The 56,908-nt window shown below is 64.7% G+C and carries 56 protein-coding genes (2 of these 56 running past the window's edge); 5 read left to right on the forward strand and 51 right to left on the reverse strand.

Annotation, left to right across the window (positions count from 1 at the left end):
- The 26 genes from flgH to C266_RS04480 form a co-directional block, all read right to left on the reverse strand.
- Positions 1 to 600, reverse strand: the 5' portion of a protein-coding gene (gene flgH / locus C266_RS04355) for a flagellar basal body L-ring protein FlgH (protein ID WP_010804485.1). The gene continues 108 nt to the left of window position 1, outside the view; 600 of the gene's 708 nt are visible here — the first part of the coding sequence; the start codon lies at positions 598 to 600; its stop codon lies beyond the left edge, outside the window.
- A 12-nt stretch (positions 601 to 612) separates the two neighbouring features.
- On the reverse strand, positions 613 to 1,401 hold the full coding sequence (flgG, locus tag C266_RS04360; RefSeq protein WP_010804486.1) for a flagellar basal-body rod protein FlgG: 789 nt from the start codon (positions 1,399 to 1,401) through the stop codon (positions 613 to 615).
- 35 nt (positions 1,402 to 1,436) lie between these two features.
- Complete coding sequence (locus tag C266_RS04365) at positions 1,437 to 2,168, reverse strand: flagellar basal body rod protein FlgF (RefSeq protein WP_010804487.1); 732 nt, start codon at positions 2,166 to 2,168, stop codon at positions 1,437 to 1,439.
- 4 nt (positions 2,169 to 2,172) lie between these two features.
- A complete protein-coding gene (locus C266_RS04370; RefSeq protein ID WP_010804488.1) occupies positions 2,173 to 3,279 on the reverse strand; it encodes a flagellar hook protein FlgE in 1,107 nt (368 codons plus the stop codon).
- The gene (locus tag C266_RS04375) at positions 3,276 to 3,998 is read right to left on the reverse strand and encodes a flagellar hook assembly protein FlgD (protein ID WP_010804489.1); all 723 of its coding nucleotides are present in this window, start codon (positions 3,996 to 3,998) and stop codon (positions 3,276 to 3,278) included. Before C266_RS04375 ends, C266_RS04370 begins: the two co-directional genes overlap by 4 nt.
- On the reverse strand, positions 3,995 to 4,405 hold the full coding sequence (gene flgC, locus C266_RS04380) for a flagellar basal body rod protein FlgC (RefSeq protein WP_010804490.1): 411 nt from the start codon (positions 4,403 to 4,405) through the stop codon (positions 3,995 to 3,997). Before flgC ends, C266_RS04375 begins: the two co-directional genes overlap by 4 nt.
- A gap of 2 nt (positions 4,406 to 4,407) precedes the next feature.
- Positions 4,408 to 4,794 carry a flagellar basal body rod protein FlgB gene (gene flgB, locus C266_RS04385; RefSeq protein WP_036661421.1) on the reverse strand — a complete coding sequence of 129 codons (387 nt, stop codon included), beginning with the start codon at positions 4,792 to 4,794 and terminating at the stop codon, positions 4,408 to 4,410.
- Between the two features lie 208 nt (positions 4,795 to 5,002).
- Complete coding sequence (gene flgN / locus C266_RS04390) at positions 5,003 to 5,449, reverse strand: flagellar export chaperone FlgN (RefSeq protein WP_144265702.1); 447 nt, start codon at positions 5,447 to 5,449, stop codon at positions 5,003 to 5,005.
- Positions 5,446 to 5,742 carry a flagellar biosynthesis anti-sigma factor FlgM gene (flgM, locus tag C266_RS04395; protein WP_010804493.1) on the reverse strand — a complete coding sequence of 99 codons (297 nt, stop codon included), beginning with the start codon at positions 5,740 to 5,742 and terminating at the stop codon, positions 5,446 to 5,448. The genes flgN and flgM overlap by 4 nt, the downstream gene beginning before the upstream one ends.
- A gap of 18 nt (positions 5,743 to 5,760) precedes the next feature.
- Positions 5,761 to 6,654 (reverse strand): flagellar motor protein MotB, encoded by an 894-nt coding sequence (locus tag C266_RS04400; protein WP_010804494.1) that lies wholly within the window; start codon positions 6,652 to 6,654, stop codon positions 5,761 to 5,763.
- A complete protein-coding gene (locus tag C266_RS04405) occupies positions 6,651 to 7,523 on the reverse strand; it encodes a motility-associated protein (protein WP_081636149.1) in 873 nt (290 codons plus the stop codon). Before C266_RS04405 ends, C266_RS04400 begins: the two co-directional genes overlap by 4 nt.
- Positions 7,524 to 7,537: 14 nt before the next feature.
- Complete coding sequence (locus tag C266_RS04410; RefSeq protein ID WP_010804496.1) at positions 7,538 to 8,395, reverse strand: FliA/WhiG family RNA polymerase sigma factor; 858 nt, start codon at positions 8,393 to 8,395, stop codon at positions 7,538 to 7,540.
- Positions 8,392 to 9,654, reverse strand: coding sequence for a flagellar hook-length control protein FliK (locus tag C266_RS04415; protein WP_010804497.1), 1,263 nt, complete (start codon positions 9,652 to 9,654; stop codon positions 8,392 to 8,394). Before C266_RS04415 ends, C266_RS04410 begins: the two co-directional genes overlap by 4 nt.
- Positions 9,644 to 9,943 (reverse strand): hypothetical protein, encoded by a 300-nt coding sequence (locus tag C266_RS04420; protein ID WP_010804498.1) that lies wholly within the window; start codon positions 9,941 to 9,943, stop codon positions 9,644 to 9,646. The genes C266_RS04415 and C266_RS04420 overlap by 11 nt, the downstream gene beginning before the upstream one ends.
- On the reverse strand, positions 9,936 to 10,313 hold the full coding sequence (gene fliS / locus C266_RS04425; protein ID WP_010804499.1) for a flagellar export chaperone FliS: 378 nt from the start codon (positions 10,311 to 10,313) through the stop codon (positions 9,936 to 9,938). The genes C266_RS04420 and fliS overlap by 8 nt, the downstream gene beginning before the upstream one ends.
- A 35-nt stretch (positions 10,314 to 10,348) precedes the next feature.
- Positions 10,349 to 11,773: a flagellar filament capping protein FliD gene (fliD, locus tag C266_RS04430; RefSeq protein ID WP_010804500.1), complete on the reverse strand. Its 1,425-nt coding sequence runs from the start codon at positions 11,771 to 11,773 to the stop codon at positions 10,349 to 10,351.
- Complete coding sequence (locus C266_RS04435) at positions 11,761 to 12,333, reverse strand: hypothetical protein (protein ID WP_010804501.1); 573 nt, start codon at positions 12,331 to 12,333, stop codon at positions 11,761 to 11,763. Before C266_RS04435 ends, fliD begins: the two co-directional genes overlap by 13 nt.
- Positions 12,324 to 13,607 carry a FliI/YscN family ATPase gene (locus C266_RS04440; protein ID WP_036661424.1) on the reverse strand — a complete coding sequence of 428 codons (1,284 nt, stop codon included), beginning with the start codon at positions 13,605 to 13,607 and terminating at the stop codon, positions 12,324 to 12,326. Before C266_RS04440 ends, C266_RS04435 begins: the two co-directional genes overlap by 10 nt.
- The gene (locus tag C266_RS04445) at positions 13,604 to 14,329 is read right to left on the reverse strand and encodes a FliH/SctL family protein (RefSeq protein ID WP_010804503.1); all 726 of its coding nucleotides are present in this window, start codon (positions 14,327 to 14,329) and stop codon (positions 13,604 to 13,606) included. Before C266_RS04445 ends, C266_RS04440 begins: the two co-directional genes overlap by 4 nt.
- Positions 14,326 to 15,345, reverse strand: a complete 1,020-nt coding sequence (locus tag C266_RS04450) for a FliG C-terminal domain-containing protein (protein WP_010804504.1) — start codon at positions 15,343 to 15,345, stop codon at positions 14,326 to 14,328. Before C266_RS04450 ends, C266_RS04445 begins: the two co-directional genes overlap by 4 nt.
- Positions 15,329 to 16,984 (reverse strand): flagellar basal-body MS-ring/collar protein FliF, encoded by a 1,656-nt coding sequence (gene fliF / locus C266_RS04455; protein WP_010804505.1) that lies wholly within the window; start codon positions 16,982 to 16,984, stop codon positions 15,329 to 15,331. The genes C266_RS04450 and fliF overlap by 17 nt, the downstream gene beginning before the upstream one ends.
- A 367-nt stretch (positions 16,985 to 17,351) precedes the next feature.
- Positions 17,352 to 18,950: an alkyl hydroperoxide reductase subunit F gene (gene ahpF / locus C266_RS04460; RefSeq protein ID WP_010804506.1), complete on the reverse strand. Its 1,599-nt coding sequence runs from the start codon at positions 18,948 to 18,950 to the stop codon at positions 17,352 to 17,354.
- Positions 18,951 to 19,138: 188 nt separating this feature from the next.
- Positions 19,139 to 19,702 (reverse strand): alkyl hydroperoxide reductase subunit C, encoded by a 564-nt coding sequence (gene ahpC, locus C266_RS04465; protein ID WP_010804507.1) that lies wholly within the window; start codon positions 19,700 to 19,702, stop codon positions 19,139 to 19,141.
- Positions 19,703 to 19,869: 167 nt separating this feature from the next.
- On the reverse strand, positions 19,870 to 20,538 hold the full coding sequence (locus C266_RS04470) for a PQQ-binding-like beta-propeller repeat protein (RefSeq protein WP_010804508.1): 669 nt from the start codon (positions 20,536 to 20,538) through the stop codon (positions 19,870 to 19,872).
- 44 nt (positions 20,539 to 20,582) lie between these two features.
- Complete coding sequence (locus C266_RS04475; RefSeq protein ID WP_010804509.1) at positions 20,583 to 21,803, reverse strand: hypothetical protein; 1,221 nt, start codon at positions 21,801 to 21,803, stop codon at positions 20,583 to 20,585.
- 133 nt (positions 21,804 to 21,936) lie between these two features.
- The gene (locus C266_RS04480) at positions 21,937 to 22,179 is read right to left on the reverse strand and encodes a hypothetical protein (protein WP_010804510.1); all 243 of its coding nucleotides are present in this window, start codon (positions 22,177 to 22,179) and stop codon (positions 21,937 to 21,939) included.
- Between the two features lie 240 nt (positions 22,180 to 22,419).
- Here C266_RS04480 and C266_RS04485 point away from each other — a divergent pair, with 240 nt between their 5' ends.
- From C266_RS04485 to C266_RS04495, 3 genes are all read left to right on the forward strand, one after another.
- Positions 22,420 to 22,857: a MarR family winged helix-turn-helix transcriptional regulator gene (locus C266_RS04485; RefSeq protein ID WP_010804511.1), complete on the forward strand. Its 438-nt coding sequence runs from the start codon at positions 22,420 to 22,422 to the stop codon at positions 22,855 to 22,857.
- Between the two features lie 52 nt (positions 22,858 to 22,909).
- Positions 22,910 to 24,664, forward strand: a complete 1,755-nt coding sequence (locus C266_RS04490) for a chloride channel protein (protein WP_010804512.1) — start codon at positions 22,910 to 22,912, stop codon at positions 24,662 to 24,664.
- A 109-nt stretch (positions 24,665 to 24,773) separates the two neighbouring features.
- Positions 24,774 to 25,622, forward strand: coding sequence for a DUF72 domain-containing protein (locus C266_RS04495; protein WP_010804513.1), 849 nt, complete (start codon positions 24,774 to 24,776; stop codon positions 25,620 to 25,622).
- A 97-nt stretch (positions 25,623 to 25,719) separates the two neighbouring features.
- On the opposite strand, the gene C266_RS04500 is transcribed toward C266_RS04495, so the two are convergent.
- A complete protein-coding gene (locus C266_RS04500; RefSeq protein ID WP_010804514.1) occupies positions 25,720 to 27,096 on the reverse strand; it encodes an MFS transporter in 1,377 nt (458 codons plus the stop codon).
- Between the two features lie 274 nt (positions 27,097 to 27,370).
- Positions 27,371 to 28,549, reverse strand: a complete 1,179-nt coding sequence (pobA, locus tag C266_RS04505) for a 4-hydroxybenzoate 3-monooxygenase (protein WP_010804515.1) — start codon at positions 28,547 to 28,549, stop codon at positions 27,371 to 27,373.
- A gap of 280 nt (positions 28,550 to 28,829) precedes the next feature.
- Here pobA and C266_RS04510 point away from each other — a divergent pair, with 280 nt between their 5' ends.
- Positions 28,830 to 29,756, forward strand: coding sequence for a helix-turn-helix domain-containing protein (locus tag C266_RS04510; RefSeq protein ID WP_051126140.1), 927 nt, complete (start codon positions 28,830 to 28,832; stop codon positions 29,754 to 29,756).
- A gap of 72 nt (positions 29,757 to 29,828) precedes the next feature.
- Here the strand turns inward: C266_RS04510 and pcaD are convergent, their stop codons facing one another.
- The 5 genes from pcaD to pcaH all read right to left on the reverse strand — a co-directional run bounded on the left by pcaD (position 29,829) and on the right by pcaH (position 33,918).
- On the reverse strand, positions 29,829 to 30,635 hold the full coding sequence (gene pcaD, locus C266_RS04515) for a 3-oxoadipate enol-lactonase (protein ID WP_010804517.1): 807 nt from the start codon (positions 30,633 to 30,635) through the stop codon (positions 29,829 to 29,831).
- A gap of 13 nt (positions 30,636 to 30,648) precedes the next feature.
- Positions 30,649 to 31,074, reverse strand: coding sequence for a 4-carboxymuconolactone decarboxylase (gene pcaC / locus C266_RS04520; protein ID WP_010804518.1), 426 nt, complete (start codon positions 31,072 to 31,074; stop codon positions 30,649 to 30,651).
- Positions 31,071 to 32,447 carry a 3-carboxy-cis,cis-muconate cycloisomerase gene (locus C266_RS04525; protein ID WP_010804519.1) on the reverse strand — a complete coding sequence of 459 codons (1,377 nt, stop codon included), beginning with the start codon at positions 32,445 to 32,447 and terminating at the stop codon, positions 31,071 to 31,073. Before C266_RS04525 ends, pcaC begins: the two co-directional genes overlap by 4 nt.
- A 166-nt stretch (positions 32,448 to 32,613) precedes the next feature.
- A complete protein-coding gene (pcaG, locus tag C266_RS04530; RefSeq protein ID WP_010804520.1) occupies positions 32,614 to 33,204 on the reverse strand; it encodes a protocatechuate 3,4-dioxygenase subunit alpha in 591 nt (196 codons plus the stop codon).
- Positions 33,205 to 33,207: 3 nt separating this feature from the next.
- Positions 33,208 to 33,918 (reverse strand): protocatechuate 3,4-dioxygenase subunit beta, encoded by a 711-nt coding sequence (gene pcaH / locus C266_RS04535; RefSeq protein WP_010804521.1) that lies wholly within the window; start codon positions 33,916 to 33,918, stop codon positions 33,208 to 33,210.
- A 119-nt stretch (positions 33,919 to 34,037) separates the two neighbouring features.
- On the opposite strand from pcaH, the gene pcaQ reads away from it, so the two are divergent.
- A complete protein-coding gene (gene pcaQ / locus C266_RS04540) occupies positions 34,038 to 34,985 on the forward strand; it encodes a pca operon transcription factor PcaQ (RefSeq protein WP_010804522.1) in 948 nt (315 codons plus the stop codon).
- Positions 34,986 to 34,997: 12 nt separating this feature from the next.
- Here pcaQ and C266_RS04545 read toward each other — a convergent pair whose 3' ends face one another.
- The 18 genes from C266_RS04545 to C266_RS04630 all read right to left on the reverse strand — a co-directional run.
- A complete protein-coding gene (locus C266_RS04545) occupies positions 34,998 to 35,924 on the reverse strand; it encodes an amidohydrolase family protein (RefSeq protein ID WP_010804523.1) in 927 nt (308 codons plus the stop codon).
- Entirely contained in the window at positions 35,921 to 37,669 is a 1,749-nt protein-coding gene (locus C266_RS04550; protein WP_010804524.1) for an acyl-CoA dehydrogenase family protein, read from the reverse strand. Before C266_RS04550 ends, C266_RS04545 begins: the two co-directional genes overlap by 4 nt.
- 1 nt (position 37,670) lies before the next feature.
- On the reverse strand, positions 37,671 to 39,551 hold the full coding sequence (locus C266_RS04555) for a feruloyl-CoA synthase (protein ID WP_010804525.1): 1,881 nt from the start codon (positions 39,549 to 39,551) through the stop codon (positions 37,671 to 37,673).
- An 82-nt stretch (positions 39,552 to 39,633) separates the two neighbouring features.
- Positions 39,634 to 41,085 carry an aldehyde dehydrogenase gene (locus C266_RS04560; RefSeq protein ID WP_010804526.1) on the reverse strand — a complete coding sequence of 484 codons (1,452 nt, stop codon included), beginning with the start codon at positions 41,083 to 41,085 and terminating at the stop codon, positions 39,634 to 39,636.
- Positions 41,086 to 41,132: 47 nt separating this feature from the next.
- Positions 41,133 to 41,963, reverse strand: a complete 831-nt coding sequence (locus C266_RS04565) for a p-hydroxycinnamoyl CoA hydratase/lyase (protein ID WP_010804527.1) — start codon at positions 41,961 to 41,963, stop codon at positions 41,133 to 41,135.
- 140 nt (positions 41,964 to 42,103) lie between these two features.
- Positions 42,104 to 43,246, reverse strand: coding sequence for a porin (locus C266_RS04570; RefSeq protein WP_010804528.1), 1,143 nt, complete (start codon positions 43,244 to 43,246; stop codon positions 42,104 to 42,106).
- 140 nt (positions 43,247 to 43,386) lie between these two features.
- Entirely contained in the window at positions 43,387 to 44,643 is a 1,257-nt protein-coding gene (mhpT, locus tag C266_RS04575; RefSeq protein WP_010804529.1) for a 3-(3-hydroxy-phenyl)propionate transporter MhpT, read from the reverse strand.
- 303 nt (positions 44,644 to 44,946) lie between these two features.
- The gene (locus tag C266_RS04580; protein WP_081636157.1) at positions 44,947 to 45,489 is read right to left on the reverse strand and encodes a MarR family winged helix-turn-helix transcriptional regulator; all 543 of its coding nucleotides are present in this window, start codon (positions 45,487 to 45,489) and stop codon (positions 44,947 to 44,949) included.
- Between the two features lie 153 nt (positions 45,490 to 45,642).
- Positions 45,643 to 46,008 carry a response regulator gene (locus tag C266_RS04585; RefSeq protein ID WP_010804531.1) on the reverse strand — a complete coding sequence of 122 codons (366 nt, stop codon included), beginning with the start codon at positions 46,006 to 46,008 and terminating at the stop codon, positions 45,643 to 45,645.
- A gap of 47 nt (positions 46,009 to 46,055) precedes the next feature.
- Positions 46,056 to 46,697, reverse strand: coding sequence for a chemotaxis protein CheX (locus C266_RS04590; RefSeq protein WP_010804532.1), 642 nt, complete (start codon positions 46,695 to 46,697; stop codon positions 46,056 to 46,058).
- Positions 46,698 to 46,726: 29 nt separating this feature from the next.
- Positions 46,727 to 47,296: a hypothetical protein gene (locus tag C266_RS04595; protein WP_010804533.1), complete on the reverse strand. Its 570-nt coding sequence runs from the start codon at positions 47,294 to 47,296 to the stop codon at positions 46,727 to 46,729.
- Positions 47,297 to 47,312: 16 nt separating this feature from the next.
- Entirely contained in the window at positions 47,313 to 48,041 is a 729-nt protein-coding gene (locus C266_RS28285; RefSeq protein ID WP_010804534.1) for a methyl-accepting chemotaxis protein, read from the reverse strand.
- A 116-nt stretch (positions 48,042 to 48,157) separates the two neighbouring features.
- On the reverse strand, positions 48,158 to 50,581 hold the full coding sequence (locus C266_RS04605; protein ID WP_010804535.1) for an MCP four helix bundle domain-containing protein: 2,424 nt from the start codon (positions 50,579 to 50,581) through the stop codon (positions 48,158 to 48,160).
- A 317-nt stretch (positions 50,582 to 50,898) separates the two neighbouring features.
- Entirely contained in the window at positions 50,899 to 52,536 is a 1,638-nt protein-coding gene (locus C266_RS04610; protein ID WP_010804536.1) for a gamma-glutamyltransferase family protein, read from the reverse strand.
- A gap of 85 nt (positions 52,537 to 52,621) precedes the next feature.
- Positions 52,622 to 53,545: an ABC transporter permease gene (locus tag C266_RS04615; RefSeq protein WP_010804537.1), complete on the reverse strand. Its 924-nt coding sequence runs from the start codon at positions 53,543 to 53,545 to the stop codon at positions 52,622 to 52,624.
- A gap of 13 nt (positions 53,546 to 53,558) precedes the next feature.
- Positions 53,559 to 54,503: an ABC transporter permease gene (locus C266_RS04620; RefSeq protein ID WP_010804538.1), complete on the reverse strand. Its 945-nt coding sequence runs from the start codon at positions 54,501 to 54,503 to the stop codon at positions 53,559 to 53,561.
- A gap of 33 nt (positions 54,504 to 54,536) precedes the next feature.
- A complete protein-coding gene (locus C266_RS04625; RefSeq protein ID WP_010804539.1) occupies positions 54,537 to 56,039 on the reverse strand; it encodes an ABC transporter substrate-binding protein in 1,503 nt (500 codons plus the stop codon).
- A gap of 41 nt (positions 56,040 to 56,080) precedes the next feature.
- On the reverse strand, positions 56,081 to 56,908 hold the 3' portion of the coding sequence (locus C266_RS04630; protein WP_010804540.1) for an ABC transporter ATP-binding protein. 267 nt of this gene lie beyond the right edge of the window; only the last 828 of its 1,095 coding nucleotides appear in the window; its start codon lies off the right edge, out of view; it ends in the stop codon at positions 56,081 to 56,083.

Raw genomic sequence — 56,908 nt, forward strand, 5'->3', positions numbered from 1 at the left:
CAGCGACGACACACGGTTGGTCGTATCGATATCGCCCGCACGTACGTACCCGGCGACGCGCACGGTTTCTTCGCCCTGATTCAGGAACAGGCGCTTCTCACCGCGCACGTGCAACAGCCCGCTGGGCAATACGCGATGTACGACGACCGTGATCGCGCCACGCAACGTGTTCTGCGCCGTGCTCGAGCTATCGCCGCGAAAGCCGCGTCGCGCGCCGAGCGCAGAGTCGCCTAACGTCGACTTGCCCATCAACGTGATCTCGTCGATCGACATGTCGCTGCGCTTGTCCAGCCGCGTGCCTGCACGCTTGCTCGCCTGTGTCTGCTCCTGCAGCACGATGGTCAGCACATCGCCCGAGCGAAACGCGCGCTGGTCCGATGTCAGCGACAGCGCGTTCCCGGTGGAAAAGAGGCCGCCCGCCTGCCCCTGCGACGACATCTCGGCCACGCTGGGCAGGTCGTCGCTCTCTTCGAGTTGCGGTGGCAGATAGCCCGCGCAGCCCGTGAGCACGGCGGCAAGCGCTACCACGACCACCGCGCGCACGCCGCGATAAGCCATCCGGGCATCGCGCGGCAGGTGGCGGGTCGTGTCCGTCATCATCGTCCCCGTCCGTTACCGCGCGACCTGCGCGAGGCTCTGCATCATGTTGTCGGCCGCCGACAGCACCTTGGTGCTCATTTCGTATGCGCGCTGGGCCTGAATCATGTTCACCATTTCCTCGACGGCAACCACGTTCGAGCCTTCGAGCGCCTTCTGCCGCAGCAGCCCCAGGTTCTCTTCACCCGGGTTGCCTTCGATGGCCGGGCCGCTGGCGGCCGTCTCTGCGAACAGGTTGCTGCCCATCGGGCGCAGGCCCGACGGGTTCACGAAACCGGCCAATTGCAGGCGGCCGAGCGAGGTCGGCTCGGTGTCGCCGGTTTCGAGGGCGCTGATATCGCCGTCAGCACTGATCGTCAGATCGCGCGCACCGGGCGGCACGACGATGTCGCCCACCAACGGGTGGCCTGCCTGCGTCACCAGACGTCCATCCACGTCCAGACGAAGATTGCCGGCGCGCGTGTAGGCGGTCTCGCCGTCGGGCATTTCAACTTGCAGGAAGCCGCGCCCGGTGATGGCGACATCCAGTTCGTTCTGGGTGTCCTGTTCGGTGCCGTTGACGAACTGCTTCTGCGTGCCGGCAAGCCGCACGCCGGTACCGAAGTACATGCCGCCGGGCAGCGTGGCGTCGCCCTGCGTGCGTGCGCCCGCAGGACGCACGGCGCGATAGAACGTGTCTTCGAACGCGAGCCGGTCGCGCTTGAAGCCCGTGGTATTCACATTGGCCAGATTGTTGGCGATGGACTGCAACTGCGCGTCTTGCGCGCGAACCGCCGTGCGGGCGATGAGGAGTGCGGGATTCATGACATCTCGATGGGAATGGGGTGAATGGGCGCGGTTTATCCGCGCATGAGGCGATTGCCGCCTTCTGCCATGTCGTCGGCGATCTTGAGCACGCGCATCTGCATTTCGAAGTCGCGGCTCGCGTTCATGCTCTGCACCATCGCGCCCACGGCCGAGACGTTGCTCGCTTCGAGATGGGCGCCGCGCAACACGACGTCATCGCCGGGCAACGTGCCTGCATCGCTCACGAGCAGGCCGCCCCCGGTGCTGCGCATGTCGCCCGGCATGGCGAGCACACGTTGCAGCGTGCCTACCGGCACCAGTTCGGTCGAGCCTTCGAGCAGCACGGCCACCGTGCCGTCTGCGCCGATGTCGAGGGCTCGATGCGGCGGCACGACGATGGGACCGCCCTCGCCCATGACCGGGCGGCCATGCAACCGCAATGTGCCCTCGCCATCGAGCTTGAGCGAGCCCCCACGCGAGTAGACGGCATCCGCACCGTCTTCGGGACGCGCCGCGAGCACCAGATAGCCATCGCCATCGATGGCGACGTCGAGCGCGCGTCCGGTCGATTCGAGAACGCCGGGCGTGGTATCGAGACCGGCCGGCGCCTGCACCGCATAGTGGCGCGAAGCCAGGCCGGCGCCGGGCACGGCATTGGCCTGCGCCACGGCCAATGACGCACGAAAGCCGGTGGTCGTGGTGTTGGCGAGATTGTGGGCCACCATATGCTGGGTATCCTGCGCACGCTGCGCGCCGGACATGGCGGTATAGATCAGGGCGTCCATCGCGTCAGATCGATTGCATCAGGTTGCGCATCATCTCGTTTTGCGTCGAGATGACTTTGGTGTTCGCCTGATAGTTGCGTTGTGCGGACATCAGGCTGACCAGTTCGTCCGTCACGTTGACGTTCGACCCTTCGAGCGAACCGCTGACGAGTACGCCCGTGGCGCCCTCGCCGGGCCGGCGCAGTTGGGCAACCCCCGAATCGCCGGTTTCGCGCCAGACGGTGCCGTCCACGGGCACCAGACCGCCCACGTTGGCGAATTCGCCGAGGGCGAGTTGATATTGCGTATTGCTCGTGCCGTTGCTGTACTCCGCGACGACCGAGCCATCCTTGTCGATGCGCGCGCGGACGAACTCGCCCGCTTCGCGGCCCCCGACTTCGGTTGCGGTCGCGGAAAACGCACCGCGCTGGGCGTTCATGCCGCTGAAATTCAGGTCAGGAAGCGTGCCGCTGCCCGGCGTCCGGGTCAATAGCATCGTTGTGGGATCCAGATCGCCCAAAGCAACGGCGTTCGGCCCGTCGACTTCGGAAACTCGCACCGTGTCCGGCGCGCCCGCCACCATTTCGAACCTCAGGTTTCTCACGGCAAGTTCGCCGCTGGCGTCACGGTACGTGACCGATATCTCTCCGACCTGACTGGGCGCCGTCGGCAAAGGGTCGGGCAAACGGCCGGAAACGTTGATTGCCGTGCTCGGCAATGCGCCAACGGGGCTTTTGTCGATCTTCACATCCGACACATTCGACTGGCCTTGGGCAAAGCCCTGTACGCTACGCCCGCTTCCGTCGACCAGCTTGCTGTCCTTGTCGATCTGGAAGTCGCCCACCCGCGAATAGACGCGCTGTCCGTTGGTCTCCTTGAGGATGAAGAAGCCGCCGCCCTGAATCGCCTGATGCAGGCGATCGCCGGAACTGCGCAAGCTGCCGTTGGCCTCGACCGAATACCGGGTACCGCTCACTTTGACACCCGCTGGCTGCGTCTCGGCCATCGCCGACGCGAAATGGGTCCGCCCCGACTTGTAACCGTTCGTCTCCGAATTGGAGATGTTCTGCGAAATCGTCTCAAGCGATTTGTTGATGGCGTTGATGCCCGACAGGGCGATATCGAAACTCATGCTGCACTCCCGTTATTGGCCGCACCCGAGGGCGTACCAGCCGACAATTCCTTGATGTTTGCCGCGTCGATGCGACGACCCACGCCCGACACGTCGATTTGTGCACCAGCACGGTCGAGATGCACGCGCTGGATACGCCCCGAGACGAAAACCGGCAGCTTGTTGGTGCCCGCCTGAACGTGGATACCGAGCTGGCCCGCACCCAGGTTGTTTGCGGCGAACCAGGTGTCATCGATACTGAATTCCGTTCGTCCCGTGGCGGCCGGCAACGGCTTGCGAAACGTCTTGCCATCGCGGCTCGTGAGCACGATCTCGGCAGCTTCGCTGCCCGCCGGCAGTTCAACGGTGCCGCGAACGCCTTGTCCGCTCACGCGCGCTATGCTCGACGTCTGCACGCTCACGTCCCGGCCGACATGGCTGCCCAACGCGTAGCCCTGCAAACCGGAAAGCATGTTGGTCTGCGCCAGCATGCGCTGGCCGACCTGTTGCATGGTTTCGGTCTGGCTGAGTTGCGTGAGTTGCGCGACAAACTGCGCCGGATCGGTCGGATTGAGCGGGTCCTGATTGCGGATCTGCGCGACCAGCAACTTCGTGAACATCATCCGGATGTCTTCACCCGAATCGCCCGTCTTGCCCGCATTGCCTGCGGGCGCCGGGGCGGCTGCGGTATTCGCCGGCGCGTTCAACGCGCCGGAGAGGTTCCCAATATGTGGCGTCATCCGCGTTCTCCGAGTCGTAACAATTCCTGCTGCGCCGTGCGCACACGGGCCAGCACTTCCAGATTGGTCTGAAACGCGCGCGACGCATCGAGCATGTCCGTCATTTCCTCGATCGCATTCACGTTCGCGTAGAAGACGTTGCCATCGGCATCGGCGACCGGATTGCCAGGTTCGTAAGCAACACGCGGCAAATCCTCGCTCTCATAAATGTCGATGACTTGCACGTGCTGCGCGCCTTGCGCCTCACCCAGCACCGTGGCGAACACCGGTTTGCGCGCGCGATACGCCGTCTCGGCGTCGCCCGTCACGGCGTTGGCGTTCGCCAGATTGCTCGCTACCGTGTTCAGTCGAATCGTCTGCGCGGCCATCGCCGAGCCGGCGATTCCCGCAATTTCTCTGAAGCTCATCGTCAACGGCCTCCGTCGATGACCTTCTGCAATCCGGCAAGACGCCGGTTCAGAAAGGAAAGGCTGGCCTGCCAGTCAGACAGGTTCTGCGCAAAGAGCGCCTGCTCGGTACCGAGTTCCACGGTGTTCCCGTCGGTGCGCGCCTGCATCGGCACGCGATAGCGCAAAGCGTCGGATGAATCGCCTGCATGGAACGCATCGGCACTGCCGAGCGGCGCCATGCCTGCGTCCAGATGCCGCTGCACCCGCTCGCCGAAATCGAGGTCGCGCGCCTGATAGCCGGGCGTCGCCTCGTTCGCGAGATTGGCCGCAAGCACGCGCGTGCGTTCCTCTCTCGCGCGCAAAGCCGCAGCGTGTACGCCAAGCGCCTGAGAAAAAAATGTCTGCAAAACTCCGCCTCCGTGGGTCACTGATATCGACTGCACTCATTGTCGGCAAAACTATCGAAAAGCGGCTCGAAAGCGCTTGAAATTGACGTGTTTCCCAAGGCGCTTGCCTCGCTTTGGGCAAATGACGCTGGTTGCGTAGGCGGTCGTCTATTGACTTTGATTTTTGCGCTACGCGATGTCGCCCGTCGCTGAGCGCGATACCGGGGATTCAGCGCTGCGGCGAGTAGGTCGCCGAGGCAGGAGACAACACGACATCGAGTGCCTGAAGGCGCATGCCGATGTCTTGCAGGTTGCGCGCGTTACTGGCCTTGCACCGCGCCGCGCATGCCTGAAGGACTTGCCAGCGCGCGGAAAATGTCTCACGCGCGGGCGCGTCCAGCCACTGCAATACCGGGGCCATCGTATTGGCCGATGCCTCGCCGAACGCCTGTTCGAGCCATTGCACCCGGTGCCGTGCGCGGACCTGCAATCGGCTCACCAACTGCGCCGCCCGGTCATGTGCGCGCCCAAGCGCGCCAAGTTGCTCGTCGACGAGCGCGCGATGCAGCACGTCGAGCGTCTCGATCAACTGACGATAGTCGCCGAGATCGGCATCGACGTCCGCCACGATGCGCGCCACGCACTCGCTGCGCATACGCTGTAGCTCGGGACTCAACGCAACATCCCGTGATGCGAGAGAATCCCGTTCGCCACGCGCTCACCGTCGAAAGTCAGCTCACCGCTTGCCAGCATCGCCTTGATTCGGGCGACCTTGCCGGCGTCGATGCGCGGCGCGGACTCGACGGCAGCGCGTGCGCTGGCGAGCCATTCGCTCGCGCCGGCAGGCACCGCACGAGCGGTACCGGCGGCGGCCGGCATCGCGGCCTGCCCCTTGTTCTGCCCTGCCGCCAGGCGCGGGCGCACGGCGTCGATAGGCGTGACATTGGCAATCGAGTCGATCTTGGGCATGAGAGGTGTCCTTGGAAATTACGGTTCACTCGCATCAGGCGACCGGTCGCCGTCGTTTGTTAAACGCGCAGGGAGCGTGGCGATCTCGGCCGCATCTGCCGCAGCGTGCTGACCGGAAAGCACCATCTCGCCAGCGTGCGGCGCGCTGAACATCTGGGCCAGTTGCATCGCCCTCGCCTTCGTGAGCACCACGAACTCGATGCGCCGGTTGGCTGCCGCGACGGGATCGTCTGTCAGTAACGGCGCGTGGTCTGCCATGCCGACGGCCATCAACACGCGATCGAGTTCCAGCCCCCCCGCAACGAGTGCGGTGCGCGCCGCGAGCGCGCGTTCCGAGGACAGATGCCAGTTTGTATACCCGTCGGCCGCCGTCGTGCGATAGCGAACCGCATCGGTATGACCAACGATCATCAGCGAATTCTCGACGCCCGACAGCAGCCCGCCAATGCGGGTCAGGAGTGCGCGTGCGCCGGGCGAAGGAACGGCGCTGCCACGCTCGAACATGCCACGTTCATCGGAGTCCGCCAGCCGCACGCGCAACCCGTCCGGCGTGATGGCCGTGCTCACGTGATCCGACAGCTTGGCGGTTTCGCTGAGTTGCTGCACGGCGGTGGCAAGCCGCGCCATATCGGCCGGCGACTCGAACTGACCGTGGGGGAACTCGCCCGCCGTCTCGCCCGCCGACTGTCGGGCGTCGGACGGTGAGGCGCTCGCGGAGGAAGACGACTTCCACGCCGGTTGCTGAGTACTGGACGCCTGCGAGTCGGCCGGCGACGGTGCTTCGAAGACTCGCCGCTCGAGCATCCACATCACGACGAACAGGCACATGAGGACCAGACACAGATCGGCAAACGCCACCTTCCAGGCACCGCTATGCTCTTCCTGTGCGAAGCGCGATCGACGCGTGCTCATCGCCCATCCTCGACGTTGCGCACCCACCCCTCAAGCGCGTTGAAGCTGGGCAACGTGCCGTATTGCAGCATGCGGCGGCCGGCATCGGCCGAGAGTAGCGGCGTCTTGCCGCTCAGAAAGGCGATAAGCGCCGCATGGACGCATTCGTAGCCGGTCATTTCCACGACGACGGACTGCGACAGGCGGTTCGCCAGCGGGCCGATGACCGCATAGCAAGCGAAAACGCCAAAGAACGTGCCCACCATGGCGACCGCAACCTGGCGCGTAATCGTGGCGGTAGCGGCACCCGCGCCGATGTCGTACATCGCAAGCACCAGTCCCAGCACCGCCGCGATGATGCCGAAACCCGGCATCGATTCTCCCAGTTTGTGAAGCGCTTGTACCGGGTGCATCATGCGGCGCTCGCGGCTCTCGATCTCCATCGCCAGCAGGCTGTCGAGTTCACTGCGCGAGCCCTTGCTCAGTGATGCCACACGCAGGGCATCGACCGTGAAGTCGACCAGTTTCGTATTGGAGAGCACGTGGCAGCTGCGCTGGAAGATCGGGCTGCGCGACGGGTCGTCGAGGTGCACATCGAGCGCGCGAACGCCGTCGCGCGACGAGGTCTGAAGCAGCGAGTAAGTGAGGGTGAGCAATTCCTGCTCGAAGGCATCGCCATGACGCCGGCGCCGCATTGCCGCTACAACCACGGCGCGCAAGTCGCCCAGCACGCGGGCCGTATTGCCGACGAGAAACGCGCCCAGCGCCGTGCCGACAACCAGCACGAGTTCGTTCAGATGGAAGACGGTCTCGAACTGGCCACCATTGAGCCAGAACATGCCGAACACGCTGCCCCCGATCACGGCAGCCCCAAGCATCAATAGTTTCATTTCCCTTGCCTCGTCTAACAATTCGGTAGTGGTGTACGTGCGGCGCGCGCGCCGCCTCGTCCTGCGTCCTGCATGGCGGCGTTCATTTTTGCGAGCGCCCCCTGATGGATCTGGCAAATTCGCGCCCGGGTCAGTCCCAGCACTTCGCCGATCTCTTCAAGATTCATGTCGAACTCGTAGTAAAGCTGCACAATGCGTTGTTCTCGCTCGTCGAGCGCTTCAAGCGCTCGTGTCAGGCTCTGCCGCGTGGCGACCAGATACTCCGGGCTGCGCCGCTCGACGAGTGCATCGTTTGCCTCAAGTCCCCCATCGGCGAGCAACTGATCGAAGCTCGCGATGCTCTCTGCATATCCGGCCATTTCGGCTTCGTCCAGCGTGGCATCGCCCATACCGGCGTGCGCACTCAATTCCTCACGGGTCGGGCCGCGACCGAGGGCACGTGTCAGTTCGCGCTCGGCATCACGGCGCCGATGCGACGCCTGACGCAACGTGCGCGGGCGCCAGTCGAGGCGCCGAAGTTCATCCAGCACCGCGCCACGAATGCGCGTTGCCGCATAAGCGGTGAAACGTTCGTCGGGCGGCCCATAGCGTCGAACGGCATCGAGCGCAGCGATCAGCGCAATCTGCGTCATGTCTTCCTGCGCGATCGCCACGCTTGTCTGCGGCATCAGCGAGCGCACGATGCGCGCGATCACCGGCATCAGACTCAGTACCTGCGCCTGCTCGTCGGCTACCGGTATGGCCTGCCATCCGGGCGTGGCCGGCGCGGGGCGCGTCGACGTCTCCGATCCTTCGGCGACTTTTGCCGGGTGCGCACTGCCGCGCTTTTCGCCCCGCTTGCGCACGACGGGGCCGTACATCGGCGTGTTCATAACCGGAATGCCTCGCGCTGACGCGCCGCTTCACCCAGGGCAAGGCCGGGCCCCACATCGCCGGACCGCTCGTCGCGCGAATGCCGCTCGCGCCCGTTGCCCGACGCGCCGTCGCCTCCGGACGACGGCATGCTCCCGACGCTCACATTGACATCCCCGGCGTGGCGTTGCGACAGCATGTCGCGCAGCAGCGCCGCCGTGCTCTGGACGAGACTCAACGCCTCGGGACGCGCCACCTGCAAACTCACACTGAGTTGCATGGCCGACTTCCGGACCACGATGGCGATGTCTCCCAGTTCATCCGGCGTCAGGCGCAGGCGAGCTTCGTGGACACCGTTCTGCGTCATGGTCTGCACGCGCTCGGACAGCGTGCGGGCCACGGACGTACCGTCCCCCGCCATCCCGTTGGTACTCGGGAATCCGCCCGGCATTACGACGGTGGACGGCTCGCCCACGAAGGTGTTGCCGAATGTCCCTGCGGCAAACGTCGTGCGAAGCGCTTGTGCCGCTGCGTTATCGACGGATGCAGCGCCCGGCGTTGCCGGGTCCGCCGCCAGTGGCAGCGCCGCCAACGGCAGCACCGTCAGTGACGCGGGCAACGGGCTCGCCAATCCAAGGGGCAATGAGACGCCAGGAGGCGTCGCCACCGGGAATGCCACGCGAACAGCAGCGGCCGGCGAGGACGTCATTGCGCCGGCGGCCCCGTCCCTTGGCTCCGCTGGCTCCCCTGGCTCGGCCGGCGCATGGCTTTCGAGCGTGCCGCGCATCCGATGCTCATGTGCGGCGAGCAGCGTCGCGATGTGTGGCAACACCGGGTCGCGCAGAGATTCGATCCCGCGTGAGGGTATGTCCTGCGCCGCACGCACCGAATCCCCCGCGGCGGCCGCCATGACGCCCGGCGTGATGGGAACGTCTCGCGCGGCATCGTTTGCCATAGACAGCTCCCCGAGGTCCGGCGTGATCTCCGGCATGTCCGCCACCACTGGCGCGCCCGCCACCGGGGCCACATCGACGCGCTCCGGCGCACCTGCCTTCAGCGCTTGCTCGGGGGTTTCCGGCACGGCGCCGGCCTCGTAGGCAGGCAGTTCAAGCCCTTGCGCCGTCGAGCGACCGAGTGTCGCGGCGAAGTCGCACAACACGTCTTCCTCGGCGAGAGACGGCACACCCTGCGCCAACCCGATGAGCAACGCACCGTCGGCCACTGGCGCCGACAGATCCGTATGGGCAGGTATCATGAGACGTGAGTATTCAACGATCATCGTGCATCCTCAGGTAGCTGAGCGCGCCGTCGCGCCAATGACCCAGTCCGGCCAGATGTCTGCGAGCCTCCGACGTGGCTCGCTGAGTCAACAGGTATGCCTGGTCGTGCGCGGCACGCGCATCGGCCATGGCCTGCGTCAGCGAGACGTCCCGCGCGCCGGGCGCAGGTGCATGTCGCCACGCCCGCCGAAGCAGAGCGTCGGTGGCTTGCAGCAAGCCCCATTCGCGCGCGGCAGAATGCCGTCGCAGATCTCGTGCCAGCGCCCGGAAGGTCGCCGCATTAACCACGCCGCGTCTCCAGCGCGCGCCAACCTTGTGTCAGTTGCGTGATGACCGCCACGACCTCGTCGAGCTTGGCAACATCGAGTTCCACGCTCGCCTGTGCGACGCCGCGCATACAAAAGTCGTACACGGCGCTCAGCGGCTGCGTGACACCCGGGCCATCGGCAACGTCGATATGCGATGCCAGGCCGTTGATCAGATTCAGGCATTTGGTCACGCTGCGCAGACGCGCGTCATGGCGTGCGTGTTCGATATGCCCACGCGCGCGGGCCAGTTCGTCGAGCAGACCATCCAGAAGGATCAGCATGAGCTGCAAGGGCGTTGCCCCTGCGATGCGTGCATCGAGGTCGGAGGCATGGTATTGCTGGTAAGTCATGATCGGATTGACTCCCTAAAGGATGGTCACACGCGTCATTCGTCGGACTTGCGCGATCCGCGGAAGAGCGCATCGACAAAGCCACGTGTTTCTTTCATCTGTTGCTGAACCTGCTCGGCGCGAGCGAGTTCATCGGTGTAGCGCGCTACGAGCGCCAGAAAACGGGCTTTGAGCTGGTCTTCCTTGGCGGCGAGCCGCTGCGTAATCACTTCGTCGGTATCCGTGCGGTGCTTGAGCACCCCCGTGATCTCGTCGGTCCATTCGCGAATCCGAACGGCAAGGCGCATGCCCGCCGGTTGTTTGTCCAGATCGGTCCCGGTATCGCGCTTCATCACGTCGGCACTCTCGCCAAACCACTTGCTCAGCAACGCCTTGTCGTCGGAATACGCCGCTTCGAAACGCTTCTGATCGAAAGTGACCGAGCCGTCGGCGTTTCGCTTCACGCCGAACAGGGCGGGGTCGAACGTCTTGCCGTCGATCGTCATGGGCCGCTCGAAGTTGCGTTCGAGATCGCGCAGCAAGGCGCGCACGCCGGCGTCCGCATAAAATGCCCCGGCCGGTTTGGTGTCGCCCTTCTCTTCGCTATCGGGCGACATCGACGCCCCCGGCGTGCCGGGGTCCATCAGATCGCGCAATTGCTTGCGCACCGCGTCGTAAGCCTGAACGAGGGCGCGCATGTTCGCGGCCGTGCCCTCCATGTCGGGCGTGATCGACACACGCGTGGTTTCGGCTGCTGCGTTGGCCTTCTTCAGCGAGAGGGTCACACCGGTGAACAGCGTGATCTCATTGGTCGGGTAAGTCTCTTCCGCTCCCTGGTTGCCGATCCGCACGATGGCGCTCTGCCCTTGCGCGAGCACCGCCGCATCCGGCGCCCCGAGCTCCACGCCGGTCGTGGACTGCACGTCGAACGTCGCCTCGGCACCGGACTTCGTCGCGGTCAGCAGCAGGTACGGCGTCTGTTGCCCCGGCACGTGCCGCAAGTCGGCGCGCACGGCGTCCTTGAACTCGGCGTTCGCATTGATTCGTCTGGCAAGCTCGCGCACTCCCTCGGCCGTCGTCAGATCGAGTCCCGATGTGTTCAGCGAGATCACGTCTGCGCGCCCGGCAACCTTCAGGTTGCCATCGGCCAGTGCCGCCACATTCGTGATCTGCACCTGATGCACCGTCGCAAGCTGTTTGACGTGCACGTCGAAATCGAGCTGCTGTGCGCCTTTCTCCAGCTTGACGGAGAACGCGGAATCGTTCGATTGCGTTGCCTTGTGCTGATGCAAGTCGGCGCTGTCGCCGACGCGCCGCAGTTGCTTCTCGAAATTGCCGAGCGCTTCCTTGAGCGTGGCCACGCCTTTCTGACGGGCGTCATTACCCGCCTTGTCCTTGCCCAGACGACCGAACTCCGCCCCCATCTTTCTCTGGGCGATTTCGGCGGCCATATCATCGATACGATTTTTTACTTGCAGCATGGCAAAGCTCCTGGTTCGGTAGGTAGACGAGACGCGAGACGCGCTTTCCCAACCAAAGCGACCGCCGCCCGTGCTTTGTCAATGCGAGCGCCCGAGGCAATTTCCTCATTTCGCTCACGCGCCGCCTCGCCGCGCTGCCAAACCGCGAGGGCCTGAGCCACCTGCGCCTGCCCCTCGCGCCTGAACCGTGCCTGCTTCGCTGCCGCCTCATGGCGGGCGACGAGCGTTGCCACGCCCTCGCGCCGGCGCTGTGCGTCGCGCACGGCCTGCGCCGCGACCGCCTGCCATCGCGCCAACTGCGCCATCGGTGCTTGCTGCGTCTCGATCATCTGCACGAGCGTGCATTTGTAATCGGCGCGATTCTGAAAGCTGTAGGCATTCGCCCGCGTGCCGCCGATGGCCACAGCGCGATACAACCGCGTGAGCTGGTCGACGTTGCGTGTGAGCCGCACGTGCCGCTCGGCGAGTTGCCGGCTGTCGTGTTGCGCCGCCGCGAGCGCGCGGTCTCGTATGGACAGCAACGCACGCAGTGCGCGCGGTGTTTGCGGGGTCATCGGCATAGCGCCTCCAGCCGTTCGCACAGGACGTGCGGCGTATTCGCCTCGCCGTCGCGCTGGCGCAGGAATTCGAGCATGAGCGGATGCCGCGATACGGCACGGTCGGTCTCGGCGTGAGCGCCCGGTACATAAGCACCGAGCGGCATCAACTCCCGAATCTGTTGATAGGCGTGCCACTGTGCTTTGAACGCGCGCGCGGCGTTGGCATGGCGTACACCCACGGCCTGAGTCATGCACCGGCTCACCGACGCGCCGATGTCGATTGCCGGGTAATGTCCGGCGTCGGCCAATTCGCGCGAAAGCACGATATGACCGTCGAGCACGGCGCGAGCGGTGTCGACCACCGGGTCCTGCAAGTCGTCGCCCTCGGCCAGCACCGTGTAGATCGCACTGAGGCTGCCCGTGCCCGCGCCATTGCCCGCACATTCGACCAGCCGGGGCAAGCGTGCGAACACCGACACCGGGTAGCCGCGTGCGGCAGGGGCTTCCCCGAGCGAGAGCGCTACCTCGCGGCACGCCATGGCGTAGCGCGTAAGCGAATCGACGAGCAACAGCACGTCGTGGCCGGCGTCGCGAAAATGGGCGGCAATCGCGTGACACAACTCCGTGGCCTTCATGCGTTGTGCAGGCGGTGCATCGGCCGGCGCAGCCACCACAACGGCCTTGGCGAGCCCGGCTTGTCCGAGCGTCTCGGCGATGAACTCGCCCACTTCTCGCCCGCGCTCGCCGATCATGCCGACCACGACGATCTGGGCGCCGGTATGCCGGGTCATCATGCCCAGCAGAACACTTTTGCCCACACCGCTACCGGCGAACAGTCCTACACGCTGCCCCTTCCCGAGACTCAGCAGGCCGTCAATGGCACGCACGCCCACGGGCAGCGGCGCGTCGATAGCGCGACGCGCCAGCGGCGCGGGCGGCGAACAACGCGTATCGAGCAACGCCTCGCCACGCAACGCCCCTTTGCCGTCGAGCGGCTGCCCGAAGGCATCGATCACGCGGCCGAGCCACGACGATCCGATACGCAGCGCGGGCGTTGCCGTTCCGGGCAACACCCGTGCACCGGGCACAATGTCGGCCACGGACGCATACATCAGCAGTTGTAATGCGCCGTCGGAAAACCCGACCACTTCGGCCTCGGTCCATCGTCCTGCGGCGGTCTCGACACGGCAGGCTTGCCCCAGCGAGAATCGTTGTCCGCACGCCTCAAGCACGGCGCCCGTAGCCCGTGTGACGAACGCCATCGGGGTGGCGAGTGCGATCTCGTCGTTCATCATCGCGTCTCCGACGCCTCGACCGGCGCCGAGGCTTGCACGCATGCCTCCACCCATTCGCTCAGACGCCTACGCGCGATCGTTTGCGCCGCCGCCTCACGGCCTTCGCACCCCGCGTCGTACCAGAGGCCATCGACGTCGACGCGGCAATCGCCGCGAACCAACGACGGATCGGCGGCGATGCGCCATCCCGGGCGGGTGCCATCGGCGTGAGCGGGTGTGCTCCCAACGCGGGTGTAAAGTGCTTGGGCATCTTCGGGACTCACGTGGACAGTGACGGCATCGTCGCTGGCACCAAGCTGCGTGAGCAAGCGCTGCACAATGCCCGCTATGTCCGCTGGCGCGGTCTGCAACTCGCGCTGCACGACGGCGCGCACGGCACGCGACGCGACGTCGCCCAGCACATCGACGGCACCGGCCGCAAGGCGTGCATGCACCTGCTCACGAGCGGCTTGAAGTGCCGCGAGCGGCAGCTTCATCGCCTCGAGTTCGTCGCGCAGCCGCTCGGCATACGATGCCTGCAAGCGCGCCTCGGCCGCCTGCTCGCCATCTGCACGCCCGGCGTCGAAGGCTTCCTGCCAGACCTCCTGACGCGTGTTTGCTGCGCCCTCTGCCATCCCCTGCGCATAGGCGTGAGCGCGCAAGGTTTCCAGATCGGGCTGGACCGGCAACCAACCACGCTGGGCTGCGACATCGGACTTCGTGCCAAACCGATGCGGCTTCATTCGAGTACCTCACCGTCGGCCAGACGCAAAAGCATGTCGGCCTCACGCGCTCGCGTGCGTAGCATTGCCATGATCTCGTTACGTGTGGCTTCGACACGGGCCGCCGATATGGCGCCCAGACGCTGCATCGCCTGCGTGAGGGCATCTTCCTGAAGGCGGGACATGCGCTCACGCACGACTTGCCGCATACGAGCATCCGTCCCCTTGAGCGCAATGGCCCACATGTCGGTCGGCACTTCGGCTACGGCCAGGTCGATCACTTCCGGTGCCTGGGAAGCCAGGATTTCGAAGCCGTACATGCTCGCCTCGACAGACTCCGCGAGCGACGCGTCATGGGCGCGCAATGCGTCCATCAACCGCTTCTGATCGTCGGGCACATGGCCGATGATCTGCGCCGCGAGCCGCGTGCCCGGCACATCGGTGCTCTCGGCAGACAAGCCCGCGAGACAACGGTCGGCGATGACTTCCAGATCGGCCAGCAGTTCGCGGTCGACACGTTTAAGTTGTGCCGTCTCCAACAGCAGCGCTTCCTGCTGCGATTCGGGCAACGCGCGAAGCAATTGACCGCCCAGATCGGCAGGCAGGTAGGCCAGCAACAGCGCCTGCATACGGTGATGTTCGCGCGAGAGCACATCGGCGAGTCGCGCCACGCTCACCCATTGGAGACGCGCAAGCTTGGGACGAATTCGATCGCCGTAGATGCCGTCGAGCACATTGCTGGCGATGCCTTCACCGAGCGCGGCGGCGAGCGAGCGCTCCAGATAGGCACGCGGTGCGGCATTCGCACCGCCGTGCTGCGTGCAGGCGTCGAGAAACTGGTCGACGATGGCATGCACGTCGTGCTTCTTCACGCCGCCGGCACGCGACATGGCGTGCGCCACGCGCAGAAGCTCGTTGGGGGCGAGTTGCGCCATCACGCCGGCGGCAGCCTTCTCGCCCATACAGAGCAACAGGACTGCGGCGCGGTCAACGCCATTGATCTCGGTCAGAGTGGAAGTTTCAGCGGACAGAGGCATGCGAACCGATCCATTGTTTGATGATCTGGGCGACCCGCTCGGGTTCGCCGTCGGCCAGTGTTGTCAGGCGTCCGAGCTTCGTGTCGAACGAAGCGTCCGAGTCTGGCGGCATGTCGTTGGCGAAGGCCGGCAAGGCGGCCTGCTGTGCCGCGTTCTCGGCTTCCCGGCGGCTGCGCTCTCGCGCGTCGTCCTCGGCAACTCGCGCGGCAGCCTTGCGACGGCGCGCACGCCGGGCCAGCGCTGCCCACGTGATCAGCGCGATCAACAGCACCGCAGCGGCCGCAATGGCGGCGTATTGCTTCTGTGTACTGGTGAGCACCAGCCCCTGCGCAGCGGTGTCCGGCGTGTCGAATGCGATGGCGCCATCGGTGGCGACAAACGGCATCGCGCTCACGACCAGCGTGTCGCCACGATCGATCTGAATTCCCGCGCTGGCGCGCAATGTGCGCTCAAGCTCGGCGATGGTCTCGGCAGTCCAGCCGTTGCCACCCGGCGCCGCCTGAGCATCGACCATGACGGCCACGTGCATTTGGCGCACACGCGGGCGATGACGCTTGGTCTGCGTGATCGAACGGTCATAAGCGAACTGACGCGTGGACGAGGTGGTGCGCATTGCGCCACCCTCGGCACCGAGCAGCGGCGCCGCGTCGACCGGACGATTGGCCATGGCCCCCGGCACGCCGCCGACGACCGCGTCGTCGTCGCGCGCTTCGCGCACGGCTTCCTGCATCACGCGGGGATCGGCACCGAGCGCCTCGGTGGTGTTAGACACCACATTCTCGTCAAGATCGATACTCACGCTCGCGCGGTAGCGATTGGGGCCGAGAATGCCATCGAGCAGGCCCCGGACGTTACGAAGTGCGTCGTCGCGCGAACGTGTGCGCGCTTCCGCGTTGCCGTTTGTTGCGTCGTCAAGATCGAGATTCGCGGTGAGTGGCGTGCCTTGCTGATCGACCACGGAAACGTTCTCCGCAGCCAACCCGTTCACACTGCCGGCCACAAGCTTGACGATCGCACTCACCTGCTGGGGCGCGAGCTTTTGGCCGGGGCGCACCGAGATCAGCACCGATGCGCTGGCCGACGCCTTGGTATGCGTGACGAACGATGTCTGCGGCGCAAGCGCGATGTGCACGCGAGCAGCGTCTACCGCGTCGATCGACATGATGGTGCGCGCAAGCTCCCCTTCCAGTCCGCGACGAAAACGCACGTCCTGCACGAACTGACGTACACCCAGGCGCTCGTCCCGATCGACCAGTTCCAGTCCCGGCGGCAATTCCGGCGTTACGCCCTTGGCGGCCAGCGCGAGACGCGCACGTCCGAGCCGGTCGTGCGGCACGAGGATCGCACCGGTGTCCGGATGCATGCGAAACGGGATGTGCTCGGCTTCGAGCACGCCCGTGGCCTGCGCGATTGGAATACGCTGGTTCTGCCCGAAAAGGGGCGCGTAGCCCGTATCGTGCGAGTACCAGGCGAGCGTGGCTGCGGTAATCGCACCGGCAGCGACGACGAGTGGCAATGCGCTGCGCAATTGCCCGGCAAAGCCCGATGGCTGAGCGCGCCACTTCACCCATCGCTCACGCGATCGAATGCCAGCGCTGCCTAACGTACGAAAGGCACGAAAGATATTGTCGATTCCCATATGTCGATTCACTTGCCTCGTTGATGAGCGCCCGGATCGAAATCCGATATCGGTGGCCCGTCGAAGGCATGACGCATGAGACTCACGCGTCGGGTGTCAATTTGAAGGAGCACATGGTGACAACGAATCGGCTAATTAACGAAAATCTGCGTAGTCTTTGGGCATCGTCTGTACCCTCACCGGAAATTTGATACGTTTTCCCATTAACGCCAGAATCGATACCCCCCGTCGATCGGCTTCCGATAGACCAACGGTGTGCAGCGCACAGACCGATATGGGCCGGAGACAATAAAAAAAGCCCTCACGCGTTTCCTGCGTGAGGGCTTTGCTGTCAAGGGAATGCGGCACGAGGCCGCTTCGGCGAATGTCAGGCGGCGATCTTCTCGGGCGTCGCCGCCTCGTCTTCCACCGAACTGAGCATCAGGTGCTCGAAGGCGCCCAGCGAGGCCTTCGCCCCTTCGCCAACGGCGATCACGATCTGCTTGAACGGCACGGTCGTGACATCGCCCGCCGCGAACACGCCCGGCACCGACGTCTGGCCCTTGGCATCGACTTCAATCTCGCCGTGACGCGAGAGCGCCACCGTGCCTTTGAGCCATTCGGTGTTGGGCACCAGCCCGATCTGCACGAACACCCCTTCGAGAGCAATCGTGGCCGCCTGGCCGGAGACGCGGTCACGGTACGCAAGGCCGTTCACCTTCTGGCCGTCGCCGTGAATTTCGGTCGTTTGCGCGTTCATCAGCACCCGCACGTTCGGCAAGCTGCGCAGTTTGCGCTGCAGCACTTCGTCCGCACGCAGTTGCGCGCCGTATTCGATCAGCGTGACTTCCTTGACGATGCCGGCCAGATCGATGGCGGCTTCCACGCCCGAGTTACCGCCACCAACGACCGCGACGCGCTTGCCCTTGAAGAGCGGGCCGTCGCAGTGCGGGCAGTACGCCACGCCGCGGTTACGGTAGTCGCGCTCGCCCGGCACACCGATTTCGCGCCAGCGGGCACCGGTGGCAAGCACCACGGCACGGGCCTTGAGCACGGCGCCGCTGGCCAGACGCACCTCGTGAATCTTGCCCGGCATCAGGGCATCGGCGCGTTGTGTGTCGATCACGTCCACGTCATACGTCTTGACGTGCTGTTCCAGCGCCGTGGCGAACTTCGGCCCCTCGGTGTGCGTCACCGAGACGAAGTTTTCGATAGCCATCGTGTCGAGCACCTGACCGCCGAAACGCTCGGCGACCACGCCCGTCGCAATGCCCTTGCGCGCCGCGTAGATGGCAGCGGCGGCGCCTGCCGGGCCGCCGCCCACGATCAGCATGTCGTAGACCGGCTTGGTCTCGAGGGCCTTCGCGGCACGTGCGCTCGCACCGGTGTCGAGCTTTGCGAGCAGTTCCTTCACGCTGGTACGGCCTTGCGTGAAAGATTCGCCGTTGAGGAATACGGTGGGCACAGCCATCACCTGACGCGCTTCGACTTCCCCTTGAAACAGCGCGCCGTCGATGGTGACCTGCTGAATACGCGGGTTGATGAGCGCCATGACGTTCAAGGCCTGCACGACTTCCGGGCAGTTCTGGCACGACAAGGAGATATAGGTCTCGAAACGGAAATCGCCGTCGAGTGCACGGATCTGCGCGACGGTGTCGTCGTCAAGCTTGACCGGATGACCGCCCACTTGCAGCAGCGCAAGCACCAGCGACGTGAACTCGTGGCCCATGGGCAGCCCGGCGAAACGAATGCGCGGTGCTTCACCCGGCGTACCGATGGCAAACGACGGACGGCGCTCGCCGGCATCCCGATCGACGTCGTGATGCGTCACGACGGCGATCTGCGGCGAGAGCGGCGCGATCTCGTCCACCAGCGCCTTCATCTCGGCCGCCTTGAGGCTATCGTCGAGCCACACGGCGATCTCGATGGGGCGCGTGACTTTCTGGAGGTACGTTTGCAACTGGGCTTTGAGGTTCGCGTCCAACATGGCGTTTATCCGTCTCGATGGGATGAAAGGGCGAGCAGAGGCCACCGCGTCGGCCTCAGGCGGGCGCAGGTAAGCGTCGGCAATTCGGAATTAGGTGCCGGCGCGGCAGGTTCAGGGGGGCCGCCGCGCCGGCGGGGACGCCGCTCTGTGACCTGAGCGGCGCTTGCTACGGTGATCGCTTGTGGCGCTTAGATCTTGCCGATCAGGTCCAGCGACGGGCTCAGCGTTTCGGCGCCCGGCGTCCACTTGGCGGGGCAGACTTCACCCGGGTGGGCGGCGATGTACTGCGCTGCCTGCACCTTGCGCAGCAGTTCCTTCGCGTCGCGGCCGATGCCGTTGTCATGGATTTCGCACAGCTTGATCTCGCCTTCCGGGTTGATCACGAACGTGCCGCGCAGCGCCAGACCTTCCTCTTCGATCAGCACATCGAAGTTGCGCGAGATCGCGAGCGTCGGGTCGGCAACCATCGGGTACTGAATCTTCCGGATCGTGTCCGACGTGTCGTGCCACGCCTTGTGCGTGAAATGGGTATCGGTTGAGACGCTGTAGATTTCGACGCCCAGCTTCTTGAATTCTTCGTAGTGGTCGGCCAGATCACCCAGTTCGGTCGGACACACGAAGGTGAAGTCGGCCGGGTAGAACACCACCACCGACCACTTGCCCTTCAGGGTCTCGTCGGTCACGGTGATGAAATCGCCGTTTTGGTAGGCGTTGGCTTTGAACGGCTTGATCTGGGTGTTGATGATCGGCATGTCGTTGTCTCTCTGACGGGGTGGAAAGTGTTGACAGTGTGCCGATTGCTATTGAGAAGTGGAAATTGATTGTTAGAATCTACTCAATTGAGACAGGCTATCGCTCGCGATAGCCTGTCTCCTATGATGCTGTCCACGCGCAGACGGCCGGGCCCGCGAAAGGTCCGTCAGTCCTTGGGGTAGCGCACAGCACGCACCTTGCCGCTGGCACCGCCACCGCAATAGAACAGGCCGTGGCCGTCGTATTCCAGACCGCTCACGCCAACGCCGTCGGGCATCTGCACGCGCTTGAGCACCTCGCCGCCGGCCGGATCGACCTGACGCAACTCGCTCTCATCGTTCTCCCACGTGCCGTGCCACAGTTCGTCACGAACCCACGTGACGCCTGTCACGAACCGGTCGGACTCGATACTCCGCAGCACCTGCCCGGTGGCCGGGTCGACTTGCAGGATGCGGCGGTCCCGGTACTGCCCGACCCAAAGGCTGCCCTCGGCCCACGTCAGCCCCGAATTGCTGCCGCTGTCCGGTGCCGGAATCGAATGCACGACGCGACCGGTGGACGGTTCGATCTTGTTGATGCGGTCTTCGCCGATCTGGTAAAGGTGAGTGCCGTCGAAAGCGGTACCGGCATCGCTCGGGGCGTCGATGATGTGGCGAACCTCGCCGCTCGCCGGATCGAAAGCCAATACCTTTTCTCCGGTGGCGGCCCAGACCTGCCGTCCATCGAAGGTCACACCGTGGATGCGCCCGGCATCGGAGAAAGGGCCATATTCGCAGGTGATATCGGCCGCGCTCACAGCGGTGGTGCGAAGGTTTCGTTGCGGTTTGCTCGTCATGTCAGTCTCCTGTCGTTACGCCACGGCTGGCGTGCAAGACCACTCTAGCCAAACGACCATCCGGCAGGGAGTAACAAAATCGTCGTGAATTCGGTGAGCGGCGGCGCCATCCAGCGCTGCGCTCTGGCGCGGCCGATGGCGCGTACCCGGCCTTGCGATTCGAGTTCGCCCAAGGCACGTTGCACGGTGCGTTGGCTGGCACCGAGCGCTAACGCCAACGCGGAGGTCGACCACGCCGCACCATCTGCCAGCAACGCGATCAACGATGCACGTTCACCGTCGATGGGCGGCAACAGCACGGTGATCGCGGTAGCGGTGGCGGTTCGCAAGGCGAAGCCGCGCGGTGTCGCGTCGATCTCCGCAATGCCCTTGAGCAGCGCGCGCAGACGCCCGATTTCGACACGCAGACGTACGCGGTGCGTCTCGTCCGGGTGACGCAGCCGAAAGGCTTCAGCAATCAGCGTTTCCCTGTCGACATCGCCGGGCCAGGCGCGCGCCAATGGCAACGCCAGTGTGAAAAGCACGGGCCGTTTTGCCAGTGGTCGCCACGTGTTGCGGATGCTCACGCCACGACGACAGGCATCGATCACCAATGCGTTCGAGTGAAGCAGCGTCACCACCTCGTCGAGGCGCAGCATGCGCTCGCCGTGCGCTTGCCATTGCCGCGCGGCCGGACGCCCCAGCGCATCGTTCAGGCGCTCGATTTCGGCGCGCAGCGCTGGGACACCGGCGGCAACCGCGGCGTCCTGTGCGCGCGCGAGCGCGTTGCGGGCGTCGCCGATCCGCAGCGTACGCAGCGCCAATTCCGCGACGATCAAGGCATGAACGGCAACGTGACGCGCCGGTACGTTGGGCAGCGGGGCGTCGTGCAGTGCCTGCGCGGCGGCATCGAGTTTGCCGACGAGCAACAGGCGGCGAGCGATGAGCAGCCGCGCGAGCATGGCGTTGGGGAAGTCGTCATGCGCCGCGAGAAGGGACGCAGCGTCTTGCAACGAGCGAGTGGTCCCACTCAGATCACGCATGGCGAGCGCGACTTCGGCGTCGGCGACGACGCATCGGGCGCGGGCCAGTGCCTCGTGGGTTCCGAAGCCGCGCGCGGCGCGTTTGAGCAACTCGCGGGCTCGCGCGTAATCGCCAAGCTGCGCCATCGCGATACCGCGCAGCGCAAGCGCCGGCGGATCGTCGCGAAGCGCGACACGGTGCAGCGCACCCAGCGGGTCGCCCGCAGCCAACGCGCGGGCGGAAGCGGCGATGAGGGAGTCCATCGCGCGATATTACCGCGTGGGGCACGCATAGCCCCGGCCCGACATGCGACCCGGAGCGCCATGACCGCCGGTCTGCGTCATGTCTTCCAAGCGGGAGTGCCGCGCCCTGCAACGGGGGCGGCGTCAAGCGGATTCAGTGCGCCTGCGACGTCGACGCGCCGCGACAATCGCCCCCTGGACAAGACGATGGTGCACCACGCGCATGCGCGACCGGCCCGGACGACGTGCCATGACGTCCGAATCCGATCTGCTCAAAGACACCGCCACCCAGCTCGAAACCGGTGGCGTAGTGATAGGCGGCAACTGTGGAGCCGAGTGCCACCGACAGCAACAACAACGTTCCCGTACGCCAGCGGCGTCGGACCGTGGAAGCCATGTCTCCTCCCTGTCAGAGGTCGGCCCGCCCGAACGACGCTCGTCACCAACACATGGCAACGACACGCCGCCATCTCGGCGGGGATCGAGTTCCCGTCAACTACTGAGTCTCGTTTTTTCGCGATTCTGCACGTTACGGGCCCCGTTTGTCATCCCGGCTATCCCTAAGGCCGCCTAATATATCGCATTGTGATATATTTTTCGGCTTTCGGACCTTCCGGCGTCCCGCGCCCTCCCGCCCATGTCTGCACCTGCCTCGCCCGGTTCGCCGATCACCGCCGACGCGCTGACCAAGAGCGATTTCGAAGCACTTTCGGAATTCCGCTATCGCCTGCGGCGCTTCCTCAATTTCAGCGAGACAGCGGCGCGCGAAGGCGGCATCACGCCGCAGCAGTATCTATTGCTGCTGCACGTGAAAGGTATACCGGGGCGCGACTGGGCGTCCATCAGTGAATTGGCCGAGCGATTGCAAGCCGTGCATCACAGCGTGGTGGCACTTGTCGCCCGTTGCGAGAAGGCCGGGCTCGTCACCCGTCGTCAGAACGAAAGCGACCGGCGCGTGGTGGAAGTGCACCTGTCGGCGGCAGGCGACGCGTGTCTCGCCAACCTCGCCGCCCAGCATCGCAACGAGTTGAGCACCTTCGCAGACATCTTCCACATTCGTGGCGTTCATCTGTAATCACGGCACCGTCATGGATTCCGCACCCCACACCGTTTCACCTCACTCGACCATGGCCGCACCCCCGCATGCCCGCGACTTTGCGCGGGCGCCGGGGTTGCCGCGACTGCTTGCGCTGGCCACCGTCATCGGTTTTTGCGGTGTGCCCGCCGCGTGGCTGCTGCTGCACCTGATTCAAGGCTTCACCAACCTTTTCTTCTACCAGACACTGTCGTTCGCCCCTCGCTCACCCGCCAATCACACGCTGGGGGCCGTGGCTATCGTGCTGCCCGTCATTGGGGGCCTCATCGTCGGTGTGATGGCGCGATTCGGCAGCGACAAGATTCGCGGCCACGGCATTCCAGAGGCCATCGAGGCGATTCTGTTCGGCAAGAGCAAGATGTCGCCGCGTGTGGCCATCCTCAAACCGCTGTCGTCGGGCATCGTGATCGGCAGTGGCGGCCCGTTCGGCGCCGAAGGTCCGATCATCATGACGGGCGGCGCCATCGGTTCGCTCGTCGCCCAGTACTTCCATCTGAGCGCCGCCGAGCGCAAGACGCTGCTTGTCGCGGGTGCCGCCGCCGGCATGACGGCCGTGTTCGGCACACCGGTGGCTGCCGTCCTGCTTGCCGTGGAACTGCTGTTGTTCGAATGGCGTCCGCGCAGTCTGCTGCCGGTGATCGTCGCCTGTGCCGTCGCCGGCTTCGCCCGGCCGCTGATGCTCGAAGCCGGCCCCCTCTTCCCCATGGCAACCCCCGACGTCGCCCCTGTCGCGCTGTTCTCGTGTCTGCTCGCGGGGGGGGGTGCAGGCATCCTGTCTGCGGGCATGTCGCGCGCCCTGTATGCCATCGAAGACGGCTTTCACAAGCTGCCTGTGCACTGGATGTGGTGGCCAGCCATCGGTGGCCTGGCGGTCGGCATCGGCGGCGACTTCCAGCCGCGCGCGCTGGGCGTCGGTTACGACGTCATCGCAGACCTGCTCGCCGGACACTTCACCCTGCATGCCGCGCTGGCGCTGCTGCTCGTCAAGGCGATCATCTGGGCGATTGCGCTGGGCTCGTGCACCTCGGGCGGGGTGCTCGCCCCGCTGCTCATGATCGGCGCAGGGCTCGGCACGCTGCTCGCGCCGGTGCTGCCCGGCGGCGATGTCTCGCTGTGGGCGCTCGTGTGCATGGCCGCCACCCTCGCGGGCGTGCTGGGTGCACCGCTGACCGCCATCGTCTTCGCACTCGGCCTCACGCACGACGTGAATGCGTTGCTGCCGCTGCTGCTCACTTGCGGCGTATCGTATGGCGTAACGATCTGGATCATGCCGCGCTCGATCATGACGGAGAAGATCGCGCGACGCGGGCGTCACATCCATCGCGAATACGGCGTCGACCCGCTGGAACGCCTGCATGTGGGCGAGTTGATGACACGCGAGCCGGTAGCGCTGGGCGACATCATGTCGATCGAGGATGCGACGAAGGAAGCCTTCGGTGCGAGTCAGCGCCATCGCGCCTACCCCGTGGTCGATGCGTCGCACGCCTTGCTGGGCATGGTCGACAGGCAGGCGCTCAGGCGCGCTCAGGCACAAGGGCTGACAACGCTGGGCGAGTTGTACGGTGTCAATCCGCCGCTCGTTGCGCTGCCTTCGGAGACAGGGCGGATCGTGTCGGCACGCTTCGCCGCGCACCATCTGGAGCGCCTGCCTGTGGTGAGCGATGCCACCTCGCGCAAGCTCGTTGGCATCATCAGCCGCAGCGATCTGGTCAAACCGGCCGAACACTGGCGCGCCGAAGAGGAGGTGCGCGAGCGCATGCTTCATCTCGGATGCCGACGTAATTGATCTCCGGTGCGGCGACGTGCCGTCGCCCCCATTGACGCGCGTCGCCTCATGACGTCACCATCGGGGACTTCTTCCCACCGAATGCGCATGGCGCCATGCGCAACAGCCGATGGCGACGACTCAAACCTCCAAAGCGCCGGCTGCGACCCGCACGTCGCCCGGAAATCACATTCGTATCGGCGTCGGCGGCTGGAATTTCGCGCCATGGCAAGGTACGTTCTATCCTGATAAGTGGCCGAAGCGCCGCGAACTCGAATATGCCAGCCGACACCTCACTTCCATCGAGATCAACAGCACGTTCTACGGCTCGCAAAAGCCGTCGACATTTCGCCGTTGGTTCGAGGAAACCCCGGACGACTTCGTGTTTTCGGTCAAGGCATCGCGCTACGCCACGCATCGGCGCGTGCTCGGTGAAGCGGGCGAATCGGTCGAGCGCTTCTTCGACAGCGGCGTGCTCGAACTGGGCAAGAAACTCGGCCCGGTGAACTGGCAATTCGCGCCGGCGAAAGCGTTCGACGCGCAAGACTTCGAGCATTTCCTGAGTCTGCTTCCGGCGAAGGCGGGTGGCCATCCAATCCGTCATGCGCTGGAAGTCCGGCACGAGAGTTTTGCCGTGCCCGAGTTCGTCGCGCTGGCGCGCAAGTACCACATGGCAATCGTCCTTGCCGGAGACGCGAAATTCCCCTGCATTGCCGATGTCACCGCCCCGTTCGTCTACGCGCGTCTCATGGGGACGGAGGAACGCTACACGCTCGGCTACGCCCCGAAGGCGATGACGCAGTGGCTGGCGCGCGCAAAAACCTTCGCGCAAGGCGGCGCACCAAAGGATCTCGACACCATCGCTGGCGCCCCGCCCAAGGTCCAACACCGCGATGTGTTTCTCTATATCATCAGCGGCTTCAAGGAACGCAATCCCGCTACCGCGATGGCGATGATCGACGCCTTGGCGAAACGCTGACCGCTCCCCGGCAGGTGCGCACCGTGCAATAAAAATGCGGCGCCCAGGGCGCCGCATCACAAACTGCCAAGACTGCGATCAATCGACGCGACGGACGTCAATGCATGGCGGCAGAGTTGCGCGCGTCGTTCGACGTCGCCGGAAGATGACCTCGCGCACGCTCCCACGCGTTTTTTGCCAGCAGCGCGACGGTGGCGATCACGGCCGGAATGGCCAGCAGAGAAAATGTCGCAGAAAAGCCCAGATGACGGCGCATCAATTCGGCCCCCAGCAACGCCCCCGCGATGCCGCCGAAGCGCCCGATGCCGAGCATCCACGCGACGCCCGTGGCGCGCCCGTGCGTCGGATAGAACATGGCGGCGAGCGACGGCATCGACGACTGCGCACCGTTCATCGCGGTGCCGGCAAGGAAAATCAGCGCCACCAGCAAGCCGATATTGCCTATCGCCTGACCGACCGCATACACCAGCACTGCGGTGAGCGCGTACCCCACGGCCACCACTTTCTGGGCGTTGAACTTGTCCATCAGCCAGCCCGACAGCACCGTGCCGATGCCCCCGCCCAGCGGGAACAGGGCCGTGATGAGCGCGGCGCGTTCGATGGTAAAACCCGCATCCTTGAACAGGATCGGCATCCAGCTCGTGAGCAGATAGAAGATCACGAGCCCCATGAAGTACGTGAGCCACAACATCACCGAACCGAAACCGTACTGCTTCGAGAGCACCACGCTCACGGCAGATCCCGCGCGCTTCGGTGCCGCTTCGTTGACGGTGAACTCGCCGACATCGCTGAGCGATTCGCCCGAGATGCGCGACAGTATGCGGCGCACATGTTCAATCGGTTTTTGCCGCACGACGAGAAACTTCACCGATTCCGGCAGACACAGGATGAGCAGCACCGAGAGCACCAACGGCAGTACGCCGCCGAGAACCAGCACGCTATGCCAGCCGAAGTGCGGAATCAGCCACGAGGCGACGAACCCACCGATCGATGCCCCGAGCGGGAAGCCGCAAAACATGGTGTTGACGATCACGGCACGACGTGACTCCGGCGCGTACTCCGAGATCAGCGTCACGGCGTTGGGCATGGCCGCCCCAAGCCCCAGCCCCGTGAGAAAACGCAGCGCGGTCAGCGTGTCGAGATCCTGCGCAAAGGCGGTGGCGAGACTCGCAATGCCGAAGAAGACGACCGAGAGCACCAGCAGCGTCTTGCGCCCTAACTTGTCGGCGAGCGGCCCGGCGAAGATCGCACCGCCTGCCAGGCCGAAGAGCGCGGCCGAGAGCACCGGCCCGAGCGAGCCGCGATCGATATGCCATTGCTGCACAAGCGAGGGGGCGATGTAACCGATAGCCGCCGTATCGAAGCCGTCGATGGCCACCACGAAGAAACACAGGATCAGTACCAGCCATTGATAGCCGGAAAATCGTTGTGCGTTGATATAGGCGGGCACGTCCACCGCGCGCGATTGACTCATGAAACTGTCTCCTCGGGGCGTGGCCGCCCCGTTTGTCATCCCATTATTATTCTTGAATTCGTCGCCGCCTCTGCGCGCCCGGCTGTCTGGGGGGAGGCGCCTGTCACTGTCTTGACGCAGCGGTGCGGCGGCGTCGATTTCTGCCGCTACTGTACGTCTTTCAACTGCCCGTCAAAATGATCTTTCGTCAGGCCATCCATAACGGACGGTTATGCACGCGGCCACCGGTGGCGGCTATCGCACACCGGTGGTGCTATCCCTGCGCCGCCTGTCGTCAGACGAGCGGCAGCCCCACGTAGTTCTCCGCCAGCATGAGCGACGCCGCGCGCGAACTGACCACGTACTCAAGCTCCGAGCGCTGCATTTGTTGTTCGAACGGCGTGGCATCGTCGATCCGATGCAGCATGCGCGTCATCCAGTACGAGAAGTGCTCGGCGCGCCAGATCCGCTTGAGCGCCGCTTCGGAATAGCCTTGAAGCCCCGTCTCGCTGTCGCGATGAAAGAAGTCGTCGAGCGCACGCGCCAGACGCCAGACGTCTGCGACGGCCAGGTTCATCCCCTTGGCCCCTGTCGGCGGCACGATATGCGCGGCGTCGCCCGCGAGGAACAGGCGGCCGTATTGCATCGGTGTGGCGACGAAGCTGCGCATGGCGACCACATTCTTCTGGAAGATCGGACCTTCCTTGAGACGCCAACCGTCGTGGGTCTGCGTACGCGCGTGCAACTCGCCCCAGATGCGTTCGTCGCTCCATTCCTCCGCACGCTCGGCCGGATCGCACTGGAAGTACATCCGTTGCACGGTAGGCGAGCGCGTGCTGATCAGCGCGAACCCGCGCTCGTGCGCGGCGTAAATCAGTTCGTCGGACGACGGCGGCGCCTCGACCAGCACACCGAACCAGCCGAACGGGTACACCCGCTGGTATTCCTTGCGCACCGATGCGGGCATGGCCGGGCGGCACACCCCGTGAAAACCGTCGCATCCCGCGATGAAGTCGCACGTCAAACGCTGCGTCTTGCCCTGCACGGTGAACTGCACGCTCGGTTGTGCGCTATCGATGTCGTGCACCGAGACGTCCGACACGTCGAACAGAATTTCGTCTTGTGCCGCTTCACGCGCCGCAATCAGATCCTTGATGACTTCGTGCTGCGCATAGACGGTGATGGCGCGCCCGGTCAGTTCGGTCAGCGCGATGCGATGACGTTGACCGTCGAACGCCAACTCGACGCCATGGTGCACCGCGCCTTCGCGCCGCATACGCTCGCCCACGCCCGTCTCGTTGAGAATGTCCATCGTGCCCTGCTCCAGCACACCGGCGCGAATGGTCGACTCGACGGCTGCACGCGAGCGCGATTCGAGCACGATCGACTCGATACCTTGCAGGTGCAGCAGATGGGAAAGCAGCAAGCCGGCGGGACCGGCGCCGACGATGACGACGGGGTAATGGGTACGCATGAATTGTCTCCTCAGATTTGCTCCGCCCTCGTCCGGCGCGCTCGGGCCGGGTCATGTCGCGACAGGTGAACGGCAGGCGTGCGGATTGCATTTCTTGGTTGTCTTGCGCACGCTGCACCCGCTTAGGACTGCGCGTAAACGAGCATGTCTAAAAACGCGTTCACGCCTTGTCACGAGGGGCGAATGCGTCATATCTTATGGAGCACGCACGGCGTGTTGAATGGATGAATCGACGACTTTCTTGTACTTTTTCGACAACTTCGCCCAAGGGAAAACCAGTATGTCAGGCGCGTCACCCCGGCTGCGCGCGGCGCGCGAGACGATTCCGGAATTCTCGCTGTATGGAGAATTGACGGAAACCGACAGTGCCGATTTCATCCATATCGAGTGGATCGAAACCCGCAGCCGCCTCTACGACTGGCATATCGATACCCATCGGCATCTGGGACTCTTTCAGGTGCTGGCGATTTTCGAGGGAACGGTCGAGGCAAACGTCGACGACGCGACATGGGAAGTCGAAGGTCCGGCCGTCATCACGGTGCATCCGTCCGCCGTGCACAACTTCCGCTTCTCGCGCGGCGCACACGGCTTCGTCCTCACGATGGCGCAGAGCGTGCCTTTCGACGCGGCCATCGGGGCCGACGCCGATATGGAGTCGTTGCTGAGCAAGCCATGGCTCTTCTCGCTGGGCGATGCGCCGCAAACGCGCGACCGTCTCTACACGTTGCTTGGCCTGATCATGGACGAGTTTTCGCGCCCGCAACTGGGGCACGCGGAAATGGTCGGATGGCTCACGCGCAGCGTGTTGCTGTTGCTCGCGAGGCTGCATGCGCTTCACGATTCCGCAGCCCGCTCCGGGCGCACGGAGCTGGATCTGTTCGCCCGCTTTCGCGCGCTGGTGGAGACGCATTACACCGAAGCCTGGGCCGTACCGGCCTACGCGGAACGGCTGCATATCACCGAGAGCAAGCTCAACCGGCTGTGCCGCCGCATCGCCGGAAAATCGGCCTTCGACCTGGTGCAGGACCGCCTGATGCTCGAAGCGCGCCGCAAGCTCATCTACATCCCCGCCCCCGTCTCGCATGTTGCCTACGAACTGGGCTTTCAGGACCCCGCGTATTTCTGCCGGGTCTTCAAACGGCATGTCGGCGTCACGCCGTCGGCCTTCCGGCGCAAGGCGCAAAACACCCATCTGGGCGACGAATGACAACACTCGGCCGGGTTGGCGAGGCGGCTCCGTCGAGCGCCTCGCCCCCGTGCTCACGCAGGCAGTCGGCGCTTACGCGCTCGCCGGCGTCTTCCCCTGCAAAAAGCGCAGCAGCGCCTCGGTGACAGCCGGCGCGCACTCGATGTTCGACAGATGCGCCCCCGGCACGATGACCTGCTGTGCACCGGGAATACGTTCGACCATCGCACTCGACATCGCGGGCGGCGTCGCCAGATCGCCCGAGCCGGTAATTACCAGCGTCGGCGCCGTGATCGATGCAATCTCGTCAAGCTGATTCATGTCGCGCACGGCTGCGCACGCCGCAGCGTAGCCGTCTGCCGAGAGCGACCGGAACATCGCTTTCATGCGTTCGATGAACGCGGGTTCGCGTTGCGCGAACTCGGGCGTGAACCAGCGAGACACCACCGCATCGGCGACCGCGCTCATGCCGTCGGCCTGCACGGCGCGAATGCGGGCGTTCCAGCCATCCTCGCCGCCGATATGCGCGGACGAGCAGACGATCGCCAGACGCTCGAGCCGCTGCGGCGCATGAATGCCCAGCCACATGCCCGTCATGCCGCCCATCGAGACCCCGGCCAGACTCGCGCGCTCGATATGCAAGGCGTCGAGCAGTGCGATCACATCGTGTCCCAATTGCGCGATGGCGTACGGCCCCGGCGTCACGGACGAACCGCCGTGTCCGCGCGTGTCATAACGGATCACGCGAAATTCGCGCGCGAGAGCGGCCACTTGCGGCGCCCACATGTCGAGCGTCGTGCCCAGCGAATTGGACAGCACGAGCGCCGGTGCCCGATCGTCGCCGTCGATGGCCACACGCAGCATGGCGTCGCCCACCTCGATAAGACGTTCCGTCGTCATTTGGCTCGTCTCCTCAGCGCTGTGCGTCATCGCGCACGCGCGTGGTCGAGCCCGGCTCGGCGGCTTCCATCTCCGCGAAGACCTTCTCGGCGTCGTGGATCGCCTGATTGGCCGCTGGCAGACCGCAATACAGCGCAGCGTGCATGAACAGCTCCTTCATTTCGTCACGTGTCACGCCGTTGTTGAACGCGGCGCGCACATGCATGCGGAACTCGTCGCCGCGATTGAGTGCGATCAGCAGCGAGAGCGTAATCATGCTGCGCATATGGCGCGTGAGCCCCGGACGCGTCCACACGTCGCCCCAGGCGAAGCGCGTGATGAAGTTCTGAAAGTCGTCGTTGAATTCATTGCGGCGCGTGAGCGTGCGGTCCACGTGTGCATCGCCGAGAACGGCGCGGCGCACCTGCATACCGTTGTCGTAACGTTCCTGATCGTTCATTTCGATTTCCTGCCGGGTTGAGAGGTCGGCGCAGCGGCGTCGGCGAGCGCGAGCACCCGGCTCACGAACGTCTCGGCAGCGCCCAGATAATGTTGCGGGTTCATCAGACGCTCAAGTGCGTCGGCGGAAAGCACGCGCGTGATTTCCTCGTTTTCGCACAGCACGTCGAACAGATGGCGTTGCTGGGCAATGGCCTCGCGACAACACGCCTCGACCCGGCGGTGTGCTTCGAGCCGCCCCATCGCTTCGCCAAGCGCCATCGTGACGGCTTCGGCCATGATGAGCCCGTGCGTGATCTCGAGATTCGCTCGCATGCGCGCCGTATCCACTGTCCAGTCGTCGATGAGCGTGCGTGCTGTGGCCAGTGCGCCGCCGCACAGCATGAGCAGCTCGGGCAGCGTCTCCCACTCGGCATGCCAGGTGCCCAGACCACGCTCATGGTCCTGCTGCATCGCGGCGAAGAGCGTGGCAGCGAGTTGCGGTGTGCGGGCGGCGGCGGCCAGCATGGCGGCACATCCGACCGGATTGCGTTTGTGCGGCATGGTGGACGAACCGCCACGGCCCGGCCCGGAAGCCTCGGCAATTTCGCCGACTTCGGTTTGCGTCAGCATCGCCGTATCGCGCGCGAACTTGCCGAGCAGGCCGGTCAGCGACGCCGCCCAGCCCCCCACGCGCACGATGCGATCACGCTGGCCGTGCCATGGCGTGGCCGCCTCCGACAGGCAGAGGTGCCGGGCAAGCGCCGCCGAGACCGCCGCACCTTGTGCACCGAGAGACGCCAGCGTGCCCGCAGCGCCGCCGAACTGCACGCACAGCACCTGTTCGCGCACGTTCGCGAGATCGGCGCGCGCGCGCAGCAGGGCGTCGAGCGTGCCCGCGAGCTTGAGTCCGAATGTGATGGGCAAGGCATGTTGCAGCCACGTGCGGCCGACCATGACCGTTGCGCGGTGCTGCCGCACTTGCGCAGCGAGTTGGCCGATGAGGCCGTCGAGATCGGTGCCGATGGCGTCGAGGGCGCCGCGCACTTGCAAGATGAGACCGGTATCGATGGCATCCTGACTGGTGGCGCCCCAATGCACGAATCGTGCGGCGTCGGCGTCGAGCGCTTTCACGCGGGCCGTCAGTTGCTTGACCAGAGGAATGGCGAGGTTGCCCGCGCGCGCCGCGTCGTCGCGCAAGGCGTTCCAGTCGAATTCGCTGGCGCGGGCCGCGGCGGTAATCGGGGCGACGGCTGCGGCCGGAATCAGACCGGCGTCGGCTTCGGCGGCGGCCAGCGCCGCTTCGAAGTCGAGCATGCCCTGAAGCGTGGCGTCGCGCGAGAAACGCGCCGTCACGGCAGAGCCGCGCAGCAAGGAGTCAAGCAGTTCCGTCATCGGAGGGTCGATGGTGGTTAAGTTGGTGGTTAAAGTCTGCCCGCGAGTCCGGGATTCGCGGGCAAAACCCTTGTACGTTGCAAAAATGCAGATACGGCCACAGGCCGCCGGCACTTTCATGCCGGCAGCCCGAAGCCGCGCCAGTGTCAGCCCTGCATGACCGATGTCAAAGGTCGAGGAACACCGTCTCCTCGTCGCCCTGCATGCGAATATCGAAACGGTACGACACGCGCCCGCCGTTCACCTCGCGGCGTGCGATCAGCGTGTGGCGACGCTCGGCCGGCACTTGTTGCAGCACGGGGTCAAGCGCATTGGCCGCAGCCTCGTCGTCGAAATAGATACGCGTAAACAGATGATTGAGCAAGCCCCGCATCGTCAGAATCACATCGATGCGCGGCGCTTCGCCAGGCGCGCTCGAGCCCGGCTTGATCGTCTCGAAGACAAACCGGTTCTCGGCGTCCGTGCCGGTGCCGCAACGGCCGGTGCCGGCGAAGCCCGTACGTTCGATCTCGTCGGCGTTCTGCACATAGCGGCCATGGGCATCGGCCTGCACGACCTCGATCAGGGCATCGTTGATCGGATTGCCTTCGCCGTCGACCACTTGCCCGATCAGGCGAATGGCTTCGCCTTCGGCGCGATCCAGCGCCACCACGGGCGTGAAAGCGCTCTTGAAGTCGTAGCGGTATTGCTCCGGCGACAGGCCATAAGCGAAGTACGGGCCGACGGTCTGCGACGGCGTTTGCTGATAATCGGACATGGCTCAGGACTCCATCGGCGTTTGGTCGGCACCGCGCAGCACGATGTCGAATTCGTATCCCAGCGCGTACTCGGGTTCGGTGATGTCCATCGAGAAGCGCGCGATCAAACGGTCGCGGGCATGCGCCGGCGTGGCCTGGAAGATCGGATCATAGGCCAGCAGCGGATCGCCGGGGAAGTACATCTGCGTGACGAGGCGGGTCGCGAAATATTGACCGAACACCGAGAAGTGCAGATGCTGCGGGCGCCACGCGTTGTGATGGTTCCTCCACGGGTAAGCGCCGGGCTTGATGGTCAGGAATTTGTAACGGCCCTGCGCGTCGGTCAGCGCGCGGCCGGCGCCGAGGAAGTTCGCATCGAGCGGTGCGTCGTGCTGGTCGACCTTGTGCACGTAACGGCCGCAGGCGTTGGCTTGCCACAGTTCCACGAGTGTATTGGGCACCGGACGGCCGCCTTCGTCGAGCACGCGGCCGGTCACGATCATGCGCTCACCCAGCGGCTCGCCGTTGCGAACCGCGTTGCGCGTGAGATCGCCGTCGAGCTCACCGATGATGCCGTGGCCGTAGACCGGCGAGCGAAGGTTCGCGAGGTTCTGCCTGACCGGGACGAGCAGTTGCTTGGGGCCGCGCAGCGCCGTGGACTTGTACCCGCTGTCGATGAGCTTGGGATGGGAATCCCAGTCGCGGGGGCGCAGGACGGTGGTCGTTTCCGACATGGTCTCACTCCGTTATGTGTTGACTGATCTGGCCTGGCGCCAGCTTGTTTTCGACACTATATCCATAATCAACGGATATATTTATTGACATTTTCTTAGGTTTTTCATAACTTTTCGACATGGAAAGACATCGACTCGACGGACGAATCAAGCTGCGTCATTTGCAATGCCTGCTGGCCGTGGCGCAGCACGGCAGCCTTCAGCGCGCTGCCGAAGCGCTGTCCATCACGCAACCGGCCGTTAGCAAGACGATTGCCGAACTGGAAGGACTGCTTGGGGTGCGCTTGTTCGACCGCGGACGCAACGGCGCACGGCCGACGGCGCAGGCGGAGTTGTTCCTGCGGCACGCGGGGGCGAGCGTGAGTGCGCTGCGTCAGGGCATCGATGTGCTCTCCCGCGCCGTCGGCCAGACGGGCGGCGTGATCGAGATCGCCGTATTGCCCACGCTGGCCGCCGCCATGATGCCCAGCGTGCTCGAAACCTTCCGGCGCGAATGGCCAGGCATCGTGGTGCAAGTGCATACCGGCGCGAACCAGCAATTGCTCACGCAGTTGAAATCGGGCGAGACGACGCTCGCCCTCGGCCGGATGTCCGATCCCGAGGGGATGGCGGGACTCACGTTCGAGCATCTTTGCGCGACGCCGCTCAGTGTGGTCGTGCGCCCGGCGCATCCGCTGGTGCAACAGCGCAGCGTATCGATGGCAGATCTGGCGAACCATCACGTGATCTTGCCGCCGCACGGCACGATCTTGCGTCACACGGCCGACAGTTTCTTGCGCGCGCACGGCGTGGGCACGCTCGACGACTACTCGGAATTGCTGTCGATGTCGCTCGCCCGCGCCATGACCCTGCGAGACGACGTGGTGTGGATCGCCTCCGAGATCACCGTGCAGGACGATCTGGCCGACGGCGTGCTGTGCACCCTGCCCTTCGCGATGAAAGGCACCGAGGAGTCCATCGGCATCCTGTGGCGCAACGACACGATGCCCACGCCACCGGAGCAGACCCTCATCAGCGCCATGCGCGAAGCCGCGCGTGTGCGCTACGGCGGGCCGGGGTTGCGCTGAGGATGGCACCGCTCACGCCTGTGCCGGAGCCGGTGCCGCAACGCCCGCAGTCTGAATCGGCTCAGGTGCAAGGCCGAGCATCCTCACTGCGTTGTCCTTGAGCACCAGAGGCTTGACCTCGTCTCGAAATCCTGCGGCCTCGAAATCGCGCAACCACCGGTCTGGCGCGATGAGCGGGAAGTCCGAACCGAACAGCATCTTCTCGCGCAACAACGAGTTGGCGTACTGAATCAGTTCCGGTGAGAAATACTTGGGCGACCAGCCGGACAGATCGATATAGACGTTCGGCTTGTGCAGCGCGATGGACAGCGCCTGCGATTGCCACGGCCACGACGGATGCGCGATCACGATGTTCATGTCCGGGAAATCGGTCGCGACGTCGTCCAGATGGATCGGCTCGGAGAACTTGAGCCGCAGCCCGCCGCCACCCGGCATCCCCGAACCGATGCCCGAATGCCCGCTGTGGAACACGGCCGTGAGCTTGTACTCCGCGATCAACTCATACATCGGATACGCCATGCGATCGTTGGCGAAGAACCCCTGCATGGTGGGATGGAACTTGAAGCCCCGCACGCCGAACGCCTCGACGAGCCGCCGCGCCTCCCGCACGCCCATGCGCCCCTTGTGCGGATCGATACTCGCGAACGCGATCATGATGTCCGCATTCTCCTGTGCGAAGCCGGCAATCTCCTCGTTCGGAATACGGCGACGGCCGATGTTCGCCTCGCAATCGACCGTGAACATCACGAAGCCGATGTTGCGCTCGCGATAGTGTTCGATGGTCTCGGGAATCGTGGGCCGGCGATTCTGCTTGAGAACCGTACCGAAGTACTTGTCCGCCGCGTCGTCGAAAGCCTTGCCGAAGAGATCCGGCGGCTGGCAGCACGACACTTCCGCGTGCACGTGTGTATCGATGGCGACGAGTTTGTCGAGATTCATTCGGCCGTCTCCGGATCGCTGATCTGCGCCGCAACGATCGCCATTGCGCGGCGCGTCTCCGGCAGTTCGAATTTCAACCAGTAGCGTGCCGCCCGGCGCTTGCCGTCGCCCACAATATCGCCCACCGCCTCGGCGCGGTGCTCGGCCAGCGCCGCGTGCGCCCATAGCCCCGCCATCGACAGCCCGTGTACGGCTCGCATCACCTCCCCTGTCACGCACAACGCCGCGCGTGTCGACGATTGCGCCAATGCGACGACGCACGGCAGTAGCGCTTCCCACTCGTCCAACGCCGCCAGCGCAGCGTCGAAGCCCTTGAGCGTCGTGATGGCTCGCGCATCATTCACTTGCGTGCGTGTCCATGCGAGCCATTGCCGCAACGTCTCGCCGTCGTCTCTGACGACCTTGCGCAGCATCAGGTCGATAGCCTGTATCTCGTTGGTCCCTTCGTAAATCATCGGGATACGCGCGTCACGCAGATACTGAGCGATGCCGGTCTCTTCGATGTAGCCATACCCGCCGAAGACCTGCAACGCGGCGCTCGCGCCTTCGAAGGCCTGCTCGGTGAGCATCGCCTTGACGACCGGCGTGAGCAGCGCCGCTAACGCGTCGGCCTTCATGCGTGCGTCCGCCGTGTCGGCGTGATGGGCCTCGTCGATGGCCAGCGCGGCGCGATACAACAGCAGGCGCGCACCTTCGACGGCGACCCGCTGCCCTTCGAGCAGACGCCACACCGCCGGGTGTTGCGCAATGGGCGCGTTCGCCGCCGCACCCGGTACGCGCGATTGCACGCGCTCCCAAGCATGCTTCACGGCCATTTCGTAGGCGTTCTGAGCCAGTCCGACCCCGGACGCGCCCACATGCAGACGCGCCGAATTCATCATCGCGAACATCGCCTCGAGACCGCGATGCGGTTTGCCGATGAGATACCCCGTCGCCCCCTCGAACGCCATCGAGCACGTGGCGCTGCCGCGAATCCCCATCTTGTGCTCGATGCCGATGCAGCGCACGGCGTTACGCTCGCCGTTCGCCAGTATCTTGGGCACGAGAAACAGCGACAGACCACCGCTTCCGGCGGGCGCGTCCGGCGTGCGCGCCAGCACGAGATGCACGATGTTCGGCGTCAGATCCTGCTCGCCGCCGGAGATGAAAATCTTCTCGCCGGTCACGCTGACTGTGTCGTTCGCCCCACCGATCCACTCGGCGCGCGTGCGAATCTGCCCCAGATCGCTGCCCGCCCCCGGTTCCGTCAGCGCCATCGTGGCAAGCCATTCACCACTCACCAGCGGACCGAGCCACGCATCGCGCAACGCGTCGCTGCCGAACCGGTGCACGCATTCGTACGCACCGTGCAAAATGCCGGGATACATGGTCCACGCCAGATTCGCGCCCGCCGTCAGTTCCTGCACCGCCACTTGCGCAACGACCGGCAGGCCCTGCCCGCCCGACGCCGGATCGCACGGCAACGATGGCCAGCCAGCGTCGCGATACTGACGATAGGCATCGGCAAATCCGGCAGGCGTGCGGACCTCGCCGTCGCGCCAGGTGCAGCCCTCCCGGTCGCCGACGGCGTTCAGCGGCGCGAGCACTTCGCGCGAGAAACGCGCCGCCTCGTCAACCACCTGCACCAGCGTCGCCGTATCGAATTCGCGGAACGGCGCGAGACGTGTCAGCGCTTCGCCGACACCGAGTTTATCCAGCACGAACGCGATATCGTCGGCCGCGCTTTGCAACACCCGATAGTCCATGTCAGCGCCGTGCCGGAGCAAGAATGATATGGGCGCCTTCCGCCTGAGCCGCATGCAGCGCATCGACCGTCGACGCGCGATGATCCTGCACGGCACGCTGGTTGATCGACCCCTTGTCGGTGACTTCGCCCTTATCGAGCGAAGGCGGCGAGTCGAGCAGCATGAGGCGAGCGACATAAGTGGCACTGCCACCTGCCGTGGCATTGAGCTTCGTCAGCAGCGCCGCGAAGACTTCCCGCACGGGGGCGGCGGCGAGCACGTCCGCCAGGGGGGCATCCTTCGCCAGCGCACTCAGACGGCGGCAGTCCTCCACCCGCGGGAAGACCATCAGCCCGATGTCGTCGCGATTGATCCCCGTGACCACGGCATCCTGCACATACGGCGCACCTTCCGAAATCACGCGGGCACGCAACGGCCCAACACTCACGAACGTGCCGGAACTGAGTTTGAAGTCTTCGGTGATGCGCCCATCGAACTGAAGACCGATCTCCGGCTGTTGTACGTCAACGAACGTCGCGGCGTCGCCCGTGCGGTAGTAGCCTTCTTCGTCGAACACCGGCTCGCTGGCCTGATGACGCCAATAGCCCGCCATGACGTTCGGACCACGGAACCGGACCTCCAGCTTGCCGCCCACCGGGGCCAGCTTCACCTCGCAGCCGGGCGCCGGCAGACCGATGTAGCCCGCCCGCATGATTGGCCCGGTGGTGAACATGCAGCTCGGCGAGGTCTCGGTCATGCCGAGTCCGGACATGATCCGGATGCGCTCGCCGCAGTGCTGTTCGGTCACACGTTCGAGCCGGTTCCAGGCCGCCTGCGACAACCCTGCACCGCCGAAGAAATAGAGATTCACACGCGCGAAAAAGCGCTCGCGCAACGCGGCATCGCTCTCGAGCGCAATGGCAAGGTCCTCCCACCCCTTCGGCACGTTGAAGTACACCGTCGGAGATATCTCGCGCAGATTGCGCAGCGTCTCCTCGAACTTGCCGGTCACCGGCTTACCGTCGTCGATGTAAAGGGTGCCGCCGTTGTACAACGCGATGCCCACGTTGTGGCTGCCCCCGTAGGTGTGATTCCACGGCAGCCAGTCCACCAGCACCGGTGGCGCCTCGCCGAAGGTCGGGAACGTTTGCAGCAACATCTGCTGGTTGCTGCACAACATGCGCTGCGTGGTCGGCACGGCTTTCGGCTGACGCGTCGAACCGGACGTGAACAGAATCTTGGCGATGGTATCGCCGGTGACCTGCGCGTGTACGGCGTCGATATCGCGCGGCACGGTGTCTAGCAGCGCGTCGAACGCCAGCGTGCCGCCATCGCCGCCAGCGCTCACACGAATCACGTCGTCGCCCAGCACGGCATCCATGGCACGTCCGTAGGCATTGACGTCGGTCGCATAGACGAGGCCCGGTTGCAGCACGCCAAGCGTGTGACGCAACTTGCCGTAGTCCGTCGACACGATGGAGTAGGCCGGTGAAATCGGAGCGAACGGCACGCCTGCGTACATCGCGCCGAGGGCCAGTTGGAAGTGTTCGAGATCGTTACCGGACAGAATCGCAATCGGGCGCTGCTCGGACAGGCCGCGATCGCGCAAAGCCTGACCAATGGCGCGCGCACGCAACAGCATCTGCGCGTAGGTGATGCCGATCCAGGCGCCGTCGGGACCGCGCCGCGCGATCAGCCATCGTTCCGGATGCTGAGCGGCGCCCGACACCAGCCGGTCGGTCAGACGCTCGGGAAAGTCGCCGAGCGCTTCACGTGAGCGCAGATACCAGAACTCGCCGTCGCGCCGCACTTCTACGCCGGGATTGCCGATGCTCACCGGCCGGTAGCGATGCGCCGCGATCTCCGGCGTCTGCGCCGCCGTCGTGTTGTTGCCTTGATTCAAAACACTGTCTCCTGCTTCAGTCCTGCCGGGACGCGCTCTAGGTCGCGTTCGCGGGCGGTCACATCCTCATCCCCAGACCTGATCAGATCGGGTAGTGACGCGGGGTCGTTTGCACCGTGATCCAGCGAAGCTCGGTGAACTCGCCAATGGACGCCTTACTGCCAAAGCGGCCGTAACCACTCGCCTTCACGCCGCCAAACGGCATCTGCGCTTCATCATGCACCGTGGGGCCGTTGATGTGGCAGATGCCCGACTCGATGCGTTTGGCCAACTGCATGGCACGCGACACATCGCGACTGAAGATCGCCGCCGACAGGCCGAACTCGCTGTCGTTGGCCACCGTCACCGCTTCGTCGTCGCTCTGCACGCGCTGGATCGTCACCACCGGACCAAACGACTCTTCCCGGTACAGACGCATCGCAGGTGTCACGCCATCGACAATCGTTGCCTGCATGACCGCACCGTCGACGCGGCAGCCAAGCGGCAAGCGCGCGCCGTGCTCGCGGGCGTCCTCGACCAGCGCTGCTACGCGCGACGCCGCCTGCGCACTGACCATCGCGCCAAGCACGCTGTCGGGCGATGTCGGCGACCCGGCGTGCAGCTTCGCCGCCTTGGCGGTGAGCTTCTCGACGAAGGCGTCAGCGACGCGCGCATCGACGATGACCCGCTCCGTCGACATGCAGATTTGCCCTTGATTGAAGAAGGCGCCGAACGCAATGCCGTCGACTGCGGCATCCAGATCGGCGTCGTCGAGTACAAGCACGGGTGCCTTGCCGCCCAACTCCAGCAGCGCCGGTTTGAGATGCTCGGCCGCGAGGCGCGCAATGATGCGGCCCACGTGGGTGGAGCCGGTGAAGTTGACCCGGCGCACCGCCGGATGCGCGATCAGACGCGCCACGATCTCGCCGGCATCTTCCGGCGCATTCGTGACGACGTTGACCACACCGTCGCCAAGCCCTGCCTCATGCAGACATGCACCAATCAATGCATGCACCCCCGGACACTGTTCCGACGCCTTGAGCACGACCGTGTTGCCGCATGCGAGCGGCATGGCCAGCGCTCGCGTGGCGAGAATGACCGGCGCGTTCCACGGCGCGATGCCCAGCACCACACCGACCGGCGAGCGCACGGCCAACGCGAGGCTGCCGGGCACGTCGCTCGGCATGACGCTGCCGTCGATTTGCGTGGTCATGGCCGCCGCTTCGCGCAGCATGTTGGCCGCGAGCATGACGTTAAAGCCATACCAGTTGGCCATCGCCCCGGTCTCGGCCGCGCCAATAGCAATGAAGTCGGCCGCGCGGCTGTCCATGCGTTCTGCGGCCGCGAGCAAACGCTGGCGACGCGCCGTGGGCGAGAGCGCCGACCACGCGGGGAATGCCGCCTGTGCCGCGTCGACCGCAGCGTCGGCATCCGCCAGCGTGGCTGCCGGGGCTCGCGTGGCGACTTCGCCCGTCACCGGATCGATTCGCTCGAACGTCGCTCCGCCTTGTGCGCCGCGCCACTGGCCGCCGATCAGCATCTGCACTTCATGCATTGCGCGATTCCTCTTTCGTCTGTTCGGTTACGGATGGTCGTTGCACTTCAGCGCTTGTAAGCTTGCAGACCCGGCTTGATCGACTTGTCGTCGAGGAACTGCTTGAGGCCCTGCTCGCGGCCGTGCTCCGGGTCGCGCAGTTGCGCCTGATCGAGCTTGGCGTACAGATAGTCCTCGCTTTGCTCCCACGTGAGTTCGCGAGCGCGCTTGAAGCCGTGCTTCGCGGCACGCAGCACCACCGGGTTCTTCTCGAGCAGCTTGGCGGCGAGCGCCAGCGTAGCGTCGCGCAGTTGGGCGAGCGGCACGCTTTGATTGACCAGCCCCATGTCGGCGGCTTCCACACCGGTGAACGTATCGCCGGTCATGATGTAGTGCAACGCACGACGATGCCCCACCGTATCGGCCATCGCCTTGCTCACCAGGTTGCCCGGCGGAATGCCCCAGTTGATTTCCGACAGGCCGAAGACAGCCTCATCGGCGGCGATCGCCAGATCGCAGGCCACCAGCGGGGAGAAGCCACCGCCGAAGCACCAGCCGTTGACCATCGCGATCGTCGGCTTCGAGTACATGCGCAGACGGCGCCATTGCCAATCCGATGCGTCGCGGCGCACGCGTTCCTGCACGATTTCCGGCCCGCCGTCGATCTCGCGGAAGTACTCCTTCAAATCCATCCCGGCCGTCCAGGCCGAGCCCGCACCCGTGAGCACGACCACCTTGATGTCGCCGTCGAGTTCAACGGCGTCGAGCACCTGATTCATCTCGGTGTTGAGCGTGGGGCTCATCGCGTTGCGCTTTTCCGGGCGATTGAAGATCACCCAGCCAATGCCGCCCTCGACCTTCACGTCGACCGTTTTCCAGCGCCCTTCGTATGCATTCATTTGCGTAATTTCCAAGTGTGCGGGGCAACTTGCGCCGCGCGCCGGGAGTGGCGCGCGGTGTTGCCAACACACACATTTAATATCAGGTAACCTTACATTGCAAGGATTGCGTTTTCGGTGAAAACCCTTAGCCGGAGATGTCAGAACGTATGACGCATGCCGAGCATCACGCCGGTTTGGCCCTGGCCTGCGGGCGGCGTGGTGCCGCCACCGCCGCCGCTGACCGAGTACGCGGCGCGTGCGCTATTGAAAAGATAAGCGGCTTGCGCGTAGACAGCGGTGCGCACCGACAGTGAATAGGTAGCGCGCAGTGTGGTCATGGTGCCGCGCGTGTCGTGATCGTTGTTGATGATGCGATACACCTCGCCGTCTACCAGCCACGCTGGCGTGAGGTTGTACGCCGCACCGAGATAGAACAGATTCGAGTGCGTGTTCACGGCAGCCGTCGAGACGCGACGGCCCAGCCATCCGCCCCCGAGTTTGAATGCGCCGTACTTGTAGTACGCACCGAAGGTTGCGCGCGCGTCTTTGTCGCTGCTGCTGTTGAAGGCCGACGGCGCCTGTCCGTCGAAGAAGTTGGCCGAAGCATTCGTGCCGCCACGCTGTTCTTCATACGACGCCGCCACGCCGAAATTGCTCGCGTCGTACTTGAGCATCACCGACCAGTCGCGGCACTGCACCGCCTGCCCCGGCACCTGGCCCGCGCAGGTGCCCTGCCCCGGCGAGTTGCCCGTGCCGCCGGAATCGCGGCCGAACGAATAGCCCACGCCGAAGCTCAGCCCCTGCCAGCCGACCTGATACGTGACGGAGTTATCGGTACGCGCGTTCGGGATGTAGGCATCGAACGAGCCCATGCCGTAGATGTCCGGGCCGAGCACGTCGGAGCCCAGCAGCGCGTAATACGTCATGGAGTATTGCCGGCCCAGCGCCAGCGTGCCGTACGGCCCCTTCACGCCCACGAAGGCCTGACGGCCGAACATTCGGCCGCCCTGCCCAAGATCGCCGCCGCGAATGTTGAAGCCGCTCTCCAACTGAAAGATCGCGGCAAGGCCGCCACCGAGATCTTCCGAGCCGCGCAGCCCCCAGCGCGACGGCAGCTCTCCCGTCACCCCCGGCACACGCCAGACGGCGCCATTCGAGCTCGCATGAGAAACGTACTCGATCCCGGTGTCGACGATACCGTACAGCGTGATATTCGATTGCGCGCCGGCGATGCCGGGGGCAGCCAGCACAGCGGCCGCGCCCAGGGTTGCGAGCGCACGAGTGCGTGAGGGAAATGCCATACCTGTCTCCTGATTATCGATGTCGTTATGTATGCAGTCTTGCGGCGGCGAGTGCGCGTGCGATGCGCGCACGAAAAAACGCGACGGGGCAGCCGAATGCCGTCCGTCGCGTGCAAGCGAGGCCAACCGGTTGATGCTGGTCAGTCAGCCGCGCGGGGACGACGGATGAGTGTGAGTGCGGCCAGCGCGGCCACGATCGTCACGGGGATGCTGGCGCCGATCACCACGGCTGCGCTGCTGCCCACCGCGAGCAACATGCCTGCGGCGAGCGGCCCGACCACCGAGCCGATGCGCCCGATGGCCACGGCCGCGCCCACCCCCGTGCCGCGCATCGCGGTCGGGTAGTAAGCGGCGGCAAGCGCGTAGAGCACAGACTGGCCGCCGATGATGAACATGCCCGCGAAGAACGCCGCCGTGGCGAGCACGCTGAAGCCTTGTGCGGCGGCCAGACCGATCAGCGATGCGATCATCCCCAGATACATGCCGCCGATCACGAGCGACATGCGCGCCCGATCCATCAGATAGCCGAGCACGAGCACACCAACGGCACTACCTGCATTGAAGAGAATCTGCACCCAGCCGATTTCGCCGCGCGCCAGACCGCGCGATCCCATGAGCGAGGGCAGCCAGTTGAGCAGGAAGTACAGCACGATGAGCGTGCAGAAGTAGGACAGCCAGAGCTGGATGGTCGACACGCCGCGTCCTTCGGAGAACAGCACCGACATCATCGGTGCCGGCGTGGCACGCTGGCCTTGCGCGGCCGCGGCGGCAAACGCACGCGACTCGGGCAAGCACCAGGCCAGCAACGGCAACAGCAGCAGCGGGCCGACACCGCCAACGTAGAAGATGTGCCGCCAGTCGGCATCGCTCACCGCCAGCATGCCGATGGTGGCCGCGATGCCGCCGCCCAGCGGAATGCCGCAATACATGATGCTCACGGCCGTACCGCGCGAGCGCGGCGCCACGGCTTCCGAGGACAGCGCAATCAGGTTGGGCATCGCCCCACCCAGCCCGACGCCCGTGAGAACGCGCACGATCACCAGCATCCAGAAGTCGGACACGAAGGCGGTCGCAATCGACAACACGCCGAACAGCGCCGCCGAGAGCATCAGCACACGCTTGCGGCCAATGCTGTCGGCCAGTCGCCCGCCCACCATCGCGCCGGGCAGCAGACCGAATGTGCCGGCCGAGAACGCGATGCCCATTTGCGCCACGCTCAGGCCGAACTCCTTGGCCATGCCGCGCGCGGCAACCCCGACCGACTGGAGGTCGAGACCTTCGAGCAACGCCACGGCAAAGCACAATGCCAGCGTCAGCACGACCGGACTGGTGTTGCTTGCCGCCCCGTCTGCCCCCAAAGGCAACGCACGTGCGTTGCCGTCCCGATTCGCTTCCATGGTGTCTCCTGTGATCTTCTTGATGGTCTTCGGTTACCGCCCCTCCGGGCAGCACCTGATTCGAAGTCAGTCGACACCGGCGACGACGCACGCGGGGGCTCGTCAACACCGATCATTTAATCAGGAAACCTGATATTAACGACGCAAGTGCAACAGGCACGGCGATGCCGCAAGTGCGGCTCGTCGTTGTCGTCTTACCGTGTCACTGGGATTCGGTCGCGCGTATCTTCGCGTCGACGGACTCCATTTAATATCAAGCAACCTGACAATACAAGCAATCGGCGGCTCGGGACAAACCCGGAGTCAGTCGCGCAGATTCCGCACGAACATTTCGATATGGCGTTGCACCACTGCGGCGTCTTCGCGGCTCACGTCGGCACGCATGCGTGCGTCGATTTCCTTGGCCACGACCTCGCACCGGGCGAGCACGCGGCGGCCTTCGTCGGTGAGTTGCAACAGCACGATGCGGCCGTGATTGGGGTCGGGCTCGCGGGTGATCCACTGGCGAGATGCCATGATGCTCACGACCTCGTTGGCCGACTGCGGGGTGATGAACGAACGTTGCGCGAGTTGCGCGTTGGATAGCTTGCCGCGTGCGTCGAGTACCGACAGCGCGGTGAACTGGGCCAGCGTGAGACCGAGCGGCGCGAGCGCTTCCGACATGTGGCGGCGCAGCAGGCGGTCAAGGCTGGCGATGACGTACGTCAGTCGCAGTTTGGAGCGGCGCGGACGCGCATCGGCCGAGCCCGGTGTTTCCTCAAGCGTTTCGCTGCCGGGTTCCGGCGCGCGGATGTCGCGGGCGGCCGCTGCGGCGGCAGACTTCTTTTTCTGGGGTACGACGCTCATGGTGAGATGGCGATCGAGCACAAAAGGTATGCGCAGCGTATCGCGTGGTGCGGGAAAGTCAGCAGTGTAACGCCGCCGCCACGCGGTGGCGACGGTCGGCCGGCGATTTCTCCCGACGATGAGCACCGCGACCGGCTTACGCCGGCCGTGCGTTCAACTGGCGAGCTTGCGGAACGTTTCGAGCACGGCGTCGCCCTTGAACGGCTTGACGATCCAGCCCTTCACCCCGGCGGCCTTGCCGCGCTCCTTCATCGCCGGGCTGCTTTCCGTGGTGAGCATCACCACGTTGACGGTCTTGTTCGCAAGTTCGCCGCGAATCTTCTCGACCATCGTCAGACCGTCCATGTTCGGCATGTTCACGTCGCTGATGACCAGCTTCACGCCCGGGCTGGCCTTGATCTTGGCGAGGCCGTCGCGGCCGTCGATAGCCGTGTCCACGTCCAGGCCGTTCTTGCGCAGGAAACCCGCGACTTCGTCGCGCACGGTGCTCGAGTCATCGACCACGAGAATCTTCGACATGGTGTTGTCCTTGTGTATAAGAGGGAGTAGGTGTGCGAGCCGGGATCTCAGAACAATTCCAGCGCCCCGGTCTCGACGGGTTCGGTGGCCACCTGTGCGGCTTCGCGAAACGCTTCCGGCGACCAGTTCAGACTGAATACGAAATGCTGATGCAACGTCACGGTCTGCGCGCTGACCGGATCGGTGAGTCGATAGACAAAGCACAACTGCGGGTTATCGGTGCCGAACGAGATGTACTTCTGCTTGTGATTGATCAGCAGAGGCACTTGTATCTGTGCGCGGTCCACCGACAAGGGGTCGCCCATGTAGCGGTTCTTGAACGCCCCCCAGATCAGGTTCGTCAACTCGCCGAGCATGCCGTTGAGTTCGCGAAAGCCCGCCTGGCCTTCGCAACGGCCCGTGTGCTCAAGCAATTGCATGAACGGCACCTGTTCGGCCTGCATCATCATGAACCCACGGCACCAGGCGCTCTCTAGCGGGATCAGGCTGAAGACTTCGCCGAAAATGATGCGATCGCGCACTACGCTGGGCGGCTCGCAGTGCATGGCGATCTCACCGAACAGACCACGAAACACGCCGTCGGTGATGTCGATCATGCCGCGCACAAGCGCTTCGGGATATTCGTGCTCCACGCTGTCTTCGAGGATCAAAAACTGGCTGGCCGGCTCGCGGGGGGTGCTTCGGTTCATGGTCGTAATTTCCTATGGCGTGCGCCGATTCAAAACAATTCCAGTTCGCCGCTGCTGTCCTGCGTCACGCTGAGTTCGGCGTCGAAGTCGAGCGGCGCGTGCGCGCAAACGCACAGCGTGGCAGCCAGACGCACCGAGCCGTCGAGCATGATGTCCCACGATGCCAGATGGTTCGGTTTGAGCTGCATGAGGTGAGGCACGCAGCGCGCGCTCAGCACGTACGGCGTCGACATGCCCAGATCGGGGAAGTAGGCGAGCAGTTCCTGATTGATCGCCCCACAGCAGAGATTGCTGATTTCGAGGAAGACTTCGCGAAACGGCTTGTCCTGCGCGTCGCCCGCGAAATACCGGGTGGTGACGTCGTCCTCGTCGAAATGCAGCACCAGCAGCATGCGAAAACCGATGGACGAGATCGTGAGCACGACCACGTTGGCGTACCGCGTCGCCATATCGACGTCGGCATCCGAGGCGGCCGAATCTGTCTGACGTACCTTGAGCGGCACGATGTCGCACGCGGTGTCGGGTGTGCGGGCCAGCCGCGTGCGGACCGCCTTGTGCAGAATGCGTTCGAAACTGTCGCGTGCGTGGGCGCTGATCACAACGAAACCTGCCTGCTTAGTGAAGACGGGAATGCAACTGCTGGGCCAACGATTCGACGCTCGAGAGCGAGGCCGCAATCATTTTGCCGCCCGCCTGAATGTCCTGAAACGTCGCGGTGGTCGTCACGTCGTTGCGGTGCAGGCTGTCGCGGTAGCTCTTCGAAAGCTCCTCCGAGCGCGTGGCGAGCGAGCGCACTTCGCCGGCAACGATGCCAAAGCCGCGCCCTGCCGAGCCCGCACGCGCCGCTTCGATGGACGCGTTCAGCGACACGATCAGCACGTGCCGGACAATCGACGCCAGTTCGTGGTTCTTCGCGTGCATGTCCTGGTTCTGCGTCATGAGCGAGATCATCTGCTCGTGCCAGCGCTCGAACGTCGCCGCCAGACCGCGCAGGCGCGCGGCCTCTGCGGCAATGCGTTGCGCCTCGGCCTGCCAGAGGCCCTTCGCCTCGAGCACGGCCGCCTCCGACTTGCGTGCAGCCTCCAAATCCAGTTCCGCCTGCGTCAGACTGGCCCGTAGCGCGGCAAGCGCCTCGTCGTGCGCGTGGGCGCCTTCCTCGCGGCTTGTCACGGCCAGACGCTCACGCTCCAGCGCCTGCGCCAACGCTTCGTCGTGCGTCTTGGTCAGCGCACGCCAATGTGCGGTGGCCCGCGCCATGCGCCAGCGATGCGCGACAAACGCCACCGCACCCGCGCCGATCACGCCGGCCAGCGCCCCTGCCAACAGCCATTCCACTGCTTCCATACGCCATTCGTCTCCGAAAGCGGCACGGCGGCGGCAGACCCGTCAGGTCCGCGCCGCCTTGCCCATCGTGCTTACTGTGCCAGCGGTGCCGACGATGCCAACGGTGTGGCGGCGCCTCAAACCTTGTCGGCTTGCGACAGACCACCGCGCGAGGCCGATCGCTCGCCAGCCTCGATGGCCGGCAGGTCCACGGCATCGGCCGCCACACTGTTCAGATCGAAGCCATCGACCACCAGGTTGTCGGGCAGACACACCACCGTCTGGAACTGACGGAATTCGGCACCCTTGCGCTCGTCGGTGAAGCGCAGTTCGATACGGCCATGTTCGCGGCGCACGAAGTCCTGCACGGCATCCATGCCCACCCCGCGCCCCGACACTTCGGTGACTTGCGCTGCCGTCGAGAAGCCCGGACGGAAGATGAACTGGGCAATCTGCTCGTCCGTCACATAGGTCTCGGCGGTAATCCAGCCGCGCTGAACGGCGATATTGCGGATACGGTGCAGCGCCAGCCCGCGACCGTCGTCGGCGAGCGTGACTTGCAGCATGTTGTGGTCAAGGCCGACTTCGATGTCGATGGTGCCCGCGGGCGGCTTACCCTTCATACGACGCTCGTCCGCACTCTCCAGCCCGTGATCCATCGAATTGCGCAGCAGGTGCATGAACACGTCGCGCAGAATCCGCACGGCGGGCGATCGCAGGCGGTAGCCGTTGTCGTCGATTCGCACGGCCGGGGCCGGCTTGCCGAGTTCGGCCGCAAGCGACGGCAACGAATCCAGCACACCGCCCAGCGCTTCGCCCACGCCTTCGGTGCCCAGCAGACGCAGCGTCTGGTGCACGGCGTCGCGCATGGCGACAAGTTGCTGCGGATCGTTCGGATCGGCCGCTTCGAGCATGCGCAGGCTGGCCCGGATGTGCGCGCGATCGACCACCATCGACTGTTCGTCGGCGGCTCTGCCCGGGCCCTTGCGGCCGAGACTCATCTCATTGATTTGGGCGTAGGTGTCGACCGCTTCGCGCACGCGTTCGAGTTCGCGCATCAGGCCGTCCTGATCCCACAGACGAGCGACGTCGGGCTGACGCAGATCGTGATAGCGCTGCTCGGTCTCGTGCACGACGTTCGTCAGATATTGCAGGTTATATGTGCGCGCGTTGCCCTTAATGGTGTGCATGTTGCGGAACAGCTCCGCGATGGCCGCACTGTCGGCTTGCGAATGCTTGCGGATGATGCGTTCGTTCTCGCGAATGAAGCCGGTCGAGCTTTCGATGAAGTGATGGAACTTCTCCTGACTCACCGCCAGAATCTCGCCGATCATCTCCAGCCGCTGCTTCTGCTCGTTCGCCTCGGCGGCGAGTTCGCGCAGCTCTGTCACATCGCGCACACACAGCATCAGACGCAGGATCGTGTCGCTCTCGTCGGTGATCGCCGACCACGTCAGATCGAGTTGCTTCACCCGGCCGTCGGGCATGCGCTTACCGATCTCGCCCACCAGCAGGTGTTCGTTAAAGGCGAAGTTGATGGCGTCCTGCCCGATACAGGCGTCGATGGCGGCCTCGACCTGCGAGAGCGCATTCGAACCCAGATCGCTCTCGCCGAAGACCAATTCCATGACGGGGCGCCCGGCGATGTCCTGCGTCTCGAAGATCGCTTCGAGGTAAGCCGAGTATTCGCCATGAACCTTCGAGCCGTCGACGACCGTCAGAATGCCCTGCTGCATGTTCTGCAACATCGCCTGAATGTCGGCCGTCTTCTGCTTGAGTTGCGCCGAGCGCTCCTGAATCTTCTCGATCATGCCGTTGAACGCCACGATCGAATGCCCGATTTCATCCATACGGCCGACCGGCACCCGGCGGGTGAAGTCCTGGCTGTTCGCGATCTCGCTCATCATGGCCTGCATGCGCGAGAGGGGACGCGTGATCTGGCGATACAGCAGCGCACCAATGGCCGTGAGCAGCACGATCGCCAACCCGGTCACCAGCGCGATGGCCGTAGTGGTGGTCGAGAGCGTGTCGTTGAGCGTGGCGATGGCCGAGTCTTTCTGACGGTTCTTCTCGACACGAAGCGTGTTGACTACGCCTTCGAGTTCGTCGCGATACTGCGCGACCATCGCGAAGAGAAACGCCTGCGCCATCTCGGTCTTGCCGGCCTGCTTGAGCTTGGCGGTGTCGCTGATCGCGTTGAAGTAGTTCTCGACGCTCTCGCGGGCTTGCGTCACCAACCCCTTCTGGGCGTCGCTCGCGGCGCCTTGCGCCTGACGGGCAAGCGACTGGTCAATTTCGCCGCGCAGTTTCTTGAGATTATCGAGCGCCTGCTCGACGACGGTGTCGTCCGGCGCGTAGACCAGCGTCATGGTGGCGATCTGCACCGCCTTGACTTGCGAGACGAGATCGGCGGAAGCCAGCGCGCTCGGCACTACGCCTTCCGTAACCTGCCGCACCTTATGAGCGCTGGCGCGAGTCTGATAGACCGCGTAGCCACCAATGATCGAGAGCGCCACAAACGTCAGGATCACCAATAGCGTTATTCGATGACGGATCGTCATTGCGTCGTTTCCCCGGGGTCGCACCGGCGCCCGGTGCCACGCGCGAACTGACGCAGTAGATCGGCCGCCGAATTAGTTTGTAGATTCCTCGTGCGATGTGATTATTGCGGGCGAATCGTGACGATTCGATGAATCAACAGAAGCTTCACGTATCCTCGATCCGGCAATGCCTTGTAGGAATCCGAGACGAGTGAGTGCACACGAACATCGCCGCGCGCCCCGCTCCGGTCCGCACAACGTCCCCCACAAACGAGAACAGCGCCGGTGGCACGGTGCAAGGCACACGCGCTACCGGCGCTGTTCGGACGACGCCTGGCTCAGTAACCGGCGGCCAGACCGTCGCGGCGACTGTCGCTGGCGGCGACATAGCCGCGTTCCGGATCGTTGCGATCCAGGCGCCAGATGTACTGGCCCGAGCCGAAGTCCATGTACGGGTCGTCGACAGACTTCAGCCGATGACCCATCGCCACCAGCCCGGCCACCGTTTCGCGGTCAAGCGTCGATTCGATATCGACGGTGAAGTCGCGATTGACCTTCCAGCGCGGTGCGTCGCACGCCGCCTGCGGCTGCTGGCCGTAGTCGATCATCCGCACGATCGATTGCAGATGGCCTTGCGGCTGCATGTCGCCGCCCATCACGCCGAAGCTCATCACGGCCTCGTGCTTGCCGTCGACCTTCTGTGTGAGGAACGCCGGGATGATCGTGTGGAACGGACGCTTGCCGCCCTCGACCACGTTGGCCGACTTCGGGTCCATGGAAAAACCGCAGCCGCGATTTTGCAGCGCGATGCCCAGGTCCGGCACCACGACGCCGGAGCCGAAGCCCATGTAGTTCGACTGGATGAAGCTCACCATCATGCCCTGCTCGTCGGCCGCCGCGAGATAGATCGTGCCGCCGGACTTCGGCATGCCGAAGTCGAAATGCGATGCGCGCTCCGGGTCGATGAGCTTGGCACGCGCGGTGAGATAGGCGTCGTCGAGCATCTGCTCGGGCGTGACTTCCATGGAACGCGGATCGGCAACGTATTTATAGAGATCGGCGAACGCGAGCTTCATCGCTTCGATCTGCAAGTGCTGCGAATGCACCCGGTCGACGGCCAGACGCGACACGTCGAACTTCTCGAGAATGCCCAGCGCCATGAGTGCCGCGATGCCCTGCCCGTTCGGCGGAATCTCATGCACGGTGTAGCCGCGATAGTCCTTCTCGATGGGTTTGACCCAGTCCGCACGGTAGTTGCGCAGATCGTCGGTCGTCATCGCGCCACCATGCTGCGCCGACCATGCGGCGATACGCTGCGCGATCTCACCTTCGTAATAGGCGCGCGGTCCGTGCTCGGCGAGCATGCGCAACGTGCGCGCATGGCCCGGCATGCGGACCATCTCGCTCGTCGTCGGGGCGCGGCCATTCGGCATGAACGTCTGCGCGTAGCCCGGAAAGTCTTTCAACTCCGGCACCGCCGCCGCCCATTTGCGCGCGACGATGTGCGCCACGGCATGCCCGCGCTCGGCGATCTCGATGGCCGGCGCCATGAGGTCGGCGAACGGCAGCTTGCCGAACTTGGCGTGCAGCGCCTCCCAGCCGGCAATTACGCCGGGCACGGTGGTGGTGTCGACTCCGCGCATCGGCTGCTTGGCGATGCCATGCTGCTCGCCGTACTTTTTACGGAAATAGTCGACGTTCCACGCGGCGGGGGCAACGCCCGAGGCGTTCAGGCCGTGCAGCGCCTTGCCGTCCCAGATCAGCGCGAAACAGTCGCCGCCAAGGCCATTGGACACCGGCTCGACGACCGTCATGCACGCGGCGGCGGCAATCGCCGCGTCGACGGCATTGCCGCCCTGCCAAAGAATGCGCAGACCGGCTTGCGCGGCAAGCGGGTGCGACGTCGACACGATATTTCGGGCGAACACCGGCAGGCGCGGTGTCGGGTACGGATTCTGCCAATTGAATTGCGTCATGGGACTCGCTGTTGACCTTTGTCTCGAATGGTTGGAATGGGCCTGTCAGGTGGCGATGCTGTCGAGTATCGCGTCTCTCGTCGTGCTATTGCTCGCGCGGATCGAGCGCGTCGCGCAAGCCGTCGCCCAGCAGGTTGAAGCCGAGTACCGTCAAGAAGATGGCGATACCGGGAAAAATGGACATCCAGGGCGCCTGTTCGACAAAGTCCTTTGCCGTATTGAGCATCGAGCCCCACGACGGCAAAGGCGGCAATTGTCCCAGCCCCAAAAACGACAGGCTCGCCTCGGCGATGATGGCGGTGGCCACCGTCAGGCTCGCCTGCACGATGATCGGCGGCAGCACGTTCGGCAAGATGTAGCGCACGATGATGCGCGTGTCGGTGAGGCCAATGGCGCGCGCCCCTTCCACATACTCTTCCGCCTTGACGGTGAGCGCCTGCGCCCGGGCGAGCCGCACGAAACGCGGCATCGCGGAGACGCCGATGGCGATCATCGCGTTCGTAAGGCTCGCGCCCAGGAACGCCGCCATCGCAATCGCCAGAATCAGGAACGGGATGGACAGCAGCGCGTCGGCCAGTCGCGAGATGATGGCGTCGACCCAACGGCCGAAATACCCCGCGAGCAGACCCAGCGGCACACCGATAATCACCGCAATGCCCACCGACACCACGCCCGCCGCGAGCGACGCGCGCGCGCCGAAGATCATGCGGGCGAGCACGTCGCGGCCTAGCTCGTCGGTACCGAACCAGTGCAGGGCACTTGGCGCCTGCCGCACGGTCATGAAGCTCGTGGCAACCGGATCGTAAGGCGACAGCCACGGTGCGAAGATCGCGACGATCACCGCGAACGCCACAATGACGGCGCCCGCGACCGCCGCCCGGTTGCGCACGAACTTGCGCAGCCCGCGATGCCGGCGTCGCGGCAAACGTTCGGCGCCGGCTGCGGCCGCGACGGGACGGCTCCCTTCGGGGGTCGGCGATGCAGAAGAAGTCGTTGGCAATGCGGCCATGTTCGGAAAGGTCTCAGGCGCGACGCAGGCGCGGGTTGAGCAAGACGTAGAGCACGTCGGCCAGCAGGTTCAGGACGATGAAACCGGCCGCCGTCACCAGCACGACGCCCTGCACCACCGCATAGTCGCGGTTGAACACGGCGTCGACGATCAGCTTGCCGAAGCCCGGAATCGTGAAGACTTGCTCGGTAAGCACGGCACCGGCGAGCAACTCGCCGAAAAGCAGTGCGAGTACCGTCACGATGGGAATCAGAGCATTACGCAGCGCGTGCTTGAGCACAACGGTGCCGCGCAGCAGGCCCTTGGCGCGCGCCGTGCGAATGTAGTCGGTGCGCAGCACGCCGAGCATGGCGCTGCGCGTGTGGCGCATCAATTGCGCGCCCAGCGCCGCCCCGAGCACGAACGCGGGCATCACCATCGTCTTGAAGCTCATCCACAGGTCTTCGCCCGGCGGCACGTAGCCCGAGGACGGCAACAACTGCCAGCGCACGGAGACGAGAAAGATCAGCAGAATGCCGAGCCAGAAGTTCGGGATCGACATACCCGACAACGCCAGCACGTTCGCGCCGTAATCGACCGCCTTGCCTCGATTGGCAGCCGACAGAATGCCCAGCGGAATGCCGATCCCGATGGCGATCACCAGACCGAACATCGCCAGTTGCAGCGTGACGGGCAGCTTCTGCGCGATGAGTGTCGTCACCGGCTCGCCCGTGCGCAATGAGGTGCCGAGATTCCCCTGCAGTACATCGCCGATCCATAGCGCGTACTGCGTGGGCAACGGCTTGTCGAGGTGATACTTCTCACGCAGTGCCGCGATGACCTGCGGGTTCTGGTCCTCGCCGGCCATCGCGAGCACGGGATCGCCGGGCAACATCTTCTGTAGCCCGAAGATCATCATCGACACGATGATGAGCGTGGGGATCGCAACCAGCGCACGATGAACGACGAGGCGCAGCATGGTGGCTCCTTCTCCTTATCCCGGTTATCCCGCTTATCCCTTCACGCTCACGCCGCGCAGGCGAATCAGCCCGTCGGGATAGGCGACGAACCCTTGCACCTTCTTGCTGAGCACATACGGCCACGGCTGCACGTACAGATAGAGGATGGGATTCTCGTCGGCCAGGATCTTGTTCGCGCCATCGTAGAGCGGCTTGCGCTCGGCCACGCTCGACTTCACGCGCGCCTCGTTCAGCAGCCTGTCGACGTCGGCATTGCAGTACTGGCCGTAGTTCAGGTTGCCTTTGCAGGTGACGAACTGATGCAGATTGCCGTCGGGGTCGACACGCCCCGACCAGCCGTTATAGAGCACGTCGAAGTCTCCGCGGTGGGCCGCATCGAGCGCCGCCGCGTAGTCCATCGGACGCAGTTTCAGCGTTATGCCCGCCTCGGCAAGCATCGCTTGCAACATCTGCGCCATCTGATTGGCCACCGTGTTGTTGCCGAAGCTCAGCGTCACGTCGACCTTTTCGAAGCCCGCAGACTTGAGCAGTGCCTTCGCCTTGGCCACATCGCGCTTGGTCGTCTTGATCGACGTATCGTAGTACTGGCCCGAACGCGGCAGCGCCTGATTGGCCGGCGTGAAGATACCGCCGCCGATGACCTGGTTGATGGCGTCGCGATCGATCGCCAGATCGAACGCCTGACGCACGCGCTTGTCACGCAACGCTTTCGGCGCGTTCGCCGCCACGTTGAACGTCAGGCCGTAATAACCCAGCCCATCGATGGAGACGAAGTTCAGGTTGGCATCGCGCTTGACCGACTTCACATCGGACGGCGAGAGGCGTTCGAGCATATCGAGCGAGCCCGAACGCACATTGGCCAATCGCACGGTCGTGTCGGGAATCGGCAGGAAGATGACCTTCTGTGTCGGATACTTGTCGGCATCCCAGAAGCCCGCGAATTTCTCCAGCACCACACGATCGTTCTGCACACGTTGCACGAACTTGTACGGCCCGGAGCACACGGGGCGAGCCTGCACGGCGGCGTCGTCGGCGAGCGTCTTGGGCGCGAGCATCATGCCCGCGCGGTCGGACAGCGTGGCGAGCAGCGCAGAATCGGGTGCCTTGAGCACGATGTTGACGGTCGTGTCGTCAACGGCGTCGACGCGATCGATGGAGGACAGCTCGCTCTTGCGATTGCTCGCCGGCAGGCTGCGTGCGCGGTCGAGGTTGGCCTTGACGGCACGCGCGTTGAACGGCTCGTCGTCGTGGAATTTCACGCCCTGACGCAGCTTGAACGTCCATGTCTTCCCGTCGGCGCTGACGCTCCACGACGTGGCGAGCATCGGCACGAACTTCAGATCGGTGCTGATATCGACCAGCGAGCTGCACAGAGAACGCAGCACCATGCGATCGACGACCTGCGAACTGCGAGCGGGATCGAGCGAACCGATGTCCTCCTGCAAACCGATGCGAAGGGTCGACTGCGCCATCGCAGAGGCCGCACCGGCCGTCAAAGACGCCGCCAGAACAAGATCGAGCAAAACGTTGCGCATGCGTGAGATCCCTTGAGTGTGATGGAGTGGTGAAATGAGGGTTAACCGGTGATTGCAATGTCCGCCTGTGCCTGCCGGGCGCGATACAGCGCGAGACGCTCCCCCAGCTTCTCGCTGGGTGCCGTCGCGCGCGCGGGGCTCGCACCGGCGTTCTGAATCTCACGCCAGAAATGGCAGGCCACCTGCCGCCCGTCGGGCAGCACTTCGTCGATCGGCCGTTGCTCGCGGCACGCGGGCTTTGCATGCGGGCATCGCGGATGGAAACGGCAGCCGGGCGGCGGGGCGGTCGGGCTCGGTAATTCGCCGCCCAGCGGCGCACGTTCGCGCCGCAGGTGCGGGCGGCTCGCCGGAATGGCTTGCAGGAGCGCCTGGGTGTAGGGGTGCAAAGGGTTGTCGAACAGCGCGTCGGCACTCGCCAGCTCCACAATCTCGCCGAGATACATCACGGCCACGCGGTCGCTCATGTGACGAATCACCGCCAGATCGTGGGCAACCATGATGAGCGTCAGGCCGAAGTCGTGCTTGAGGCGCTCCAGCAGATTGATGACCTGCGCCTGTACCGAAACGTCCAGCGCCGAGACCGGCTCGTCGCCAACGATCACGCGCGGCTCACCCGCCAACGCGCGTGCGATGCCGATGCGCTGACGCTGACCGCCGGAGAATTCGTGCGGAAAGCGCTGCGCATAGTCAGGTTGCAGACCGACGGTGCGCAGCAGTTCGGCCACGCGTTCGTCGCGGGCGCGCCCGCGCGCGAGCCCATGCAGGGCGATGGGTTCGCCAATCAGTCCGCCCACCGTCATGCTCGGATTGAGCGACGCGAACGGGTCTTGAAAGATGATCTGCAATTCGCGCCGCAGACGGCGCATCGC

It is taken from the genome of Pandoraea sp. SD6-2 (assembly GCF_000389825.1).
Classification (GTDB): Bacteria; Pseudomonadota; Gammaproteobacteria; order Burkholderiales; family Burkholderiaceae; genus Pandoraea; species Pandoraea communis.

Bases quoted from the DNA above. Each gene is read 5' to 3' on its own strand.
- flgC (WP_010804490.1), bottom strand. From the start codon at position 4,405: ATGAGCTTCAGAGAAATTGCGGGAATCGCCGGCTCGGCGATGGCCGCG.
- ahpF (WP_010804506.1), bottom strand. From the start codon at position 18,950: ATGTTGGACGCGAACCTCAAAGCCCAGTTGCAAACGTACCTCCAGAAA.
- pcaG (WP_010804520.1), bottom strand. From the start codon at position 33,204: ATGTCCGATTATCAGCAAACGCCGTCGCAGACCGTCGGCCCGTACTTC.
- C266_RS04625 (WP_010804539.1), bottom strand. From the start codon at position 56,039: ATGCGCAACGTTTTGCTCGATCTTGTTCTGGCGGCGTCTTTGACGGCC.
- C266_RS28285 (WP_010804534.1), bottom strand. From the start codon at position 48,041: ATGGAAGCAGTGGAATGGCTGTTGGCAGGGGCGCTGGCCGGCGTGATC.
- pcaD (WP_010804517.1), bottom strand. From the start codon at position 30,635: ATGACGACGGAACGTCTTATCGAGGTGGGCGACGCCATGCTGCGTGTG.
- C266_RS04525 (WP_010804519.1), bottom strand. From the start codon at position 32,447: ATGACGGAACTGCTTGACTCCTTGCTGCGCGGCTCTGCCGTGACGGCG.
- C266_RS04605 (WP_010804535.1), bottom strand. From the start codon at position 50,581: ATGACGATCCGTCATCGAATAACGCTATTGGTGATCCTGACGTTTGTG.
- C266_RS04545 (WP_010804523.1), bottom strand. From the start codon at position 35,924: ATGAATCTCGACAAACTCGTCGCCATCGATACACACGTGCACGCGGAA.
- pcaQ (WP_010804522.1), top strand. From the start codon at position 34,038: ATGGAAAGACATCGACTCGACGGACGAATCAAGCTGCGTCATTTGCAA.
- flgM (WP_010804493.1), bottom strand. From the start codon at position 5,742: ATGCCCAAGATCGACTCGATTGCCAATGTCACGCCTATCGACGCCGTG.
- C266_RS04585 (WP_010804531.1), bottom strand. From the start codon at position 46,008: ATGTCGAAGATTCTCGTGGTCGATGACTCGAGCACCGTGCGCGACGAA.
- C266_RS04410 (WP_010804496.1), bottom strand. From the start codon at position 8,395: ATGAACACGCCGATGTACGGCCCCGTCGTGCGCAAGCGGGGCGAAAAG.
- C266_RS04470 (WP_010804508.1), bottom strand. From the start codon at position 20,538: ATGACGAGCAAACCGCAACGAAACCTTCGCACCACCGCTGTGAGCGCG.
- C266_RS04570 (WP_010804528.1), bottom strand. From the start codon at position 43,246: ATGGCATTTCCCTCACGCACTCGTGCGCTCGCAACCCTGGGCGCGGCC.
- C266_RS04365 (WP_010804487.1), bottom strand. From the start codon at position 2,168: ATGGACGCCCTGATCTATACCGCCATGTCCGGCGCGCAGCGTGCGCAG.
- C266_RS04415 (WP_010804497.1), bottom strand. From the start codon at position 9,654: ATGATCGTTGAATACTCACGTCTCATGATACCTGCCCATACGGATCTG.
- C266_RS04445 (WP_010804503.1), bottom strand. From the start codon at position 14,329: ATGAAGCCGCATCGGTTTGGCACGAAGTCCGATGTCGCAGCCCAGCGT.
- C266_RS04475 (WP_010804509.1), bottom strand. From the start codon at position 21,803: ATGGACTCCCTCATCGCCGCTTCCGCCCGCGCGTTGGCTGCGGGCGAC.
- fliF (WP_010804505.1), bottom strand. From the start codon at position 16,984: ATGGGAATCGACAATATCTTTCGTGCCTTTCGTACGTTAGGCAGCGCT.
- ahpC (WP_010804507.1), bottom strand. From the start codon at position 19,702: ATGCCGATCATCAACACCCAGATCAAGCCGTTCAAAGCCAACGCCTAC.
- C266_RS04450 (WP_010804504.1), bottom strand. From the start codon at position 15,345: ATGCCTCTGTCCGCTGAAACTTCCACTCTGACCGAGATCAATGGCGTT.
- C266_RS04375 (WP_010804489.1), bottom strand. From the start codon at position 3,998: ATGACGCCACATATTGGGAACCTCTCCGGCGCGTTGAACGCGCCGGCG.
- C266_RS04620 (WP_010804538.1), bottom strand. From the start codon at position 54,503: ATGCTGCGCCTCGTCGTTCATCGTGCGCTGGTTGCGATCCCCACGCTC.
- fliD (WP_010804500.1), bottom strand. From the start codon at position 11,773: ATGCTGCAAGTAAAAAATCGTATCGATGATATGGCCGCCGAAATCGCC.
- C266_RS04490 (WP_010804512.1), top strand. From the start codon at position 22,910: ATGGCCGCACCCCCGCATGCCCGCGACTTTGCGCGGGCGCCGGGGTTG.
- C266_RS04500 (WP_010804514.1), bottom strand. From the start codon at position 27,096: ATGAGTCAATCGCGCGCGGTGGACGTGCCCGCCTATATCAACGCACAA.
- C266_RS04480 (WP_010804510.1), bottom strand. From the start codon at position 22,179: ATGGCTTCCACGGTCCGACGCCGCTGGCGTACGGGAACGTTGTTGTTG.
- pcaC (WP_010804518.1), bottom strand. From the start codon at position 31,074: ATGAACGATCAGGAACGTTACGACAACGGTATGCAGGTGCGCCGCGCC.
- pcaH (WP_010804521.1), bottom strand. From the start codon at position 33,918: ATGTCGGAAACGACCACCGTCCTGCGCCCCCGCGACTGGGATTCCCAT.
- mhpT (WP_010804529.1), bottom strand. From the start codon at position 44,643: ATGGAAGCGAATCGGGACGGCAACGCACGTGCGTTGCCTTTGGGGGCA.
- C266_RS04400 (WP_010804494.1), bottom strand. From the start codon at position 6,654: ATGAGCACGCGTCGATCGCGCTTCGCACAGGAAGAGCATAGCGGTGCC.
- C266_RS04565 (WP_010804527.1), bottom strand. From the start codon at position 41,963: ATGAATGCATACGAAGGGCGCTGGAAAACGGTCGACGTGAAGGTCGAG.
- C266_RS04610 (WP_010804536.1), bottom strand. From the start codon at position 52,536: ATGACGCAATTCAATTGGCAGAATCCGTACCCGACACCGCGCCTGCCG.
- C266_RS04440 (WP_036661424.1), bottom strand. From the start codon at position 13,607: ATGATGAACGACGAGATCGCACTCGCCACCCCGATGGCGTTCGTCACA.
- pobA (WP_010804515.1), bottom strand. From the start codon at position 28,549: ATGCGTACCCATTACCCCGTCGTCATCGTCGGCGCCGGTCCCGCCGGC.
- C266_RS04590 (WP_010804532.1), bottom strand. From the start codon at position 46,697: ATGAACCGAAGCACCCCCCGCGAGCCGGCCAGCCAGTTTTTGATCCTC.
- C266_RS04435 (WP_010804501.1), bottom strand. From the start codon at position 12,333: ATGCCGATGACCCCGCAAACACCGCGCGCACTGCGTGCGTTGCTGTCC.
- C266_RS04580 (WP_081636157.1), bottom strand. From the start codon at position 45,489: ATGAGCGTCGTACCCCAGAAAAAGAAGTCTGCCGCCGCAGCGGCCGCC.
- C266_RS04405 (WP_081636149.1), bottom strand. From the start codon at position 7,523: ATGAAACTATTGATGCTTGGGGCTGCCGTGATCGGGGGCAGCGTGTTC.
- C266_RS04510 (WP_051126140.1), top strand. From the start codon at position 28,830: ATGTCAGGCGCGTCACCCCGGCTGCGCGCGGCGCGCGAGACGATTCCG.
- C266_RS04560 (WP_010804526.1), bottom strand. From the start codon at position 41,085: ATGCATGAAGTGCAGATGCTGATCGGCGGCCAGTGGCGCGGCGCACAA.
- flgG (WP_010804486.1), bottom strand. From the start codon at position 1,401: ATGAATCCCGCACTCCTCATCGCCCGCACGGCGGTTCGCGCGCAAGAC.
- C266_RS04550 (WP_010804524.1), bottom strand. From the start codon at position 37,669: ATGGACTATCGGGTGTTGCAAAGCGCGGCCGACGATATCGCGTTCGTG.
- fliS (WP_010804499.1), bottom strand. From the start codon at position 10,313: ATGACTTACCAGCAATACCATGCCTCCGACCTCGATGCACGCATCGCA.
- C266_RS04485 (WP_010804511.1), top strand. From the start codon at position 22,420: ATGTCTGCACCTGCCTCGCCCGGTTCGCCGATCACCGCCGACGCGCTG.
- C266_RS04370 (WP_010804488.1), bottom strand. From the start codon at position 3,279: ATGAGTTTCGATATCGCCCTGTCGGGCATCAACGCCATCAACAAATCG.
- C266_RS04615 (WP_010804537.1), bottom strand. From the start codon at position 53,545: ATGGCCGCATTGCCAACGACTTCTTCTGCATCGCCGACCCCCGAAGGG.
- C266_RS04495 (WP_010804513.1), top strand. From the start codon at position 24,774: ATGGCGACGACTCAAACCTCCAAAGCGCCGGCTGCGACCCGCACGTCG.